This window comes from Kaistella montana (assembly GCF_024436175.1).
GTDB classification, from domain to species: Bacteria; Bacteroidota; Bacteroidia; order Flavobacteriales; family Weeksellaceae; genus Kaistella; species Kaistella montana.
The window spans coordinates 1,211,101-1,268,771 of the sequence record NZ_JANFQP010000001.1; the positions used below are offsets into that span (position 1 = coordinate 1,211,101).

53 protein-coding genes and 3 tRNA genes (2 of these 56 only partly in view) are annotated in these 57,671 nt (G+C 37.0%); 20 read left to right on the forward strand and 36 right to left on the reverse strand.

The genetic code is table 11. From position 1 onward, the window contains the following. From NOV28_RS05520 to NOV28_RS05530, 3 genes are all read right to left on the reverse strand, one after another. On the reverse strand, positions 1-89 hold the beginning of the coding sequence (locus tag NOV28_RS05520; RefSeq protein WP_255928405.1) for a M16 family metallopeptidase. It extends 2,827 nt beyond the left edge of the window; 89 of the gene's 2,916 nt are visible here — the first part of the coding sequence; the start codon lies at positions 87-89; its stop codon lies beyond the left edge, outside the window. A 26-nt stretch (positions 90-115) separates the two neighbouring features. Further along, positions 116-1,516, reverse strand: a complete 1,401-nt coding sequence (aspA, locus tag NOV28_RS05525; RefSeq protein WP_255928407.1) for an aspartate ammonia-lyase — start codon at positions 1,514-1,516, stop codon at positions 116-118. Between the two features lie 121 nt (positions 1,517-1,637). Then, positions 1,638-2,666: an N-acetylmuramoyl-L-alanine amidase gene (locus tag NOV28_RS05530; RefSeq protein WP_255928409.1), complete on the reverse strand. Its 1,029-nt coding sequence runs from the start codon at positions 2,664-2,666 to the stop codon at positions 1,638-1,640. Positions 2,667-2,799: 133 nt separating this feature from the next. Between NOV28_RS05530 and NOV28_RS05535 the strand changes: the two genes are divergently transcribed. From NOV28_RS05535 to NOV28_RS05545, 3 genes are all read left to right on the forward strand, one after another. Further along, positions 2,800-2,884 (forward strand) — tRNA-Ser (locus NOV28_RS05535). 21 nt (positions 2,885-2,905) lie between these two features. After that, positions 2,906-2,980 (forward strand) — tRNA-Pro (locus NOV28_RS05540). Positions 2,981-3,025: 45 nt separating this feature from the next. Next, positions 3,026-3,099 (forward strand) — tRNA-Arg (locus NOV28_RS05545). A 76-nt stretch (positions 3,100-3,175) separates the two neighbouring features. On the opposite strand, the gene NOV28_RS05550 is transcribed toward NOV28_RS05545, so the two are convergent. The 7 genes from NOV28_RS05550 to NOV28_RS05580 all read right to left on the reverse strand — a co-directional run bounded on the left by NOV28_RS05550 (position 3,176) and on the right by NOV28_RS05580 (position 11,663). Further along, positions 3,176-3,574 (reverse strand): YidH family protein, encoded by a 399-nt coding sequence (locus tag NOV28_RS05550; protein WP_255928411.1) that lies wholly within the window; start codon positions 3,572-3,574, stop codon positions 3,176-3,178. A 104-nt stretch (positions 3,575-3,678) separates the two neighbouring features. Next, positions 3,679-5,415: an OstA-like protein gene (locus NOV28_RS11245; protein ID WP_255928413.1), complete on the reverse strand. Its 1,737-nt coding sequence runs from the start codon at positions 5,413-5,415 to the stop codon at positions 3,679-3,681. Then, positions 5,415-5,888, reverse strand: coding sequence for a Fur family transcriptional regulator (locus tag NOV28_RS05560; protein WP_255928415.1), 474 nt, complete (start codon positions 5,886-5,888; stop codon positions 5,415-5,417). Before NOV28_RS05560 ends, NOV28_RS11245 begins: the two co-directional genes overlap by 1 nt. Positions 5,889-5,985: 97 nt before the next feature. Next, entirely contained in the window at positions 5,986-7,977 is a 1,992-nt protein-coding gene (locus NOV28_RS05565; RefSeq protein WP_255928417.1) for a KUP/HAK/KT family potassium transporter, read from the reverse strand. A 109-nt stretch (positions 7,978-8,086) separates the two neighbouring features. Then, complete coding sequence (locus NOV28_RS05570) at positions 8,087-9,070, reverse strand: pyruvate dehydrogenase complex E1 component subunit beta (RefSeq protein WP_255928419.1); 984 nt, start codon at positions 9,068-9,070, stop codon at positions 8,087-8,089. A gap of 112 nt (positions 9,071-9,182) precedes the next feature. Beyond that, positions 9,183-9,602 carry a DUF2147 domain-containing protein gene (locus NOV28_RS05575; protein ID WP_255928421.1) on the reverse strand — a complete coding sequence of 140 codons (420 nt, stop codon included), beginning with the start codon at positions 9,600-9,602 and terminating at the stop codon, positions 9,183-9,185. Positions 9,603-9,740: 138 nt separating this feature from the next. Next, positions 9,741-11,663 carry an LTA synthase family protein gene (locus NOV28_RS05580; RefSeq protein ID WP_255928423.1) on the reverse strand — a complete coding sequence of 641 codons (1,923 nt, stop codon included), beginning with the start codon at positions 11,661-11,663 and terminating at the stop codon, positions 9,741-9,743. 114 nt (positions 11,664-11,777) lie between these two features. Between NOV28_RS05580 and NOV28_RS05585 the strand changes: the two genes are divergently transcribed. From NOV28_RS05585 to NOV28_RS05600, 4 genes are all read left to right on the forward strand, one after another. Beyond that, a complete protein-coding gene (locus tag NOV28_RS05585; RefSeq protein ID WP_255928425.1) occupies positions 11,778-12,491 on the forward strand; it encodes a CDP-alcohol phosphatidyltransferase family protein in 714 nt (237 codons plus the stop codon). Positions 12,492-12,536: 45 nt separating this feature from the next. Next, positions 12,537-13,301 (forward strand): 3'-5' exonuclease, encoded by a 765-nt coding sequence (locus tag NOV28_RS05590; RefSeq protein ID WP_255928427.1) that lies wholly within the window; start codon positions 12,537-12,539, stop codon positions 13,299-13,301. Between the two features lie 123 nt (positions 13,302-13,424). Then, positions 13,425-14,033 (forward strand): fumarylacetoacetate hydrolase family protein, encoded by a 609-nt coding sequence (locus NOV28_RS05595; protein ID WP_255928429.1) that lies wholly within the window; start codon positions 13,425-13,427, stop codon positions 14,031-14,033. Positions 14,034-14,067: 34 nt separating this feature from the next. Further along, positions 14,068-14,502 carry a universal stress protein gene (locus NOV28_RS05600; protein ID WP_255928431.1) on the forward strand — a complete coding sequence of 145 codons (435 nt, stop codon included), beginning with the start codon at positions 14,068-14,070 and terminating at the stop codon, positions 14,500-14,502. A 77-nt stretch (positions 14,503-14,579) separates the two neighbouring features. Here the strand turns inward: NOV28_RS05600 and NOV28_RS05605 are convergent, their stop codons facing one another. Beyond that, a complete protein-coding gene (locus tag NOV28_RS05605) occupies positions 14,580-14,816 on the reverse strand; it encodes a hypothetical protein (protein WP_255928433.1) in 237 nt (78 codons plus the stop codon). Between the two features lie 42 nt (positions 14,817-14,858). On the opposite strand from NOV28_RS05605, the gene NOV28_RS05610 reads away from it, so the two are divergent. After that, positions 14,859-15,761, forward strand: a complete 903-nt coding sequence (locus tag NOV28_RS05610) for a DUF6427 family protein (RefSeq protein WP_255928435.1) — start codon at positions 14,859-14,861, stop codon at positions 15,759-15,761. A 13-nt stretch (positions 15,762-15,774) separates the two neighbouring features. Next, complete coding sequence (locus NOV28_RS05615; protein ID WP_255928436.1) at positions 15,775-16,359, forward strand: DUF3109 family protein; 585 nt, start codon at positions 15,775-15,777, stop codon at positions 16,357-16,359. A gap of 92 nt (positions 16,360-16,451) precedes the next feature. On the opposite strand, the gene NOV28_RS05620 is transcribed toward NOV28_RS05615, so the two are convergent. The 4 genes from NOV28_RS05620 to NOV28_RS05635 all read right to left on the reverse strand — a co-directional run bounded on the left by NOV28_RS05620 (position 16,452) and on the right by NOV28_RS05635 (position 21,406). Next, on the reverse strand, positions 16,452-17,786 hold the full coding sequence (locus tag NOV28_RS05620; protein WP_255928438.1) for a trigger factor: 1,335 nt from the start codon (positions 17,784-17,786) through the stop codon (positions 16,452-16,454). 180 nt (positions 17,787-17,966) lie between these two features. Next, complete coding sequence (locus tag NOV28_RS05625; RefSeq protein WP_255928440.1) at positions 17,967-18,527, reverse strand: hypothetical protein; 561 nt, start codon at positions 18,525-18,527, stop codon at positions 17,967-17,969. Positions 18,528-18,582: 55 nt separating this feature from the next. After that, positions 18,583-20,964 carry a TonB-dependent receptor gene (locus tag NOV28_RS05630; RefSeq protein ID WP_255928442.1) on the reverse strand — a complete coding sequence of 794 codons (2,382 nt, stop codon included), beginning with the start codon at positions 20,962-20,964 and terminating at the stop codon, positions 18,583-18,585. Between the two features lie 91 nt (positions 20,965-21,055). Beyond that, entirely contained in the window at positions 21,056-21,406 is a 351-nt protein-coding gene (locus tag NOV28_RS05635; protein WP_255928444.1) for a hypothetical protein, read from the reverse strand. A gap of 97 nt (positions 21,407-21,503) precedes the next feature. Between NOV28_RS05635 and pfkA the strand changes: the two genes are divergently transcribed. The 3 genes from pfkA to NOV28_RS05650 all read left to right on the forward strand — a co-directional run bounded on the left by pfkA (position 21,504) and on the right by NOV28_RS05650 (position 24,538). Beyond that, complete coding sequence (gene pfkA / locus NOV28_RS05640; RefSeq protein WP_255928446.1) at positions 21,504-22,490, forward strand: 6-phosphofructokinase; 987 nt, start codon at positions 21,504-21,506, stop codon at positions 22,488-22,490. A gap of 57 nt (positions 22,491-22,547) precedes the next feature. Next, positions 22,548-23,552: a type I glyceraldehyde-3-phosphate dehydrogenase gene (gene gap, locus NOV28_RS05645; RefSeq protein ID WP_255928448.1), complete on the forward strand. Its 1,005-nt coding sequence runs from the start codon at positions 22,548-22,550 to the stop codon at positions 23,550-23,552. Positions 23,553-23,743: 191 nt separating this feature from the next. Next, entirely contained in the window at positions 23,744-24,538 is a 795-nt protein-coding gene (locus NOV28_RS05650; protein ID WP_255928450.1) for a LuxR C-terminal-related transcriptional regulator, read from the forward strand. Between the two features lie 77 nt (positions 24,539-24,615). Here NOV28_RS05650 and NOV28_RS05655 read toward each other — a convergent pair whose 3' ends face one another. The 6 genes from NOV28_RS05655 to aceB form a co-directional block, all read right to left on the reverse strand. Beyond that, positions 24,616-27,489, reverse strand: coding sequence for an alpha-amylase family glycosyl hydrolase (locus NOV28_RS05655; protein ID WP_255928452.1), 2,874 nt, complete (start codon positions 27,487-27,489; stop codon positions 24,616-24,618). 165 nt (positions 27,490-27,654) lie between these two features. Next, positions 27,655-28,665: a LuxE/PaaK family acyltransferase gene (locus tag NOV28_RS05660; RefSeq protein WP_255928454.1), complete on the reverse strand. Its 1,011-nt coding sequence runs from the start codon at positions 28,663-28,665 to the stop codon at positions 27,655-27,657. Between the two features lie 79 nt (positions 28,666-28,744). Continuing rightward, positions 28,745-29,512, reverse strand: coding sequence for a UDP-2,3-diacylglucosamine diphosphatase (locus NOV28_RS05665; protein ID WP_255928456.1), 768 nt, complete (start codon positions 29,510-29,512; stop codon positions 28,745-28,747). Between the two features lie 59 nt (positions 29,513-29,571). Further along, positions 29,572-30,021: a 6-pyruvoyl trahydropterin synthase family protein gene (locus NOV28_RS05670; RefSeq protein WP_255928458.1), complete on the reverse strand. Its 450-nt coding sequence runs from the start codon at positions 30,019-30,021 to the stop codon at positions 29,572-29,574. 144 nt (positions 30,022-30,165) lie between these two features. After that, on the reverse strand, positions 30,166-31,452 hold the full coding sequence (gene aceA / locus NOV28_RS05675; protein WP_255928460.1) for an isocitrate lyase: 1,287 nt from the start codon (positions 31,450-31,452) through the stop codon (positions 30,166-30,168). A 48-nt stretch (positions 31,453-31,500) separates the two neighbouring features. Next, positions 31,501-33,078, reverse strand: a complete 1,578-nt coding sequence (gene aceB / locus NOV28_RS05680; RefSeq protein WP_255928462.1) for a malate synthase A — start codon at positions 33,076-33,078, stop codon at positions 31,501-31,503. A gap of 175 nt (positions 33,079-33,253) precedes the next feature. Here aceB and NOV28_RS05685 point away from each other — a divergent pair, with 175 nt between their 5' ends. Both NOV28_RS05685 and NOV28_RS05690 read left to right on the forward strand, forming a co-directional pair. Next, entirely contained in the window at positions 33,254-34,723 is a 1,470-nt protein-coding gene (locus tag NOV28_RS05685) for a helix-turn-helix domain-containing protein (protein WP_255928464.1), read from the forward strand. A 45-nt stretch (positions 34,724-34,768) separates the two neighbouring features. Beyond that, positions 34,769-35,422 carry a ComF family protein gene (locus NOV28_RS05690; protein WP_255928466.1) on the forward strand — a complete coding sequence of 218 codons (654 nt, stop codon included), beginning with the start codon at positions 34,769-34,771 and terminating at the stop codon, positions 35,420-35,422. A gap of 58 nt (positions 35,423-35,480) precedes the next feature. On the opposite strand, the gene upp is transcribed toward NOV28_RS05690, so the two are convergent. From upp to NOV28_RS05720, 6 genes are all read right to left on the reverse strand, one after another. Further along, positions 35,481-36,131 carry a uracil phosphoribosyltransferase gene (gene upp / locus NOV28_RS05695; protein ID WP_255928468.1) on the reverse strand — a complete coding sequence of 217 codons (651 nt, stop codon included), beginning with the start codon at positions 36,129-36,131 and terminating at the stop codon, positions 35,481-35,483. A gap of 84 nt (positions 36,132-36,215) precedes the next feature. Continuing rightward, a complete protein-coding gene (der, locus tag NOV28_RS05700; protein WP_255928470.1) occupies positions 36,216-37,526 on the reverse strand; it encodes a ribosome biogenesis GTPase Der in 1,311 nt (436 codons plus the stop codon). 150 nt (positions 37,527-37,676) lie between these two features. Then, entirely contained in the window at positions 37,677-38,984 is a 1,308-nt protein-coding gene (gene murA, locus NOV28_RS05705; RefSeq protein WP_255928472.1) for a UDP-N-acetylglucosamine 1-carboxyvinyltransferase, read from the reverse strand. 2 nt (positions 38,985-38,986) lie between these two features. Then, positions 38,987-39,631 carry a DUF4290 domain-containing protein gene (locus tag NOV28_RS05710; protein ID WP_255928474.1) on the reverse strand — a complete coding sequence of 215 codons (645 nt, stop codon included), beginning with the start codon at positions 39,629-39,631 and terminating at the stop codon, positions 38,987-38,989. Between the two features lie 85 nt (positions 39,632-39,716). Next, positions 39,717-40,130 (reverse strand): thiol-disulfide oxidoreductase DCC family protein, encoded by a 414-nt coding sequence (locus NOV28_RS05715; protein ID WP_255928476.1) that lies wholly within the window; start codon positions 40,128-40,130, stop codon positions 39,717-39,719. A 2-nt stretch (positions 40,131-40,132) separates the two neighbouring features. Further along, positions 40,133-40,612 (reverse strand): heme-binding domain-containing protein, encoded by a 480-nt coding sequence (locus NOV28_RS05720; protein ID WP_255928478.1) that lies wholly within the window; start codon positions 40,610-40,612, stop codon positions 40,133-40,135. A gap of 189 nt (positions 40,613-40,801) precedes the next feature. Here NOV28_RS05720 and NOV28_RS05725 point away from each other — a divergent pair, with 189 nt between their 5' ends. The 3 genes from NOV28_RS05725 to NOV28_RS05735 are packed head-to-tail and all read left to right on the forward strand — an operon-like array spanning position 40,802 to position 42,016. Next, entirely contained in the window at positions 40,802-41,440 is a 639-nt protein-coding gene (locus NOV28_RS05725) for a peroxiredoxin (RefSeq protein ID WP_255928480.1), read from the forward strand. Between the two features lie 19 nt (positions 41,441-41,459). Further along, a complete protein-coding gene (locus NOV28_RS05730) occupies positions 41,460-41,771 on the forward strand; it encodes a thioredoxin family protein (protein WP_255928482.1) in 312 nt (103 codons plus the stop codon). After that, complete coding sequence (locus NOV28_RS05735) at positions 41,768-42,016, forward strand: DUF6952 family protein (RefSeq protein ID WP_255928484.1); 249 nt, start codon at positions 41,768-41,770, stop codon at positions 42,014-42,016. Before NOV28_RS05730 ends, NOV28_RS05735 begins: the two co-directional genes overlap by 4 nt. A 53-nt stretch (positions 42,017-42,069) precedes the next feature. Here the strand turns inward: NOV28_RS05735 and NOV28_RS11250 are convergent, their stop codons facing one another. The 4 genes from NOV28_RS11250 to uvrA form a co-directional block, all read right to left on the reverse strand. Then, on the reverse strand, positions 42,070-42,534 hold the full coding sequence (locus NOV28_RS11250; RefSeq protein ID WP_255928486.1) for a hypothetical protein: 465 nt from the start codon (positions 42,532-42,534) through the stop codon (positions 42,070-42,072). Between the two features lie 71 nt (positions 42,535-42,605). Continuing rightward, positions 42,606-43,103 carry a GNAT family N-acetyltransferase gene (locus NOV28_RS05745; RefSeq protein ID WP_255928488.1) on the reverse strand — a complete coding sequence of 166 codons (498 nt, stop codon included), beginning with the start codon at positions 43,101-43,103 and terminating at the stop codon, positions 42,606-42,608. Between the two features lie 3 nt (positions 43,104-43,106). After that, positions 43,107-43,619 carry a DUF421 domain-containing protein gene (locus NOV28_RS05750; RefSeq protein WP_255928490.1) on the reverse strand — a complete coding sequence of 171 codons (513 nt, stop codon included), beginning with the start codon at positions 43,617-43,619 and terminating at the stop codon, positions 43,107-43,109. 157 nt (positions 43,620-43,776) lie between these two features. Beyond that, positions 43,777-46,611, reverse strand: coding sequence for an excinuclease ABC subunit UvrA (gene uvrA, locus NOV28_RS05755; RefSeq protein ID WP_255928492.1), 2,835 nt, complete (start codon positions 46,609-46,611; stop codon positions 43,777-43,779). Positions 46,612-46,977: 366 nt separating this feature from the next. On the opposite strand from uvrA, the gene NOV28_RS05760 reads away from it, so the two are divergent. After that, positions 46,978-47,652, forward strand: coding sequence for a YceI family protein (locus tag NOV28_RS05760; protein WP_255928494.1), 675 nt, complete (start codon positions 46,978-46,980; stop codon positions 47,650-47,652). 90 nt (positions 47,653-47,742) lie between these two features. Here the strand turns inward: NOV28_RS05760 and NOV28_RS05765 are convergent, their stop codons facing one another. Further along, entirely contained in the window at positions 47,743-47,943 is a 201-nt protein-coding gene (locus tag NOV28_RS05765; protein WP_255928496.1) for a hypothetical protein, read from the reverse strand. A gap of 952 nt (positions 47,944-48,895) precedes the next feature. Between NOV28_RS05765 and NOV28_RS05770 the strand changes: the two genes are divergently transcribed. Both NOV28_RS05770 and NOV28_RS05775 read left to right on the forward strand, forming a co-directional pair. Then, complete coding sequence (locus tag NOV28_RS05770; protein WP_255928498.1) at positions 48,896-49,645, forward strand: hypothetical protein; 750 nt, start codon at positions 48,896-48,898, stop codon at positions 49,643-49,645. A 788-nt stretch (positions 49,646-50,433) separates the two neighbouring features. Next, a complete protein-coding gene (locus NOV28_RS05775; RefSeq protein ID WP_255928500.1) occupies positions 50,434-51,669 on the forward strand; it encodes a YaiO family outer membrane beta-barrel protein in 1,236 nt (411 codons plus the stop codon). A 14-nt stretch (positions 51,670-51,683) separates the two neighbouring features. Here NOV28_RS05775 and NOV28_RS05780 read toward each other — a convergent pair whose 3' ends face one another. The 4 genes in view from NOV28_RS05780 to NOV28_RS05795 are tightly spaced (at most 7 nt apart) and all read right to left on the reverse strand, a layout consistent with a single transcriptional unit that may run on beyond the window. Next, the gene (locus tag NOV28_RS05780) at positions 51,684-55,103 is read right to left on the reverse strand and encodes a sulfatase-like hydrolase/transferase (protein ID WP_255928502.1); all 3,420 of its coding nucleotides are present in this window, start codon (positions 55,101-55,103) and stop codon (positions 51,684-51,686) included. Further along, positions 55,100-56,167, reverse strand: a complete 1,068-nt coding sequence (locus NOV28_RS05785) for a HEAT repeat domain-containing protein (protein WP_255928505.1) — start codon at positions 56,165-56,167, stop codon at positions 55,100-55,102. The genes NOV28_RS05780 and NOV28_RS05785 overlap by 4 nt, the downstream gene beginning before the upstream one ends. Before the next feature lie 4 nt (positions 56,168-56,171). Further along, positions 56,172-56,528 (reverse strand): response regulator transcription factor, encoded by a 357-nt coding sequence (locus tag NOV28_RS05790; RefSeq protein ID WP_255928507.1) that lies wholly within the window; start codon positions 56,526-56,528, stop codon positions 56,172-56,174. 7 nt (positions 56,529-56,535) lie between these two features. After that, on the reverse strand, positions 56,536-57,671 hold the 3' end of the coding sequence (locus NOV28_RS05795) for a response regulator (protein WP_255928509.1). 2,779 nt of this gene lie beyond the right edge of the window; only the last 1,136 of its 3,915 coding nucleotides appear in the window; the start codon falls outside the window, past its right edge; it ends in the stop codon at positions 56,536-56,538.

The window sequence follows — 57,671 nt, forward strand, 5'->3', positions numbered from 1 at the left end:
TTGTCGGTCAATTTTTTTGTTTCAAATTGTTGTGCATTCATCATTGTTAACGCTCCTATTATGGTTAATGTAGTGAGGATTTTTTTCATGTAATACTCTGTTTAAATTGATAGTTTTAAAATTGGTGAGGTTTCAGCATGTTTTCAGGATCGAGGATTTCATCTAATTTCTCTTGAGAAAGAATGCCTTTTTCCAGAACTAGATTATAAACGCTATTTCCGGTTTCAAGGGCTTCTTTAGCGATTTCAGTAGAATTTTTGTAGCCGATATATGGATTTAGCGCCGTTACAATTCCTATGCTGTGTTTCACCATATTGAGGCAAATTTCTTTGTTGGCAGTAATTCCGGTGATGCATTTTTCTCTTAAAGTATCCAACGCATTTCCCAAGAAATTGATGCTTTCCATGATCGCATGCGAAAGAACCGGTTCCATCACATTGAGTTGTAATTGTCCAGCTTCTGCAGCAAAAGTCACCGTCAAATCGTTTCCAATCACTTTGTAGCAGACCTGATTTACCACTTCTGGGATTACAGGATTCACTTTTCCGGGCATAATTGAGGAACCAGGCTGCATCGGCGGTAGATTGATTTCAAAAAAACCTGCGCGCGGACCCGATGAAAGTAATCTTAAATCATTACAAATTTTAGAAAGCTTCACCGCAAGTCTTTTCATTGCAGAAGAATAAATCACATAAGAACCTGTATCCGGCGTAGCTTCGACCAAATTAGGCGCAGAAACTATCTGATATCCTGAAATCTGAGAAAGGTTTTTGGCACAAAGCAGCGCGTAACCAACCGGTGCGTTAATTCCCGTACCAATCGCGGTAGCTCCCATATTGATTTCCACAAAAAGGTTCGCATTGCTGTTCAATTTAGAAATATCTTCCTCCAAAGTTGCTGCAAACGCTTCAAATTCCTGACCTAAAGTCATCGGAACCGCATCTTGAAGTTGGGTACGCCCCATTTTGATTACTTTGCTAAATTCCTGTCCTTTTGCTCTAAAAGCGGCAATGGTTTTTTGGAGTTTTTCCACCAACAGGTCATTCATTTGAATGAGTGCCATTTTTATTGCAGTTGGGTATGCATCGTTGGTAGATTGAGAGAGATTGATATGATCATTGGGCGAACAAAACTGATAATCCCCTTTTTCTTTTCCTAATTTTTCCAATACACGGTTGGCGATTACTTCATTGGCATTCATGTTGACCGAAGTTCCAGCACCACCCTGAATCATATCGATAGGAAACTGATCATGAAGTTGACCTTCCATTATTTCATCACAAGTTTCTGCAATGTTGCGATAAAGATTTTCTTCCAGTAAACCCAACTCGTAATTGGTTTTTGCTGCTGCTTTTTTCACCATCGCTAAAGCTTTGATAAAATGCGGATAGGAAGAAAGATACTGACCAGAGATTTTAAAATTTTCAATAGCACGCTGAGTCTGAACACCATAGTAAGCATTTTTTGGCACTTGCAAAGTACCTAACAAATCGCTTTCATTTCTGAAATTTTCCATAAAAATAATTTGATGAAAAGTTAAGGTAAAATGTTCAATTTTAAAAATAGATTTGAGATTTTCCCAATAAAATCGGGCGATAGATTACCGCCCGAAAGATTTTTCCATATTAAATTAAGTTCTACTTATTTGGATATTTGGAGTTTAAAGCTTGTAAAATCGCCCATGTTTCCGCGTCCATCATTCCGTCATAATTTTCCGGTCTGAAATGGAACTGAAAAGCTTCTATCGTTTTTTTGGTGGCATCATCTACCATACCTGAAGGTTCCAAACCATAGCCTAACGTTTTCAACGCAGTTTGGTATTTGAAAATAAACTGAGCATCTGCAAGACTAGCAGCGAAGGTTTCCGGCACGATTTCGTCATAAAAACCTTGTTTTACGGCCTCATCATACCACATTCCAATCTGATATTCATCGTAGAGTTTTTTCCAAGGAAATTTAGGACCAGGATCTTGTTTTCTGGTAGGCGCAATATCCGAATGGGCCAAAATATTGGTTGGTGGGATCATATATCGATCCGCAATATCTTTAACCAAAGCTGCCACTTTTTTCATTTGGGCATCATCAAACTCAGGGAAAACTCTATTTCCAGAAGCATCCGTTTTGTATCCTGCATTTACGATTTCAATTCCAATCGAAGTATCATTAAGCATTTTATCGTTTCTCCATGCGCTGATTCCTGCGTGGTATGATCTTTTGTTTTCATCTACCAATTGATAGATTTCTTTATCACCCAAATTGTTCACCAGATAATGTGCACTTACCGATTGCTGAGTAAGTACGGTCACCGATTTATCATCATCCAAAGCTGTATAATGTAGAATAATGTATTTCTGACGGAAATTTTGTGCTACTGCAGGGAAAAAAGTCTTCACTATTTTATATCCGGAAGGATTGGCAGAAACAATAGAACCATAACTGATGGTATTATCGTTTTTGGAGGCATCTGCAATATTTATTTTATAAAAATCATATCCACCTTCCTTTTTTATCTCCGAATTAGACTGTACCGGAGTCGGCTTTTTTACCGTTGTTTTTACGTTCTGCACCGCAGTTTGAGGTGCAGTGGAATTTTTTTGAATATTTTTTTGTGAACCACAAGAAAAAAGTACAAAACTTAATCCTATGAAATATAAGGAATTACGCATTTTCATTTTTTTTAATTGATTAATTTTTCAAAAATACAAAAAAAATTAAGCAAAAAATTTTGGTTAGTATCAAAAACTATCCTATATTTGCACTCGCAATTACAGAAAAGAAGTTCTTAAAAAATATTGCAAAGGAGGGTTGCCGGAGTGGTTAACGGAGCAGTTTGCTAAACTGTCGACCCGAAAGGGTCGCGTGGGTTCGAATCCCACACCCTCCGCAACCTTTGCACAAATTTATTCGGGGCGTAGCGTAGTCCGGTCATCGCGCCTGGTTTGGGACCAGGAGGTCGCAGGTTCGAATCCTGCCGCCCCGACTTTTTTCTCACAAATTCCTTCGGGAATTTTTTATTTTCACTTTAGGGTGCGTAGCTCAGCTGGATAGAGCATCTGCCTTCTAAGCAGACGGTCTCAGGTTCGAATCCTGACGCGCTCACTTTTGAAAACAAAGACTTACAATGAATTGTAAGTCTTTTTTTATGCCAATAATAAAACCCCTTTTTTCAACAACATCAAATTCCTAAACTCGGAACGAGAAAATAAGTCATTACAGCACTTGCTAAAACAATAAACACCGTAATGATAATCAATAGCGATGAGTTCGTTTGATAATGATTAGCATTGATTGCCCTTTTAGTTTTTTCAAATGAAACGTAACCTAAAAAAGCAGTAATTCCTCCGAAAATAATCATTACAAGACCTATTTCCGCGGAATATGTTTTCGGTAAAGGGATAGAATTACCACCCAAACCAGCTGAAATCTGGCGCAAAAAAACTGCGAATTTCACCACCACGAAACCAAATCCCATCAACGCGATTGCCGTACGAATCCAAGAGAGAAATGTACGTTCGTTAGCCAAATGGTCTCTTGCAAAATTCGGATTAGGCTTTGAGATTAAATGCTCTTCCATTATTTTAAGTTTAATACAAATTTATATTTTTTATATTTATCATATCAGCATAAAAAAAAGCACCGAGAATCAGTGCTTTTTATCTTGTTTTAAAGGCGAAAATATTATTTCCTTACCCTTTTTGGTTTCTTGGCTTCTTCTTTTTGTTTTGCATCATTTATGGCTTTCTGTGCTGCATTATACAAAGAATCATCAGACTCGTACTTTATTTCTTCGTAGCCAGGCGAGTCGAGGAAGATGTCCTCCCACTTCCTTAGCCGGTCTTTGGTATTCCAATTGAAGTCGGGAAAGAAGCGTTTCTCCCGAGAGATTTGGCTCATCGGATAGATGTTGGTATTGGCTCCTACGTTGCAAGAGATGATCTGCACCTTATTTTCATCAAATTCAGCTTCGATGGTTCCGCAGGTTGATAGGGCTACACCAATTCTTTCGGTTTCTTTGGTTTTCTCGTTCTGATCATCGGCATAAGTAATTGCTTGGGCATTCCCGATCACTTTTGCAAGTTGAACTTTGTTTTCTTTATAATAAACCGTCATCAGTTTTCCTTTCACTTGGTTGAACTCGTCCTTTAAATTTAAAGAATCGGCTTTGCTGATGGCGAAGGCATTTCCCACTACTTTCAGGGAATCAATATACTCATTTTGAGTATCGAAATAGGCCTCTATTTTATCTCCTGTTATCTGTTTTTCACCACTCCACGCGATAGGTTTCCCGAAGAGATGCATGATTCCGTCGGTTTCATTAAAACTTAAAGAATCTGCACGCACCTGAATATTGGATTTGAACATTCTCGATTTTCGATATGCACGAAGGAAACTTTTCTTTTTCAGCGGGTCGGCTGCGTCGGTCTTTTGATAAGCAAGGATCTTTTCTGCAGAGAAATACATGGAATCTTTCTCTAAAATCTTCACTGCATACGGGCGATCGGTCATCATGGCTGAATCCTTTTTCTCGAAAATCTCGCCATAACCACCTTTCATATAGCGTCTTTCTTTAGGGTCGCGCAGGGTAACATTGACTTTGGCTGTACCAAAACCAGTGATTTGATTGAAGTACATATCCTCTCCGGTAAGGATTTTACCATTATAGTGGATGCGGGAATTCTTCTTGAGATAGACCTCTTTCGAATTCATGTTATACGAACCTCTTTCGGTGTACACCATATTTGCCGGATTTTGTTTGTTGGTAATGGTAGTTGGGCCAAAGAAATCTGCGGTATTGGTGTTTTGGTTTTGTTTAATGTTGGTGCCTTCCACCGTATATTCAGGGTTTTTGATCTTCACATTACCGGTAAAATCGATCATTTTGGAGTTGAGATCGTAGGTAGCCGATTTGGTGTACATCACATTCGTAGCGTCCGAAATAGTACCTCCCGTATTGAAATAGGCTTTATTGGAAAGTCGGTCGTAGTAGAGTGTTTCGGTTTTGATGGTTTGTTTCGGGTCTGTAAGAACTACATTTTTCTTAGCAATTCCTTTCTGGGAATTACCGTCGTACTCCATTTCTCCGGCTGTAATCACCGATCCATCGGCGTTTTGTAGTTTTACGTTGCCTATGGCTTTCACAAAATTCTGTTCTTCATAGAAAATTACTTCGTTTGCACTAAGCAAAGAACCTTGATGCTCGAATTGAACATTGCCTGAAAAGTAGGGATTTCCACTATACTTCTCAGGAGTTTTCTGAAAGAAATCTGAATGAATAAGACGCACCTTTTCCCCTTGTGGAGCGTTTTGGGCAATATTAAAATATGGATCTTTCACCAAAGGATCCTTTGGCTTGGTGGTAATCTGCGAGAAAACATTCGCACTGATTAACAGAAATAAAACGAAAAAGTTCTTCATTAATCTTTTTTGGTACCGTAGAAATAAAGTGAGTGAGAATCAATAGTTACGCCAAATGCACTTTCTATGGCTTCTTTGATTCCCTGAATTCTCGGGTCACAGAACTCGATGATTTCTTCAATTTCCTTGTCGGAATCTTTCTTATAAATCACCAAATGATCGTGTTGCTTATCGAAATACGATTTTTCGTAAGAGGACGAAGTAAGGGTTTTCTCGCCAAACTGATGTTTGCGGATAAGGCCCGCATCGAGGAAAATTTCGATGGTATTGTAAATAGTAGCTTTGGAAACATGGTATTTTTTCTGCATCATGAGTAGATACAGATCGTCCACGTTGAAGTGATGCTCCATGTTGTATATTTCTTCCAAAATGGTGTATCGTTCAGGAGTGTTTCTGAAACCTTTCTCCTGTAGATATTGTCTTAATACCTCTTTTATGGTTGTTATATTGAGTTCTTTCTGTTTAGTGTCCATTTAAAAAATTATGTACAAATTTATTGATTTTATTCTAAATGAAAATTGCCACATAGTGATAAAAAAAATCCCGGAACAAGATCCGGGAAATTATATTCTAAGAGCGGTAATGCCTAAAGTCTACCTGCTTAATTTTGTTGGTAACAATGGTTTGATCCATTAGTGGTGCGGATTCCACTACAACATTATGCGGCGATACCCCCCAAGCTTTGAAATCGTCGCTACCGATATATTTCACAAAATTGTAGATACTGAGGGTTAATTTTTCTTTCACCGTCAATAAAGTATCGTTGATATAGGTATTATCGATGATTACATATTTCAAATCCGGCGGAATATTGTGGCTTCGGAGTGAAGGATGGCTACTTCTGGAAGGAATACTGCCCTCCTCCATCATATCCGCTAAAACCTGATCGAAATAATCGTTGATACGGCGGTCTATTTTAAAACCAAGAAGGAAATTGATCCTGTATATAGTTCCCGGCATGATTTCATCAATGGTATATTTAAAGGTAAAAGGATCTTCTTGATTCACAATATTCAGAATGAAATAATGATCTGCTCTTTTGGGTTGTTTACGAAGAATGGAATAGATAATCTTGGCTTCGATTTCATCTTCTCTTTTAGCCCGGCTCAGAAAAGCAAGGTTGGTAGCGTATTTAGGAATAGTTTCATCAAGTTTTAAATCTTTAATGATGGAAACATATTTCTCCAGTTTTACAAATTTGATAAATTTGGCTTTAATCAATCTTCCGTTATACCAAGCATACATGCACATCGCAATAAATCCACCAAGAACTACGGTAAGCCAACCACCATCGAAGAATTTAATCACGTTCGCATAAAAGAAACCGAGTTCAATAAAAAGATACATGATAATGAACCCTATTGCAAAGAGTTTGTTCACACGAGTTCTGCTAAGCCAATAAAATAGTAACATCGTGGTCATAATCATCGTAATGGTAATGGTTAAACCATACGCAGCTTCCATCAGTTCTGAATGTTGGAAATAAATCACGACAATGAAACAAAGTACCATCAATCCCCAATTAATTCTCGGGATATACATTTGTCCTTTAACTCCGGAAGGGTAATCGATTTGTTGATTAGGCCAAAAGGAAATCGACATCGCTTCTGAAAACATCGTAAACGAGCCTGTAATAACGGATTGACTGGCAATAATAGCTGCAGCTGTAGCCAAAATAACCCCAGGTAAAATAGCCCAAGTCGGCATGATACCAAACATCGGGTTGATTCCCTCTGCTACTTTATGATAATTATCCAGCAACCATGCGCCTTGTCCTAAATAATTCAAAACCAGCATTGTTTTTACAAATACCCAACTCACACGTATATTTTTAATTCCACAATGCCCAAGATCTGAATAAAGAGCTTCCGCACCTGTAGTACACAGGAAAACTGCTCCCATAATCACAATTGCACTGGGCGAATGAGTAATCAGATTATATGCATAATAAGGGTTGAATGCACGGAAGATTTCAAGATGATCGAAAATATGTAAAGACCCGAAAATCCCTAAAACCAAAAACCAAAGCACCATCACCGGTCCAAAAAATTTTCCAATAAATGCGGTACCAAATTGTTGAATGAAAAACACAATTGCCAAGATAATCAGGGTAATGGCTACCACAGGAGTATGGGGACTATAAATTTTCAGCCCTTCCACAGCCGACATTACAGTAAGAGAAGGCGTTATCACGCTATCTGCCACCAAAGTAGATGCACCAATAATCGCCACTACGTACAGCCACTTTTTCTTAAGTCTTTTCACAAGGGAATAAAGCGAAAGAATTCCACCTTCCCCTTTGTTATCCGCCCGAAGTGCGATTACAACATATTTAATGGTAGTTTGCAAGGTCAGTGTCCAGATGATGCACGAAAGTGCGCCCTCAATGTATTCATCAAAAGGAAGATTACCACCATCTTTTCTTGCATTCACAATCGCTTTCATTACATAAAGCGGAGATGTACCAATATCTCCGAAAACAATTCCTAGGGAAACCAGCACTCCCATTGCGGTAAGTTTTTTGGTATCAAAATGATGACCACCTTCAGTTACTTCTGCCATTTTTCAGTATTATTTATTTCGCAAATTTAGATTAAAAAGTAATTCAGAAATGATTTTGAGTCGTTAAATGAATATATAAACTAAAAAAACTCCCTTTCGGGAGCTTAGTTTATGCTTTTATGTACATTGCTTTCTTTATTTCCTCTTTTACTTTCTCAAGTTTCGGGAACCATTCAGCAAATAATGCAGCCGAGTAAGGAGCCGGTGCATCAGGAGTAGTAATTCTCTTAATTGGTGCATCAAGATAATCAAAAGCTTTTTGCTGTACCATATAAGTAATTTCTGAAGATACAGATCCAAAAGGCCAAGCTTCTTCCAAAATCACCAAACGATTGGTCTTCTTCACTGAATTAATTACGGTATCAAAATCTAACGGACGCACAGTTCTAAGGTCGATTACTTCTACCGAAATACCTTCTTTCTCCATATCTTCTGCAGCTTGCATTGCCAATTTCATGATTTTACCGAAAGAAACCAAAGTTACATCTTTACCTTCTTTTTTGATATCGGCTTTCCCGATTGGGATATAATATTCTTCTTCAGGAACTTCCATTTTATCACCATACATCTGCTCAGATTCCATGAAGATTACCGGATCATTATCTTGAATTGCAGATTTCAATAAACCTTTCGCATCATAAGGATTGGAAGGAACAATTACTTTTAAACCAGGTGTGTTGGCGAACCAACTTTCCAAAGCTTGAGAGTGCGTTGCTCCCAACTGACCTGCTGAAGCAGTAGGACCACGGAAAACGATTGGGCAATTCCATTGACCACCACTCATTTGGCGGATCTTTGCAGCATTGTTGATGATTTGATCAATCCCAACCAATGCAAAATTGAAAGTCATATATTCTACAATCGGACGGTTACCGTTCATTGCAGATCCAACTGCAATACCGGTAAAACCCAACTCAGCAATCGGCGTATCAATCACTCTTTTAGGACCGAATTCTGCAAGCATTCCTTTTGATGCCTTGTAAGCTCCGTTATATTCAGCAACTTCCTCACCCATTAAATAGATGGATTCGTCTTTGCGCATCTCCTCGCTCATTGCTTGTGCTATTACTTCTCTGAAAGTATATTCTGCCATAGTCTTTGAAAAATTAGAGTACAAAAGTAAAGTTTTTTTCGCAAATTTTCGGGCGTTCAGACACAAAAAAAAGCAACTCTTTCGAATTGCTTATCAAAAACTAAATTTCTTGTTATTTAACAGCTTGCCAAGTTTGGCTTCTTCCGATGAGTGAGAATCCTATATATCCTCTTACATTCAGTTTGTCGCCTTCTCTGGAGATGTTGCATTTGTAAGTTTTTCCGGTTTTAGGATCAGTGATGGTTCCGCCAGTGAATTCATTTCCTTCTTTTTTCATTCCTCTTACGATTTCCATTCCTAAAAGTGGTTTGTTTTTTCTATCGTCTTTACAATCTACACAAGTTGCATGAGCCGGTTTTATTAGAAGTTGCAAGATTTTTCCGTAATACTTCCCGTCAGATTTTTTGTAAATTTCTACAATGGATTTTGCCTTACCAGTTTCATCATCGATGGTTTTCCATTTACCTTCGATTTGTGCGTAAGAAAGCGTTGCGAAAAATAAGGCAACGAAAGCGAAAATTATTTTTTTCATTTTATAAATTATTTTAATTATTTAGTTTGATAAATGTAATTAAAAAAAGTTAAACACCAAATTTTTAATTATTCGCAACATACTAAAGAATAAATTTTTCCTGAAATTTCAACCACTAAACACCAATGAACCCAATGATTAATTAAGTTTGCGGTTGATCACCCGATCCATATAATCTTGATACCAAGCTTTACTTTTTTGTTCACCAAATGTAATTTCAGGCGTTTTCACCTTTCCAAGAAGGTTATTTTCATAACCTAAATCTTTAATATCATAAATTCCGGTGAAGTCTTTTCCGTCAAACAAATAAATATAATTCCCAATCATAAATTGCTCTACTCCACTGGAATTTACGATTAAATAATCTTCTTTTTTCTCAGAAACTAAACTTCTCCCCCAACTTCTGATTTTTTTGTTATAGCCCATCAAGTCGGCTAAAGTTGGGTAAATATCCATTTGCTGCGCAGGTTCAGTAATTTCACCTTTCAATTGGTATTTCGGATTGGGCGAATAAAACAAAATCGGAATCGCAAAACGGTTCATCGCTTTTTCATATTCTGGATAAGCTATTTGGTTGGTGTGATCGGCTACCACAACGAAAATGGTATTTTGATACCAAGGCATTTTTTTAGCCGTTTCGAAGAATTTTTTCAATGCAAAATCGGTGTAACCAATTGGTTCATGGATTTCCAGCGGACCTTTTTTGAACTTCCCTTTGTATTTTTCCGGAATTTTAAAAGGATGATGCGAAGAGACGGAAAACATCGTTGCCATGAAAGGAGATTTTTTGGTATTTAATGTTTTCGCAAAATATTGGAAAAATGGCTCATCCCAAATTCCCCACATTCCGTCGAAATCAGCGTCGTTATTATATTCCGTTTTCCCATAATAATGTTTGAAACCCAAAATATTCCCAAAACCTAGAAATCCCATCGAACCATTCGGTGCTCCGTGAAAAAAGGAAGTATCGTAACCCATTTCATTGGAAACCGAAACAATCGACTGAATTTTCTGGTTGGAATATGGCGAACTTGTGAACGCATCTTTCAAACTCGGAATTCCTGCCAAAACCGAACTCATCCCGTGAATGGATTGTCTGCCGTTCGCAAAAGCATTGGTCGCAATCAAACTATGAGTCGCCAAACTATCGAAAAACGGCGTGTAGGAAACGAAATCCTTGATTTTTGTGCTTTTATTAAATGCTCCAGAATATTCTTTCCCAAAACTTTCAATAATGAAGATCACCACATTGGGTTTAGGCTCTATATTTTCGCGTGGATAAATTTTATAAGGTTTAATATTTACCTCAATGAATTTCTCGTTGACGAAATGAACTTCCTTAAAATTATTCGTGTTCATCGTCCTGAAAAACGAAAAAACACTATTTAAAACCACATTTGCTTGCAACGGATTTTTCACATGTCGATTGGCATCTACCAAATTAATCGGTCTTGTAGAATGTTTAAAATCACCACGAATCCCGCCTACAACAAGCGCCGCAACAATGCATAAATTCAAAACTGAGAAAACAAAATACTTCCATTTTATTACCGGTTTTTGTTCTTGAACTTTCACTTTTTTATAAAGAAAAATCCAGAAAATCATCAAAATAATGAACCATAAGATTACAAATGGATGTTCCAAGACCGAAACCATGAAGACCTTTCCGATATTATCCTCATGTTTTGCCACATTCAAAGCTGCCGTGGTAAGCCTAGCCTGCGAAAATCGGTAATAAATAAAATCGCCGAAATTCATTCCATACGCGATTCCGTTGGTAATAAAATAAAGATAAAACAGAAATTTCTGGTAATATTTTTTCGTGTTAATGACCAGCGGTAGCAAACTGAGCAAAATAAAAAGCGAATTCACATACAAAATCGCTGTGGTATCGAACGCTGTTCCGTGATAAGAAATACTGAAATAATCCGATAAGGAATCAATCGGAATAAGTTCCCGATTAAAAAACCAAAAGAGAAAGCGCGCAATCTGATAAAAGAAAAACGCCAAAAACAATCTATAAAAAAGAGCAAAAACCTCTTGTAATCTTATATCTTTCATCCAAAAATTCTAAAAAAACTGTGCAAAGTTACATTAAATTCACTTTTCGTTAATAAATAGTTTTTTAAAGAAAATGAGCTCATAAATTTTAAGAAAAACCCTATTTTTGCTCCTATGAACTTTATTAAAAACAATTTGGCAAACTCCTTTACTTTGGCCAATTTATTTTCCGGAAGTATCGGTGTCATTCAGTTGCTAGCGGGCAATTACCAAGTCACTGCGATTTGCATTATCGTTTCTTTGGTTCTCGATTTTTTCGACGGATTTATCGCAAGAGCCATGAAATCCAACTCAAATTTGGGTGCGCAACTCGATTCGCTTGCCGATATGGTGAGTTTTGGTTTGTTGCCGGGAATCGTGATGTACAAGGCGTTGGAACCTTTCGGTAATCAGGTTTTTGGGATGGAATTGCCTTTTGAAATTAAATACTTTGCACTTTTCATCACTTTATTTTCCTGTTTAAGGTTGGCGATTTTCAATTTGGATGAAGAACAAACGTATTATTTCAAAGGATTGAACACGCCTTCAAATACCATTTTAATTTTCGGGCTTTATTATGCTTTTAAAGAAAACGGATACTTTCAATTACTCCTTGAAAACCCTTTATTATTGATCATCCTTACCGCAATTTCATCATGGATTTTGGTGAGTCCAATTAAAATGATCGCGATGAAATTCAAATCGATGAAACTTGAAGATAATTATCCGAAAATCGCTTTGTTAATTGGCGCTGTATTGATTTTAATCATTTTCGGGATCGTTGGAATTCCGTTGGTGATTTTATATTATATTTTGATTTCGCTTATTTTTCAAAAGCAATTGAAATAAATTTTCAAATTAGCGCATTACCAAATTTCAAATTAAAAAAATTAAATGAATTTAAAACTCTATAAACCGCTCTGTATCTTCGATCTGGAAACCACCGGAACCAATGTAGCGAAAGACCGAATTGTGGAAATCTGCATCTTGAAAGTGAATCCAGACGCTTCCCGAGAAAGCAAAACCTGGCTCGTGAATCCCGAAATTCCGATTCCGAAAGAAACCACCGCGGTACACGGAATCAGTGATGAGGACGTGAAAGATGCTCCAAAATTTAAAGAAATCGCTCCGAAAATCATGGAAATAATCGCCGGTTCAGATTTGGCTGGCTTCAATTCTAACCGATTTGATGTTCCACTTTTGGCTGAAGAACTTCTGAGAGCCGGAATTGATTTCGATTTAAGCAAATTCAAATTGGTGGATGCACAAACGATTTTCCATAAAATGGAACCAAGAAATTTGACGGCAGCATATAAATTTTACTGCAAAAAAGACTTGGAAAACGCGCATTCTGCGGAAGCTGATGTTTTGGCAACTTTTGAAGTTTTGGATGCACAAGTCGGTCATTACAAAGAACTTACAAACGATATTGCAGCATTGAGCGAGTTTTCGTTTCACACCAAATTTGCTGATTTGGCGGGAATGATTCATTTTGATGAAGAACAACAAGAAATTTTCGCTTTCGGGAAATACAAAGGACAACGCGTGAAAGAGGTCTTCCAGAAAGATTTGGGTTATTACGGTTGGATTCAAAGCGCTGATTTCCCATTATATACCAAGAAAATTTTGACGGGGATTCAGTTGAGATCTAAGTTTTAATTTTTAAACCATAAAAGTCACAAAAGATTAATTTAATATAAGTTTTTCAAAAAAAAAAGACAAAAGTTAAAAATTAAGAAAAACGTTTGTGGTTATATCATTTCATTTTGTAACAATTTAATTATGAAAATAATTTGCATCGGTAGAAATTACGCCGAACACGCCAAGGAACTCGGCAATGAAATACCTGAAAATCCAGTGATTTTCATGAAACCCGACACGGCGGTTTTGAAGAAAGGTTCGGATTTTTATATCCCGGAATTTTCGGAAGATATTCACTACGAACTGGAAGTGGTTTTGAAAATTTCAAAAGGCGGAAAATACATTCAGGAAGAAAAAGCCGGAAATTACTATGAAGAAATCGCTTTGGGAATTGATTTCACCGCGAGAGATTTGCAAAGCAAATTGAAAGAAAAAGGCCTTCCGTGGGAACTTGCAAAAGGTTTCGATGGTTCCGCTGTGATTTCAGATTTCTATAAAAAGGACAATTATGATCTGAAAAACCTCCAATTTTCTTTGCTTAAAAATAAAGAGGAAGTGCAGAACGGAAATACTTCATTAATGATGTTCTCTCCGGAAAAAATCATCGCATTTGTTTCGCAGTATTTCACCCTAAAAACCGGAGATTTTATTTTCACCGGAACTCCGAAAGGTGTTGGAAAAGTCGCTGAAAACGATATTCTGGAAGCTTATCTTGAAGATAAAAAAATTCTGGATTTGAGGATTCAGTAAAAATTCGTAACTTTAAGGAACAAAATTTAAAGTTATGGTAAATATTGTATTACCTGTAGATTTCAGTGATTCTACAGATCAATTGATAAATGGAGCAATAAAATTTGCGAAAGAAATTGGCGGAAAACTTTGCTTAATACATGTCGCACCTGCAGATATCGGTTTTGCGATTGGCGATATGGGATTTCAGTATTTTCCGGAAGTGGAGCAAAATGAGATTAAAGAAGAACTGCTTCGTTTGAATAATATTCAACAACGTGTGCTTTCGGAAGGTCTCGAGTGCGAACATCTTTTGAAACAAGGTGTTGCAGGCGACATTATTTTAGATTATGCTAAAGAAAAAAATGCAGCCTATATGGTAATGGGTTCTCACGGCAGAAGCGGTATTTATGATGTATTCGTAGGGAGTCTCACCAAAGAACTTACGCGCCGCTCACCAATTCCTGTATTGGTAATTCCAGTTCATTAATTCATTAAGAAACTTACTAAAAAAAAATCCCGTAATTCTTAGAATTACGGGATTTCTATAAATAATATAAGTATCAATTATTTAGTTTTCTTAGAGTGGATTTTGGGATCGTAGTAAGGATGATGCCCTTCAGTTGGTGAAAAATACTCTTTGTCTTTGTTATTTCCCAAAGTAGTAATCAACACATAGCACCAATAGGTAAACAGAGCCGAAGCTACGAAGAATAATACCCAATTAAGAAAATTACCTGCAAAATCGAAAAAGCCGAAAGACCATTTGAATGCACTGCTTAAGAAGAGAAAGAAAGACGTCATTATTTTCCTTTTTTAAATTAACTTTGCACAAAATTAATAAAAATGTTTCGATTACTTTCAAAAGAAAGCAATATTTTTTCAATACCTGTTTACATTGTTATTCTTCTTTTAATCGTAATAGGGTTTAACTTCCTTGATTTCAATTCATTAGGCATTATTTCCGCTATAATAACTTTTGCAGGTGTTGCATTGGGATATTTTTGTTTTAATACAATCGCGCTGAATTATCAAACGCATTTGCCTTTGTTTCTTTATACTGCATTTATTTTTGCACTTTATCCGGGGGATTTGGATATTGGAATCGCGGTTTCGCTTTTCACCAATTCAATCATACTTTTGTTACTTACCGATAATGATTTGGCGGTTCGTAGGAATTCCGTCATTCTTGTAGGCGCTATTTTGGCTTTTAATTTTATATTTTTGCCAACAACTTGGCCAATGTCTATTTTTGTAATTTTCCACCTCATCGGAACTTCCGATCGGGTTGGACTTCATATTTTCAGGTTATTTTTTGGGATTTTATTGGTAGGAATTTCATATTTTAGCATTGCTTATTTTCTTGGAATGAATTCTTGGAACGAAGTTTATTTTCCATTCAAAAACTTTGAAGCATCAAGAAACGCTGATAAACTATTGTGGCTTTTGCCGGTTGCTCTCATGCTGATTCATTCGGTGATCGATCATTTCCGGCATTTCAATAAAAAAAGTCCGACCAGTAAGTTTAAATACACATTTTTGCTGATTTATTCATTGGCGCAGCTCATTACCATTGTTCTATACATGGGCAATACTTACGAATATTTACTGCTTTTGGCGCTTCCTGCATCTATCATTCTCAGCAGAATGTTAAAGTTTTTACCCAAATATTGGATGAAAGAAACCGGACTTTGGGTGATCATCATCTGTTTGGTAATTTTTAAAATTACCAATTATTTACAATTTTAATATTTAAAAAATCATGATACAAATAGACAACAAACTGATTTCTGAAGACATTTTTGAAGAAGAATTCGTGTGTAACCTCAGCAAATGCAAAGGCGCTTGTTGTGTTGCTGGCGATGTAGGTGCACCTTTAGAAAAATATGAAACAGAAATTCTTGATAAAATTTTCGATAAAGTAAAACCATATCTTCGCCCGAAAGGCGTAAAAGCCCTTGAAGAGCAAGGAACCTGGACCATTGATCCGCACGACGGCGATTATGTGACTCCAATGGTGAATGGCGAAGAATGTGCATACGTAATTTTCGACGAAAAAGGAATTACCAAATGCGGAATTGAAAAAGCCTACGAAGACGGTGCTGTAGATTGGCAAAAACCGATTTCCTGTCACCTCTACCCGATCCGTGTGACCGAATACTCTACTTTTACAGCGATGAACTACCACGAATGGGAAATCTGCAATGATGCTTGTGTTTTGGGCAAAGAATTGAAAGTTCCGGTGTATAAATTCCTAAAAACCCCGCTCATTAGAAAATACGGCGAAGAATTCTACACCACGCTTTGCGACGCTGCTGATGAATGGAAAGCCGAGTTTGGTTCTTAAATCTACCAATTTCAGCTTTTATTTTTAAACTTAAATCACAAAAAAACCGCTTCAATAAATGAGGCGGTTTTCTTTATTTATTTCTAGAAAAATTATTTCTTCAATTCTTCCAAAAACTCATCGTGAGAGATTTTGGTTTCTTTTTTAGAAGCTTTTTCCAAGATTACATCTTTTAGTTTTGCCATTCCTACTTCAGCAGAAATTTGACGAACTTGCTCTTGGTCTTTCAACATTTCTACAGCGTATTTCTGAATTTCTTCGTCGCTTAAATGGTGAATTCCGTAGATTGCTAATTGATTTCTTACCAATTGCTCAGCTTGTCCTAAAACGTCGCTATAATCTAATTTGATTTCGTTATCGTTCATCAATTTACCTTCCAAAATTTGGTATTTCAATTGATTTTTCTCTGCTTCAAGGATTTCTTTTGCTTGTTCTTCAGACTGAATATTTGGGTTGCTGAATAATAACCATTTCACCAAGAAAGTTTCAGGAAGTTTCACTTCTTCTTTCTCGTTGATTTGTTCCAAAATTTTGTTCACGAAATGTACATCCGCGTTTTGTTGGAAGTATTCGTCAAGTTCAGATTTTACTTTAGCTTTAAGTTCTTCTTCAGATTTAATGGTTCCTTCACCGTAAACTTTGTCGAATAATTCTTGGTTAAGTTCTGCCAAATTCAATCCGTAGAAATCTTTCACAGTAACTTCTTGTTGGTCGTGGTGTAAATGTTCAAGCTCTTCTTTGCTGAAGCCTAATTCATTTGCTAAATCTTCGTTTTTCTGTAAATCTTCTTTAGAAATTTTCACAGAACCGTCCATTTTCAAATCTTTCACCAATTTGAAAGCTTCTTTTTTCTCAGCATCGATTACCACATTTTTTGGGTGATGGTGGTGTTCTCCTTCTGCATCTTCTTCTACGATTTGGCTAATTTGCAAAGCAACATGAGAATCATCAGCGATGTTTTCTTGTACTACTTTTTCTGCAAATCTTTTTTGCATGTTTTCGATGCTTTGGTTGATTTCTTTGTCAGAAGCTTCTACTTTGTAGTGAGGAGCTTCGTATTTTGCCAAATCAATTTTGAAATCTGGTTCGTAACCCACTTCGAAAGCTACAGTAACTTGATCTGCATTGTGGTTAAGCTCTTCAACCGGCTGTGGAACTGGTTGACCAACCAATCTTAGGTTATTTTCGTTTACATAATTATTAAGCGCTTCAGAAACCTGTTTGTTGATTTCTTCGAAGGCAATCCCTGCTTCATATTGTTTTCTTACCATGCTCAATGGCACTTTTCCCTTTCTGAAACCTGGTACTTGTGCATTTTTTGCATAATTGATAAGTTGTTTTTCAACTTTATCTTTGTAATCTGATTTATCTAATGTAACTGTAAGTAACGCGCTTACTTCATCGTGGTTTGTCGCTGTAACGTTCATTGTTATGTTTTGAAAATTTAGGTTGCAAAAATAGTAAAAATTTATTAAAAGATTCTTGCTAAAAAATCATAAAAAATACTAAAAAAAATCACCTGCGATTAAACAGATGATTTATTCCTTGAAAACTCCACAAATACACGATTTTTGAAGATTAATCGCGCATTTGCAGCTGAAAAAATTTTAGTGAAGATTTATAAGTGCATTCACATCGGTTTCGCCACCGGAAGTTTGGCCTTGTTGGTTGTCTGCTGTAGGATAATTTTGGTTTACAGAAGTCGGTGTATGCACCAATTTGATGTTGGCTTTCGCTGTTGCTGAAACTGCATTAATTTTCCATTCAGTGCTTAATCCCAATTTTTTTCCATCAGTTCTTACCACATCATCCGAAGCGCGGCTCACGTTAACATCAGAATCTGAAAACTGGAAAGTAATGAAATGCTCGTCTTTCTCATCAATAATTTCATCATTAGCACTTTCATAGTGGCCATCATGTTTCACCTGAAAGTCTAATTTCACAGCATAAGTTGCACCTTGTTCCAAATGTAAAGGAACGTCAGCAGCTCCACCGATATAATTGACTACTTGAACATCCGAAGCATTATTTTTATTAGTTGCAGTTACGACCAATTTCTCGATTTCTTCATGTTCATGAATATCTTCAGGGATTTCATCATTATTTCTACAAGAAAATAAGATAAAAGCTGCAAATAAAACTAAAGTGATATTGAATAAATTTTTCATTTTTTTAAATTTTTGAAGGTTAATTGTTCTTATTATTTTTCAAATAAGATTTTTATTAAAATTTGAATTGAATCGTTGCCACGAAATTTCGTCCCGGTTCTGGCATGAAGTATCTCAATCTGTTGAGATATTCTTTGTAGTTGGTATTAAAAATATTGTTGACTTTAAAATTGACATTCATGTTTTTTAAAACATCAAAGCCAAAAGTCGCATTGAAAATTGAATATGAAGCTGGCGTAGAGCTGTAGTCGATTTCTCGGGTGACCAAAGTTCCGTTCTCGATGAAATCTACATTTTGATTCCGGATCGGATATCTTTTCTGCTGAAATACGGTTTCATTTTCCAATTTTACAAAAAGGTTGGGCAATTTTTCAGATTTCCATTCTATTGCATTTCTCCAGCTTGTAGGCATCATTAAAATCAAAGGTTCCTCATTTCCCAAATCATCACCACGCAAGGTGCTGAATGAAGAATTCAACTTCAAGTGATCGGTAAATTTAAGTTCCGCATCAGCAGCAACTCCGAAGATTCTCGCTTTGATTTGTTGATAACTCCACACCACAAAAACACCTCTGTTGGTAGATTTCACCCCAGTTGGAATCTGGTTGATAAACGAATCTGAAAACATGAGATAAGGATTAACTTCGAAAGACAATCCCTTCAAAAAGTCCACTTTTGCGATGGTAGAAAAATTAAAATGATTGATGCTTTCTTTCTTCATGTTCAAAGCGCCTTCTTCCATAATCGCTGCAGAATGATGCAATCCATCAGCAAATAATTCCGCAGCATTTGGCGCACGTTCTGCTCGGGAAAAATTCAATTTGAAATTCCAATTTTTATTTAAAAGGTAATTGAATCCCACATTTCCCGAAAAGTTATGATAATCCAAAACCGGATGCGTCAAAACTCGGCTATCGCTTTCTTTAACGAAGAATTCCGGAAAGGCATCCGCATATTTTTCCCAAACGGATGCGTCATAATATTTATAAGCATCATATCGGTTGAAATCATATCTTGCACCGGCTTCCGCATTCAGCTGATCATTGATTTGATATTTGAAAACCGAAAAAATTCCGGCATCGTAACGGTAATAATCAGGAATCAAACGTCTTGCTTTGGTTGCAGGGTTCGGGAAATTGTCTTGCACACCACCGGAAATCCCGCTTTCGATGCTCCATTTTCCTCTTTCCAAAAGATGCGTCAAACTTGCGTTATGTGTAATCAATCGCAAATCCATTGAAGGAGTTTCGCTCAAATCACCTTTTCTGATGTCGTATTCTTTTCTGTTATTCAACTGAAAACTGTACTGAAAAGAGATTTTCCCTATATTCAAAAACCTTTTATAAGCAGAAATTTTCGCCAAATGATGGCTCACTTCCTGTTTTGGATTTTCGATATCGTAGCTGAATTGATCTAAAAAATAAGGCTGTCCCAAATTGATGGCTTTATAAAAATCTTCCGGACCACCGAGATGCGCTCCTTTGAAAATCCCGAATTCCTGCTGAATTCCACTGTACAAAACATCAAAACCTTGCTTGAAAGCATGATTACCGAAAGAAAAATCAAACGAACCGATTTCCGCTCCCGTGTTTTGCAACGTATGATGTGGAATGTATTGATCGCCCAACTTTTTATAAGATCCGCCTGACTTTACAAACCATTGGTTTTCCCAAGTTTTAGCGACATCTATAGCAACTTCGCCTCCTTTTCCGTTGGATATTCCAGAGAGTTTCAAACGCCCTAAAATGGTATCTTTTTTCGGAGTGATTGCCGGTTCTAAAACCACAACTCCACCCACACTTTCGTTGCCGTATTTCAATGCTGATGCACCTTTCACCACATCAATATGTTCAAACATATTCACATCCACATTCGGTGCGTGCTCCACTCCCCATTCCTGTTCTGCCATTTTCACCCCATTGTTCATAATGGAAACACGAGTTCCGTACAACCCATGAATAACAGGTTTTGAAATGTTATTTCCCGTTTTCAAAGCTGTAACTCCTGAAATTCCAGTGAGTAAGTTTCCAAGATTTTCCGTAGAATTCTGATCAATTTGCTCTTTGCTTAAAGTTTTAATCAGTACGGAACCTTCTTTTTTATGCATCGCATGAATATTCACCGTTTCGATGTCGGAGATATGATGTTCCAGATTCAAGGTAATTTCCAAGTTTTTATCTACGATGATTTCTTCAGAGAAAGACTGACAATCCGGATGAGAAGCCAACAAAGTGTATGTTCCTTTTTTAATAGATTTAAAGTTAAAATTGCCATTTTCATCGGAAGTTTCAGTATTATTTCCGATTTTAATAGTGGCGTTTTTCAAAGGGATTTTATCATGGAAATCAATAATTTTTCCTTGAACTTTGAACGTATTTTGCGCATTGACGATTGTTAGTCCAAAAAAGACCAACAAGAAATTGAATAAGAATTTCATTAAATTAATTTAAGTATTAAGTAAATACATAAAGCCGTAAAGATTTACCAATCAAATCTTTAGCATTTCATTTTCGGAAAAATGAACTTAATTAAATAAAATAAGCAGGTGGACCCCGAAGTTGAATATTGAGGAATTCCAGAGAAGAAAATCTCTGTTTGTAGGCGAAAATCTGCTGACGAAAATCGATGAGTTTCGTTGTAGATAATTCGAAAACCTCTGGGATTAAAGTATGGCCATCATGAAGAAGATGACAAGATAGACAGTCGGTGAAATTTTTTGAAAAAGAACTTTCAGAAAATGTTTTTTCGGATTTCTTAAAGTGAAAATCCTTGAAAACTTCGCCACTGCCATGGTTGTGAAAGTTTTGCGAAAACAAAGCCACGAAAAGATAGACCCCAGTAAAAAGTGTCGCCAAAAATCGTCGCAGATGTTCTTTCATCAACATTTTGCAAATCTAGCGAATTTTACCAAATGTTATCAAGCAAAACTTTATACTTTAAACTTGTTTTCGTAAATTTGTAAAGAAATTATTATGTATGAACGAAAGCGCTGTAAAAAAGATTGCGGTTCTCACTTCCGGTGGCGATGCGCCCGGTATGAATGCCGCACTGAGAGCAGTTGTAAGAACTGCTAACCATTATAATATTGAATGTTTTGGGGTGAGAGAAGGCTATAACGGTCTGATCCATGACGATTTTACGAAGATGGGTCCTCGATCCGTAAAAAACATCATCGGCGCAGGTGGTACTATTTTGCGTTCTGCCCGATCCTTGGAATTCAAAACCAAAGAAGGCCGACAAAAAGCCTACGACAACTGCTTAAAACACGGCATCGACGGGCTCGTTTGCATCGGCGGTGACGGTACTTTTACCGGAGCAAAAATTTTCAATGAAGAATTTGGCATTAAAGTAATCGGAGTTCCAGGAACTATCGACAACGATATTTTCGGGACCGACAATACGATTGGCTACGATACCGCTCTGAATACTGCAATGGAAGCCATTGATAAAATCCGTGATACTGCAACTTCCCACAACCGCGTTTTTTTCGTAGAAGTGATGGGTCGCGATGCTGGATTTATCGCCCTAAACAGTGGATTAGCAACCGGCGCAGTAGATATTTTGATTCCTGAGAAAAAAGACAGTATTGAAGATCTTTTTGCTACTTTCGAGAGAGCAGAAAAAGCAGGAAAATCATCCAGTATTGTTGTAGTAGCGGAAGGTGAAAAACTAGGCAGTATCTACGATTTAGCGAAAGCCACAAAAGCAGGTTTCCCAGATTATGATATTCGAGTAGCAATTTTGGGACACATCCAAAGAGGCGGTTCACCAAGTTGTGCCGACAGAGTTCTAGCGAGCAGATTAGGTTTTGGCGCTGTAACAGGTTTAATGGAAGGAAAAACCAATGTAATGGCTGGTTTACAATCGAATACTTTGGTATTCACTCCGTTTGAAGAAGCAATCAAAAAACACAACGAAATCAATCAGGAATTGATGTTACTATCCGAAATTTTAGCCATTTAAGCCTCAAGAATAAAAACAAAATTAATAGAACAAATAATAATTAATAAACAAAATATTATGTCAACAATCAAAGTAGGAATCAACGGATTCGGTAGAATTGGTCGTCTAGTTTTCAGAGCAATGACCGAGAGAGAAAACATCGAGGTAGTAGGAATCAACGACCTTATCAATGCCGAATATATGGCTTATATGCTAAAGTATGATTCTGTACACGGCGAATTCAAAGGAGAAGTTTCTGTAGAAGGAAATGACCTTATCGTAAATGGTAAAAAAATCAGAGTAACTGCTGAAAAAGATCCTAACAACCTAAAATGGAACGAAGTAGGCGCTGAATACATCGTAGAATCTACCGGTTTATTTTTATCAACAGATTCAGCTCAAGCGCATATCAATGCTGGTGCGAAAAAAGTAATCCTTTCTGCTCCACCAAAAGATGATACGCCAATGTTCGTAATGGGTGTAAACCACAAAGAATTAACCGACGATATCAAAATTCTTTCTAACGCATCTTGTACTACCAACTGTCTTGCTCCTTTAGCAAAAGTAATTCACGATAACTTCGGAATTGTAGAAGGTTTGATGACTACTGTACACGCAACTACTGCAACTCAGAAAACTGTTGACGGTCCTTCAATGAAAGATTGGAGAGGTGGCCGTTCTGCATTGAACAACATCATCCCATCTTCTACCGGAGCTGCGAAAGCTGTAGGAAAAGTAATTCCTTCATTGAACGGAAAATTGACCGGAATGTCTTTCAGAGTTCCAACTGCTGACGTTTCTGTAGTAGATTTAACAGTAAGATTAGAAAAAGCTACTTCTTATGACGAAATTTGCGCTGCAATCAAAACGGCTTCAGAAGGGGAATTAAAAGGAATTCTTGGTTATACCGAAGATGCTGTAGTTTCTCAGGATTTCGTAGGAGAAAAAAGAACTTCTGTATTCGATAAAGATGCGGGAATCATGCTTTCACCAAACTTCGTGAAACTGGTATCTTGGTACGATAACGAAATGGGATACTCTAATAAATTAGTAGATATGTTGGTACATTCTGCTTCTTTATAAGAAACAATACCTTCATACGAATCAAAACCTTCCAATAATATTGGAAGGTTTTTTTCAAAATTAAAATTTCCTGCATTTTCTTCATCATTTGTATTAATGCAAAAGTATATTTTTAATATTGATTAAAAAATCCCCCTTTTGGGGGATTTTTCATTAAATTTTTATTATATTTAACCATAAATTTCAAGGATATGGCTAAAGAAAAAGAAAATTCGGAAGACCATCATGTATTAAAAAAAGTTTGGGACAAAGAGTTTGGCAGCATTTCACCCGAAATTCAGCCAACAAATCCTCCTGAAGTAGAAAAGATTTTTGCAGATTTCTTCGCTGCCGGAAAATATTATTATTATGTACTTAATATTCCCAATGGCTCCATTACCAACCATCATCCAAATATTCTGGAAATGCATCCACTTCAAGAATATCCGAAGAAAGTCTCAGAAATTATCAATCTTATCCATCCGGAAGATCTCCCTTTCGTGATAGAAGCCGAAAGCAAATCTTATGAAAAAGTAAAATCTATCGGTCTTTCTCACGCCTTGGAACTAAAAGCCTCTTATTGTTTCCGAATGCTTACTGCCAATGGAAATTACGAATTATTTCATCATCAGGCTTTGCACACAGAGCTTTCCGAGGATAGAAGAATCATTCAATCGATTAATATTCATACCAATATCCAACATCTTACGGAAAATAATCCTTATACAATTTTGGTTTCAGGAATTGGTTCTCGCAATGATTTTCATCAAATAAAACTTGAAAAAAGCTCCTATTTACCATTTTCAACTATTTTTGAAAAACTCACTCCTCGTGAATTAGAAATTCTAAACCACATCGCCAAGGGAAGCTCTGGGAACGAAATTTCGCAAATCCTGAATATTTCAGAACACACTGTAAAATCTCACCGAAAAAATATTTTGAAAAAACTTCAAGCTAAGAACTCCAAAGACCTCATCCGAAAAGCTTTGGAATTGGCGATTATTTAGTATTTTATCTTTTTCATTAAAATAAAAAACGGTCTGCATTTTTTGCAAACCGTTTTTATTTATATAAAAATTTAAAGTTATTTCACGATCAATTTCGCTACTGCAACTCCTTTATCAGATTTTAGCTGAAGTAAATACATTCCTGATTTTAATCCGTTTACAGAAATAGTTTCATCGCCATTATCTTTCGTTACCTTCACGGTTTTTACCAAAGATCCTGTCAAATCATAGATTGCAAGTGATCCGTTTTTCGCGTTGGCGTAGCGAATGGTAGCATTTCCGTTGCTCACTGGGTTTTGAGTAAGAACGAGCGAAACTGCATTTTTAGAAGAGCCCACCTCATCGGTTGCTAAAGCAGATGCATTCCCAAAAATTCTAAATCCTCCCGGTTCGATGGTGATTGGCGCGGCAGTATCTGTAACCGACATCGAAGTGTTATCCATTAAATTATACCAATTTCCGACATAAGGGAAATTCGGAACAATGTTTTGTGAAGTAAGCGTAAAATTCGCTAAAATCACAACATTTTTCAATGCACTTGCTGTTGAATTGTTATAAATATAAAGTCTCGGCATCAAATTCCCTGACTCTACAACGAATGTTTTCGTGTTGAAAACATCATGAGAAAGTCTTAGTTCTAAAATTTTTGCCCAAGTATCATAAATAGATTTTCTGGCGGCATCAGTGTCATAATTCAAACCAAAAGCAGATGGTTTTTCACTCAATTTACAATCTCCAGGAGCTGCATCTATCTCAGTGTTTACAGTGATTCCATCTTCGCAGGTGTAAATACTTTTGTCAAAACCAAGTTCAGCAAACTGCCAAATCATTTTCGGACCAGGAACGGTAAGAAATACTGCGCCATAAGCTTTTTGTCTTTCTAAAGCTGTAGCCAAATCTCTCGTACTGTAGCCAGTTCCGATAGCGCCGAAATTGATGTTTTTATACATGATTCTTTCTTCATCATGACTTTCTCCGTAGCTATCAGCTCTTCTTTCTGAGAAACCATGTGTTGTGTATTTCACTCTGTTGAAGTTGCTGCTTTCAGCAAATCCCATGGTGTTTTGGTTATAAGGATTGGTTTGTTTATCCCACATCATTACTCCTTTTCCTTCGGAAACTTTATAGTTTGCCCATTGTTGCTCTTCAGAATCGGTGCCCAAATGTTCAAAAATAATATAAGAAGTAGGATCATAACTCCATTGATTGTCGGCATAACCTTTCAAAATATTCACTCTGTCCTGCTGATAAGCATTGGTACACGCATCATCTCCGGCGGTACAGTTTTGCGTAAACCCTTTAGTTAAATCCCAACGGAATCCGTCAACTTTGTATTCTTTAATCCATTGTTCCAAAACGCGGTTTACGTAATATTTTGTCTCCGCTTTTGAATGGTTGAAATCATTAAATACACTATAAGAATGTTTCGCTACTTGGTTGAAATAAGGATTATCCGCAGAAGGATCTCCGAAACCGTTACCATCAGGATCTACCATCCACATTCTTTCGATTGGACTTCTTCCGGTTGCGTGGTTTAAGGCAATATCCAAAATCACTGCAATTCCATTTTGGTGGCATAAATCGATGAATTCTTTGAATTTTTCAGGAGTTCCGTAAGCTTTATCTAATGCATAATGGAATCCAGTATTGTAACCCCAAGAACTGTTTCCATCAAATTCCATCACCGGCATTAATTCAACTGCATTGATTTTTAATGATTTCAGATATGAAATTTTATCAATTAAAGATTGCCAAGTTTTTTGAGTTGTAAAATCTCTTACCAACAATTCATATATAATTAAATTCTCTTTTGCTGGTTTAGCAAAGTTGGTTACCGTCCAGTTATAAGCTGGTTTTGCAGTTTGAATTACAGAAACTTCGAAATCCTGACCAGTCGGATAAGCTGGAAGATTTGGATAAACAACCACCCCGTTTTGGTTAATATACTGATCATCATAAGGCGATAAAACCAAAGGCGAATAAGGATCCGCAACCTTAATTCCGTCCGCGGTTCTATATTGGAAAGTATAAATTTGCTGAGGCGTTAAACCCGTAATTTCAATCCAATAAAGATTAGGATTTGTGGTATCTTTTTTCATCAGATAATTTGCACTCACCGTCCAATTATTGAAGCTTCCGATCACGTGCACATACGCTTTTCCAGGTGCGTAAAGCGCCAATCCTACTTTTGTTGGATCGGCTGGATCATAATTAATTCCTTGTCTCATATAAGCTGGAATCGCAGCCGATTGAACCGGAATCGCAAGAGAAACGGTGAATGTTTTCGTTACCACAGTTCCATCTGCTGCATTCGTCGCCACCACTTCCATATTCGCATCTTGGGTTACGGTATAAGGAAAATTTAAAGAAGTAGAAGCCGAAGAACTTGTATAAACAGTATTTCCATTGGCTTTCACCACATAATTTGCAGGCTGCGAGGAAGTTCCGGTAACATTTATCACTGTTCCGGAATTCACCACATTGGTGCTTCCTTCAATAGGATTGGTTAAATTAAATTGGAATTTCCCAACATTGACAAAAATATCCTGAGATTGAACAGATCCGTTTATTGTTTTTACCAAAAAACCGATTTTAGTAAGCGGGTTTGGGCGGTTTCCGTAGAAAGATTTCACGGTGTTCATGGTAAAAGTGTAAGTTCCCGTAGAACCTGAACTGGAAACATAAGTCAATTTGTTAGCAGCACTTGAGGCGGTCCAAGTTCCGTTGGTTGGAGAATCGGCGCTGGTGTTGCTCGAATCAATCGACCATGCCCATAAATAAAGCGCATGCGAAGTTGCAACTCCGAAATTAGTTTCATTTACGGTAAAAGTAATTGTAATCGCTTCGGTTTCGTTGAAAGTCGGCGGACTCACCGAATACGAAACGGTTTGTTGTGCGATAGCTAGATAAGGCAGCAAAAAAGCCAACATCAGCGTATAAAAATATTTCATAGCATTATAAATTTTAATGAGTGTAAAAGTAAGAAAATGTAATCAAAAAAAAACATTCTCTACAAATTCTCATTTAAAAGTCATAAAAATTTCAATAATGCAAATCTTTATTTAAAAAATGCTGAAAAAATCGGAATCTATTTTAAGGGATCGTAAAAAAGTTTTCTAAGAAACCAACAAACTGCAACCACGAATATCTGAATGATCAATCCTTCCCAGAACCTGAAATCTTGGACTTGAAATTTCATTTTCTAAAGACGATGACACTTGAGAATTTTCAACAATTTTTCCTAAATCCTGGGTTGCAATGAAACTGCAAGAATGAACATTTGCTAAATCGATGATATTGATTGCGCCAGTTCTGCCCTTTTCTACATACGAAAACGGATCTTCGGTATTTCTAACGAGAATCCGCATCCAACTGGGCGTTTCGTAAATGTTTTTGCCTAATGAATACGCTTGGGAAAGCAATTCGGTCATTGAATATTCGGAAAAAATCCGATCGGTTCCGAAACCTTTTTGCAAAATTTTCAGCAATTCATCTTTCGTCATTTCTTCTTTTCTTCCTTTCATTCCGCCAGTTTCGATGATGAATAAATCCGAAAAATTGAGGTTCTCGGAAAATGAATCCAAAAAATCTAAAAGCGCGAAAGAAACTCCGAAGAGAATTACTTTTTTCTCCTTTAAATTTTGTAAAAGTTCAAACAATTCCTGGTGATTATAAAGAAAATATCCGTTTTCAGGTTTTCCGGATTTTTTCATCAGAAAATCGACCATATAAATCAATGACGAATGTGGATTTTCGGAATAATTAGGTAATAATCCAAGGAATATAAAATCTTCCGGCTTTCCGATAAATTTTTCAAAGCTGTTATAAATGCTTTCTTCATACAAACCAAAATCGGCGATGAAATGCTTCGAACGGTTCATTTGCGTGGTACCCGAACTTTGAAAATACTGTTCGACAGAAAAATTTTCATCTAAAACCAAATGATTTTTGAACATTTCTATTGGCAGAAAAGGAATATCATCAACTTCTTGTATTTCACTCGGATTCACCCGAAGATAGTCACAAAATTTTCGGTAAACTTCCACATTTTCATATTGATAACGAAAAGTTTCCAAACATTTCTCACGAAAATCGGCTTCTGTTTTTATGTTGAAGATATTTTTCAAATCTATTTTTTTAATACTTTTTTTAACACAATATTCTTCGTGAAACCTTTGTGGCTTTGTGTTTAAAATTAAAATTTCATCACTCCCAAATTTTCAATTCAAAATCCTGCTGGAATTCACCATAAGTAAAATATGAAATCCAATCGCCGAGATTGACATATTTTGCTTCGTTTTCGTTTGATTTTAAATCTAAAACCATCGGCAAATGACGATGACCATAAACAAAATAATCGATATTCTCTGTTTTGAGTTTTTCCTTGGAATATACAATCAAAAATTCTTTGTCTTCTCCCAAAAATTCTTTGTCTTCCTCGCCGGAAATCATTTTATTTTTTGTTGAGAAATAAATTGCTACCTTCATCGCAATATCCGGATGAAGCCACTTGAAAGCCCATTGAGCAAGCGGATTGGTGAATAATTTCTTCATTCTTTTATAGCCTTTGTCGCCCGGTCCTAACCCGTCGCCATGAGCCAAAAGAAAATTTTTCCCGTTAATTTCAAAGTATTGTTTTTCGAAAAAAACCGTGCATCCAATTTCTTCCTCGAAGTAGTTTTTCATCCACAAATCGTGATTTCCCACAAACATGAAAAGTTCAACTCCGGAATCTTTCAATTCAGCCAATTTGCCCAAAACACGAACATATCCTTTCGGAATTACATGATTCCATTCATGCCAAAAATCGAATAAATCCCCCATCAAAAAGAGCACTTGCGCATCAGATTTTATTTCATCCAACCAACGGATAAATTTCTCTTCCCGCAATTTGCTTGCTTTTGGTGTTGGTGCGCCAAAATGCTGGTCCGAAGCGAAATATATTTTTTTATTATGTTCTAATTTTATTTTCATGGATGAATTTCGAAGTGCAGATTTCTTGATTTCTTAATTTTAGTAGAATGACCTAAAAACTATGAATTATTGTCTTCAGCAAACCATTCTCCGTAAGAATTTTCGGTTTCGTGAAGTTTCAGGTAAGCGAGTTGCACCTCTTTCGGAAGTTTATTTTTAATCTTTTCGGCGATATCATACAACATATTTTCGCATGTCGGCTGGTAATTACATAAAATCACTTTGTGCCCTTTTCCCTCCAAATCTTGTCCTAAATCTTTGTGCGGGGAAGCGCCATTTACCAAAACTGCATGATCCCAAACATCGATAATCTCGGAATTGACGATTTTTTTTATATCGCCAAAATCTACCACCATTCCGTTTTTTGGATCATTTAAATCATTGATAGGTCTTCCTTTTACCGTAACAAAAAGTTTGTAGGAGTGCCCGTGCATATTTTTGCATTTTCCGTCGTAATTGTACAGAACATGAGCGGTTTCGAAAGTGAAAATTTTGGTAATACGTATCATTTTGCAAAGATAAAGAAAGTTAAAAGATCGCAATGGTATTGAAAAAACTTTATTAAGATAGAATAATTCTCAAATTCAAAGCTAAAAAATCCCTCTGCAAAAAAAGCAGAAGGACTTTAAAATAACAATTATTAAAGAATATAATTAATGAAACTGTGCCGATTCGGTAGAATCTTTCATCGCAACTACAGAAGAATTCCCCGCAGTAATGACGGTTTGTAGTGCATCGAAATAGCCGGTTCCTACAAAACTTTGATGTTTTACCGCGCGGAACCCTTCTTTTTGCAAAGCAAATTCTCTTTCCTGAAGTTCGGAATAGCCCGCCATTCCTCGTTTTTTATAAGCTAAAGCCAATTCAAACATCGAAGTATTCAAAGCATGGAAACCTGCCAAAGTGATGAATTGGAATTTGTAACCCATTTTTGCAAGCTCTTCACGGAACGTTTCCATTTCCTCCACTGAAAGTTTTGCTGCCCAGTTGAAAGACGGCGAACAATTGTAAGCAAGCATTTTTCCAGGAAATTTCGCATGGATTCCTTCCGCAAATTTTCTGGCATAATCCAAATCCGGATTTGAAGTTTCCATCCAAATCAAATCCGCGTAAGGCGCGTACGACAAACCTCTGTCGATGCCCTGTTCTACTCCATTTTTCACTTCAAAAAAGCCTTCAGTTGTACGAGTTCCTGTAACAAATTTTTTGTCTCTATCGTCGATATCCGAAGTCAACAAATCCGCAGCATCAGCATCGGTCCTTGCCACCAAAAGTGTCGGAACGCCACAAACATCGGCTGCCAAACGAGCTGCAATCAATTTATTTACAGCTTCTTGCGTAGGAACCAAAACTTTCCCACCGAGATGTCCGCATTTTTTGGCAGATGATAATTGATCTTCAAAATGAACACCCGCCGCTCCGGCTTCAATCATTTGTTTCATCAGTTCAAAAGCATTCAAATTTCCTCCGAAACCAGCTTCTGCATCGGCAACAATCGGAACCAGATAATTTTTTCTGTTCACTTCATCCACTTCATTTACCGATTGAATTTGATCTGCTCTCAACAACGCATTATTGATTCTTTTCACTACACTCGGAACCGAATTCGCTGGATAAAGACTTTGATCAGGATACATTTCCCCGCTCAAATTGGCATCTGCAGCCACTTGCCAACCGGAAAGATAAATCGCTTCTAAACCTGCATCAACTTCTTGAACCGCCTGATTTCCGGTAAGTGCACCCAAAGCCGCCACAAAATCTTGGCTGTTGAGTTTTTCCCATAATTTTTCAGACATGAGTCTCGCAACCGTATAATCGAGTTGATAAGAACCTCTTAATTTTAGCACTTCTTCTGCAGAATAAGGTCTTTTAATCCCGTTCCATCTTGGGTTTTCTAACCAATCTTTTTCCATTTTCTGGATTTGTTCGTGATTTTTCATAATATTTTGGATTTGATTTTTTAATTAAATTTTACTTTTTGAATTCTTTTATAAATATTGATAAGCTTCCAAGGTTAAAAACTCCACAAAATGGTCGTTTAAAACAATTCCGTCAAAAATTTCGGTAGCGAGTTCAAACTTTCCGGAAGCAAACCGCTCTTCACCGACATATTCTTTAATTTTTTGAAGTTCTTCGGTTTGCCATTCGAGGATCATTTCCGGAAGCAATATTCTTCCATCGTCTAATTTTGCTTCATTTTTCAGCCATTGCCAAATTTGTGTTCTCGAAATTTCGGCTGTTGCGGCATCTTCCATCAAGTTATAAAGTGCGGCGGCTCCAACGCCCATCAACCAAGATTCGATGTAAAGAATTCCGACATTGATATTTTTTTGAACTCCCTTTTCGGTGATTGTGCCTTTTGGAATTTCCAATAAATCCGCTTCCGAAATCTGATATTCTTCAAATTTCTTGTCAATTTGATTCGGCGAAGGCATGAATTCATCAAAAATATCTTTCGCCACTTTCACCAAACCGGGATGCGCCACCCAAGTTCCGTCGTGCCCGTTTTTCACTTCTCTTTCTTTGTCGGCACGCACTTTTGCAAAAGCAATCTCGTTTTCCGATTCGTTATTTTTTACTGGAATTTGAGCTGCCATTCCGCCCATCGCGTGCACATTTCTTTGATGACAAACTTTAATCACCAACTTCGAATAAGCGCTCATGAAAGGCGAAGTCATCGTCACCTGATCGCGATCGGGAACCAAAAACTCCGGAAGATTTCTGAATTTTTTGATGTAAGAAAAAATATAATCCCATCTTCCGCAATTCAATCCGGAACTGTGCTCTTTCAATTCAAATAAAATTTCGTGCATTTGAAAAGCCGCTGTAATCGTCTCAATCAAAACCGTTGCTTTGATCGTTCCTCGCGAAATTTTCAGGTAATCTTGAGAAAAATTAAACACTTCATTCCACCATTTTGCTTCTTTGTAATGCTCCAATTTTGGAAGATAAAAATAAGGCCCACTTCCGTTTTCGATCAATTTTTGCGCATTTCGAAAGAAGAAAATTCCGAAATCGATTAAAGAACCTGAAGCTTTTTTACCATTAATTTCAATGTTTTTTTCTTCCAAATGAAGCCCTCTCGGACGAACCAAAAGTGTCGCTAATTCTTGATTAAGTGTGTATTGTTTACCATTTTCATTTTCAAAACTGATGGTTTTGTTCACCGCTTCGGAAAGGTTGATTTGTCCTTCCATACAATTTTCCCAAGTTGGCGAATTGCTGTCTTCAAAATCGGCCATAAAAGCAGAAGCACCGGAATTAAGAGCATTAATAATCATTTTTCGCTCAACCGGACCGGTAATTTCCACACGACGATCCAACAAATCTTTCGGAAGCGGATTGCAAACCCAATTTCCGGATCTTATGTCTTCAGTTTCAGGAAGAAAATTGGGCAATTGATGATGATCAAATTCAATTTGACGCATCTTTCGGGCAATTAAAAGACGGTCTCTTTCTTCCTCGAAAACACTATGAAGTTCGGTTAAGAAATCAACAAGTTCCGGTGTAAAAATTTCGTCGTACTGCTCTTTTGCATGAATTCTAAATTGGGTGGCTGTTTCCATAATGAAATATTTATCGGGATTGGTTGTACAAACTTATACAAAATATTTTAATTAGCGAACGTTCGCTAGAAAATAAATTTGCGAACAAATAATATTTTTTTTATTAACTTTGTATCAATCGGATTTTCAAGTAAATCTTTAGAAAGATTATAAATTGTATTCAATAGAAAAAAAAATGACAAACGACGGCAATTTTATCAAAACAGTTTTCGGCCTGAAACTCAAGCAGCAGCGGCAAAAAAAAAATTGGTCGCTACAAGATTTGGCCAATGAAACCGGCATGTCGAAATCTTATTTGAACGAGATCGAAAACGGAAAAAAATTCCCGAAACACGATAAAATCATTCACATTTCCGAAAAATTAGGTTGCAGTTACGACGATTTGGTGTCCACAAAACTTGATAAAAGCCTCGCCCCATTCACCGAAATTTTGCAATCGGATTTTTTTAAGGAAATTCCGCTCGAACTTTTTGGAATTAACAAGAGCAACCTCATCAGCATCATCAGTGATGCGCCGAAAAAAGTGACCGCTTTTATCAACACGTTGATCGAAATTTCGCAGAATTACAATTTAGGAAAAGAACGATTTTATTTTGCTGTTTTGCGAAGTTTTCAGGAACTTTATGACAATTACTTCCCGGAAATTGAGGAAAAAGCACAAAGTTATTTTATTGAAAATCAACTAAATGCAAAACCGAAAGCTGAAGATTTTGAACAACTTTTAATTCAATCTTTTGGTTACGAAATCAGAACGATGAATTTTGAAAATTTCGGAGCTTCCGGGAAATTGCGGTCGCTTTTTATTCCAGAAAAAAAACTTCTTTTACTGAACGAAATGCTCAGCGAAGACCAACGAACCTTCATTTTTGCTAAGGAAATTGGTTTTAATGTTTTAAATCTTAATCCGCGTCCGAATACTTATTCTTGGTTGGATTTTACCAGCTTTGAAAGTTTGTTAAATAATTTTCATGCGGCCTATTTTGCCGGATGTTTATTGATTCCAAAAGATGCTGTAACTGAAAAATTGAACGATTTTTTTCAATCGAAAGAATGGGAACCCGAAGTTTTCGATCAATTAATTCAAGAATTTACCAACTCACCGGAAACTTTTTATTATCGATTAACGAACATTCTTCCGCCGGAATTAGGGATTAAAGATCTCTTTTATCTTTGTTTTACCAAAAAGAAAAATTCAGATAAAATACAGATTTTTAAAGAGTTACACCTCAATCAACAACAAGCTCCACACGCCAACGCTACCAACGAACATTATTGTCGAAGATGGATTGCTGTGAAAAATTTAGTAAGTTTAAAGGAAAATGAAAAACTTACCGATGCGCAAATTTCGCATTACAAAGACAGTGGACTTTCATATTTGGTGATTTCAACTTCGCAGAAAAACCCTTTTTCTGACGGCACAAACCGCAGTTATTGTTTGGGAATTTTACTCAACACCAATTCTTTAAAGAAAATAAAATTTGCCAAAAGCGACCGAATAAAAACCATCAACGTCGGTGTAACCTGCGAAACCTGCAGCATTTCCGATTGCGAAGTACGACAAGCGCCACCAATCCGTTTGGAGAAAGAACTTTTCAACGAAGAAATGAAAAAATCCATTGAAAAAATCAGGAAAAATTTGTTGTAAATCGAATGGTTTAATTTTGTAATTTTAGAACATAAATGATTGTATTTGAATCCTCTGCAACTTCTTTTCCCGAATCGATGTCTCGAGTGTAACCGAATAATATCTTCGGAAGAAGTGGTTTGCGGATTGTGTTATGACCAAATTCATTTTACACACAATCATTTATCGGAAAATAATTTACTTAAAGAAAAATGTTCATTACTTTTCCCAGTAGAGAATGCGGTGGCTTTGCTACAATTTGAAAAAGAAAATCTCAGCAGAAAAATCGTACATCAACTCAAATATGGAAATCGGGAAAAAATCGGGAAAATTTTAGCCAATTGGACTTTAGAAAAAACCGATGTAAAAAACTTAATTTTCGATGTTTTGGTCACCGTTCCACTACATCCAAAAAAGTTGAGAAAGCGAGGCTACAACCAGCTTCATCTCTACGCCGAAACTCTTTCTAAAGAATTAAGAATCCCTTTTGACCACACTTTAATTCGACGAAATTTTCACAAAAAAGCGCAGGCGAAAAGGAGCCGAAAAGAACGTGAAGCAACGCAAAATCTTTTCAGCATCACGAAAGAAATTTCCGGGAAACATATTTTATTGATTGATGATGTTTTCACGACTGGAAACACGATAAGTTCGATAGCGTGGGAAATCCTAAAATATCCTAATAACACTGTTTCTGTTTTAATGATCGCGACAGATTAAACGAAAAAAAAATCCTTCACTGAAGAAAGGAAGGATTTAAATTTTATGTTGAAGCCGTTTATCTTTGAAGTTTTTCGCCATAAGACAAATCCCCTGCATCTCCCAAACCAGGAGTAATATAACCTTTGGAGGTAAGTTTTTCATCAATAACCCCTACCCAAATTTTAGCGTTGGGATATTCTTTTTGAATTGTTTCAACACCTTGCCTAGAAGCAATTGCCGCCACAATATGAAGTTGTGTAGGTTTACCATGATTCAACAAATCTTTGATGGCTTCTATTAAACTCGCGCCGGTTGCTAACATCGGATCTGCAACGATTAAAGGTCTTCCATCGATATTTGGACATGTCAAATAATCTTGTTTTATAGAAAAATAATCATTGGCATCGTGTTTTCGGTAAGCTGCAACGAAACCACAATCTGCTTTGTCAAGATAATTTAAAATCCCCTGAAACAAAGGAACACCCGCTCTTAAAATCGTTGTAATTACCGGCTGAACTGCGATTTCTTTCACTTTAAGTTTGTCTAAAGGCGTGGTAACTTCTATTTCTTTCTGTTCTAAACCTTTACTAATTTCAAATGCGGCAATTTCGCCAATTCGCTCCATATTTCTACGGAATTTCATGCGGTCGTTTTGCACTTCTACATTTCGTAATTCATTAATCCAGGTATTAACAAGCGAGAATTGATCGGATAAAACAGTAATCATAGATATTAATTATGTGGGTAAAGTTCGGGAAAAATTCAATTAATAAAAAACCTTTCAGAAAAAATTCTGAAAGGCTTAAAGTTTTTATTTTTGACGGAAATAAATTTCGATTGGAACTCCGGTAAAACCAAAATGTTTTCTCAATTGGTTTTCGGTGAATCTTTTGTAAGCTTCCTTCACATATTGCGGAAGATTACAGAAAAATACAAACTGCGGACTCGGCGTTGGAAGTTGTACGCAATATTTGATTTTCACGTATTTTCCTTTGATAGCTGGCGGTGGCGTTTGTTCGAAAACCGGTAACATTACCTCATTTAATTTTGAAGTTTTAATTTTTTTAGCTCGATTTTCATACACTTCCATCGCTACTTCTACCGCTTTCAAGATTCTTTGTTTGGTTAAAGCTGAAATAAACAAGATTGGAATATCAGTAAATTGACCAATTCTTTCTTTAATTTGATTCTCGAAATCGCGGGTTGAATTGGTACTTTTATCTTCCACAAGATCCCATTTATTCACCAAAATCACGATTCCTTTTCTGTTTTTCTGAGCTAATCCGAAGATATTCATATCCTGAGATTCCCAACCTAAAGTTGCATCCACCATGATAATTACCACATCGGAATATTCGATAGAACGGATGGATCTCATCACAGAATAAAACTCCAAATCCTCTTTCACTTTAGCTTTACGACGCATTCCAGCGGTATCGACCAAGACAAATTCATGTCCGAATTTGTTGTATAAGGTCTGAATTGAATCTCTCGTTGTTCCTGCAATATCGGTTACAATATTTCGTTCAACATCGAGCAAAGCATTGGTCAAGGTAGATTTTCCAACATTTGGTCTTCCTGCGATGGTAATTTTTGGCAAACCTTCGAAAGGATCTTTATATTCGGTTGTTGGAAATTCTTTTACGATATCATCGAGCAATTCACCGGTTCCGGAGCCTGTAGCTGAAGATAAAGTGTAATATTTTTCGATTCCTAGTTGATAAAATTCGGTTGCAGCCAATTCTTCGGTTGCAGAATCTACTTTATTTACGGTAATATAAATCGGTTTGTTGGATCGGCGAAGCATTTCATAAATCTCCTGATCGGTATCAGTCAAACCTTCTTCCACATTCAGCATGAAGATGATTGAAGTTGCTTCATCTACCGCCAATTCAACTTGTTTGATGATTTCTTCTTGGAAAACATCTTCTGTATTTACTTCATAACCACCGGTATCAATCACGGTAAATTCCACACCATTCCAGTCAGATTTTCCGTAATGACGGTCTCTTGTAACCCCGGAAGTAGAATCTACGATCGCTTCTCTTCTCTCTAAAAAACGGTTAAACAGGGTTGATTTTCCTACGTTGGGACGCCCAACAATTGCAACAATATTGCTCATTAAATTTTGTTTAATAAATGAATTATTAATGGGTTACTTCAACTTTTGAAGCCCAAAAATTTTTGCAAAGATAGGTTTTAAAATTTAGAAATAAAAAATCCGCAAAAAAAGCGGATTTATTTTATTTAAAATTGAATTGGATTCATGTTTTTAAATTCTTTCGATATCTGCACCTAAAGCGCGTAATCTTACGTCGATATTCTCATAACCACGGTCGATTTGCTCAATATTGTGAATGGTAGAATTTCCTTCCGCTGAAAGCGCAGCAATCAACAAAGCGTTTCCAGCTCTGATGTCTGGTGAAACCATCGTTGTTCCACGCAAAGGATATTCGTGATTCAAACCAACAACGGTTGCGCGGTGCGGATCACACAAGATAATTTGCGCTCCCATATCGATTAATTTATCAACGAAAAACAATCGGGATTCGAACATTTTTTGGTGAACCAATACCGTACCTTTTGCTTGAGTTGCTACGACCAAAATAATGGAAAGCAAATCCGGCGTAAATCCCGGCCAAGGCGCATCGGAAACAGTAAGAATAGAACCATCGATGAACTTTTGAATCTTATAATTTTCCTGAGCAGGAATATAAATATCATCACCAAGTCTTTCCAATTGAATTCCTAATTTTCGGAAAGTATTCGGAATTACACCCAACTCGTTCCAATGAACATTTTTAATAGTGATTTCAGATTTGGTCATCGCAGCGAGTCCGATCCACGAACCGATTTCCACCATATCCGGAAGCATTGTATGCTCAGTTCCGTGGAGCTTATCTACTCCTTCAATGGTCAATAAATTGGACCCAATTCCGGAAATATTCGCACCCATTCTGTTCAACATTTTACAAAGTTGTTGCAAATACGGTTCGCAAGCAGCATTGTAAATTCTGGTTTTTCCTTTCGCTAAAACGGCTGCCATCACAATATTCGCCGTTCCGGTAACGGAAGCTTCTTCCAAAAGGATAAATTTTCCGCGAAGTTCGGTTGCTTTTAGTGAATAAAGATATTCGTTTTCGTCATAATGAAATTCTGCACCCAATTCTACAAACCCTTGAAAATGCGTATCAAGACGTCTTCTTCCAATTTTATCGCCACCTGGAGTCGGCATATAAGCTTCACCAAATCTCGCCAACATCGGGCCTAAAAGCATAATGGAACCCCTTAGTCGGGAACCGTCTTTTTTGAATTCCGGTGATTTTATATAATCAAAATTTACAGAATCAGATTTGAAAGTATAATCACCATGACCGTTTTTGGTAACTTTCACTCCGAAATCTCCCAAAATTTCAATCAATCGGTTGACGTCATGAATATCGGGAATGTTATTGATTCGCACTTCGTCTTCGGTAAGCAATACCGCACACAAAATCTGTAGCGCCTCGTTTTTGGCACCTTGCGGAGTAATTTCACCCTGTAATCTTTTTCCTCCTTTTATCTTAAATGATCCGCTCATGCTTATTTTCGGTTTTTATTGTGTTGAAAGTTTCTTCTTTTGTTTTGGTTATTCTGGTTCTGGTGTTTTCCGTTGGATTTCCCGTTTCGGTTGGTTGCGTAGTAAATTTTGCTTTTTTCAAGAGAGTCCAAACCAGTTAAATCTAATCTGTTTTCGGAAAGATCTTTTAAATGCCTAAAAATCACTTCATCCTGAACATGTTCTTTGTTATAAACATTATAGGACTTCTTCATATTATTGGCAATTACTTGGATTAAAGCATCTTTTTCGTCGCCGTCTTCCAATTCGATGGCTTTGTCAATCAATTGCAAAATGCTTTTCCCGTAAAATTTAAAATCGCCTTGAAGTTTAGGATATTCCATTCTTTTTGGCTTAACCTGAAGCTCTTCCATCGTTGGAAAAGGATACGGTGAATCTACGTCTAAATCGTAATTAGCTAAGATAAAAAGGTGATCCCAAAGTTTATGTTTATAGTTTTCTTCGTCTCTCAATTGCGGGTTGCGCTGTCCCATAAAATCTACGATGGCTACAGCCATTTCGTTGCGCTGTTCTTTAGTTTCCAGTTCTTTGCAACGCTCTACAAGCTGCTGTATAATTCTGCCGTATTCAGGCATGTGCAGATGCGTTCTATTGGTATTATATTCCATTTTGCAAATATAAGAATTAGTTTTAGGTAAAAAATCGGTCGTTACTTTAATTTTAGAGCGTTTTTGTTATCGAAAATTCCTTGTTTTAATCAATGTTAGAGATAAATTTCTCTTTCTGATTCGGTGAAAGAACCATGCAGTGATCTGGAGCCAAACGATGACGATTTGCAGCAATTTTATTGTAAATAAAATCGGTAAGAGATTGTGGCAAATATTTCAAATAACTCAAAATACGATATTTTCCTCCCAAAACTTCAGCGATTTTAAATATTGCCTGAGATTTATCAAGATAAAAAGAATGAGGTTTCCAAAGATAAATCGTATTCAATTCTTGAGTTTCCAGACCTCTTTCCTTTAAAAAATGCTGTCCAAAATCGGATTGTAAAGACGAAAAAAGAAACTTATCCCGCGCATCATTTTTCAGAATCCACTGAATCCATTGATTGCAAAATCCGCAATCTCCATCATAAAAAACATAATATTTTAATGAGTTAACCACGTTTATTTTTTCGGTTCTGCAGGCAGATTATGAGTTAATCGAATATCATTCTCCACTTTACTAAAATACTGAATCAATTCTTGCTTTTGCGCTTCGGAATATTTCGCTTCGGAATGAATCAAAACATAAGAATCCAAAGGCATTTCTCCTTTTTCGATCATTTCAACAACTTCATGTAATTTATGCGCCTGTCTTTTCGGTTCGTAAGTAGCGAAAGTTGAAAAATTCAACTCTTTTCGGCCTTCATCAATGTGATCTTTCAGAAACCATGCAATTGGTTGTACGTTGCTGTACCATGGATATTTAGATTCGTTGCTGTGACAATCGTAGCAACCGTTTCTAATCAAGTTCGCGGTACTTTCAGGCGTATTTTTGATGGTAAGAAAATCCATTTGTGGTGTAGGAGCAGGATTGCTTTTATCAATCGGGAAAAACTGAATCAATACAAAGGCTACCAATAAAATAACGAGGATTTTTTTCATAATTTTAAAATTTAAAATGTGAATTTACAGCAATATTTTTTAAATACTTCAAAAAAAATCTAGAAGACTATTAATTTATTTAACCTTTATATCAAATCTTTAATCGCGATAGATATTATAAATCAATAAACATTTTTCAATTGATAAAAACTTTGTACTTTTGTAACATCAATTTAAAAACAAATTAATATGTCATTAGTAGGAAAAAAATTCCCCAATGTAGCAATCGACGCAATGAGCGAAATGGGTGACGATTTGAAAATCAACATTTTTGAAGAAGCGACCAAAAATCAACAAAAAATTGTTCTTTTCTGGTATCCAAAAGATTTCACTTTTGTTTGCCCAACTGAACTTCACGCTTTCCAAGAGGCTTTACCAGAATTTGAAAAAAGAAACACCAAAGTAATCGGCGCTTCTTGCGATACCAACGAAGTACACTTTGCTTGGTTGAACACCGCAAAAGATAACGGAGGAATCGAAGGAGTAACTTACCCAATTCTTGCGGATACTCACAGACAATTGGCTAACATCCTTGGAATCGTAGATCAAGATTTCGAATTTGATGAAGAAGGAAATGAATTCTACACAGGTTCTAACGTTACTTACAGAGCTACTTATCTTATCGATGAAACCGGAAAAATCTTCCACGAATCTGTAAACGATATGCCTTTAGGAAGAAACGTAAAAGAATTCTTAAGATTAATCGATGCTTATACTCACGTACAAAAACACGGCGAAGTGTGCCCTGCAAACTGGGAAGAAGGTAAAGATGCGATGAAAGCTGATAGAAATTCAACAGCTGAATATCTTGCTAATCACAAAAATTAATTAAAAAAAAACAACCGATATGTACACAGAATTAACAGAAGACACTTTGCAACAAATCGTTGCGGACCATGAGCAGGTTGTGGTACAATACGGTGCATCCTGGTGCGGAAACTGCAGAATCATGAAACCAAAATTCAAGAAATTGGCTGCAGAAAACGAAAATATTCCTTTCTACTACGTAGATGCGGAGAAATTACCAGAAAGCCGAAAATTGGCAAAAGTGGATAATTTACCAACCTTTGCGGTATTCAAAAAAGGAGAATTATTCAACCAAGTACAAACCAATCAGGCAGAAAGTCTTATTAACCTTTTTAACGAAGCAAACTCATGAAGCTACCTATAATTAGACAGTTTTATCAAACTCAAACTCCAGAAAATCTAGAAAAAACCGCCGAGGTTTTGGAAGCTTTCTGCGAATTCAGAGGTGCTACAGAAGAAGACATCAATGTAGCGGGAGAACTGATTACCAATATCTTTGGAGCATTGGAGGTTCACAAAAGCGTAAAAAACGGCATGAGTGAAAAAGATGCACTGAACGGATTTGCACAAAAGGTTTTAGGTTCTATCGACAAGTAAAACCAAATGTGTTTACAACAAAAACGCGGGAAGTTTCCCGCGTTTTTTGTTAATTATTTAGATTTTTTTCCTTTTTTATGTTTACCTTTTTGGTGTTTTCCATAATCATCTTTACCGTAGCGGTCGTCATCTTGCCAGTTTCGGTTATTGTTCCAAGAGCCATTTCTTTTCTTTGTTTGTCCGTAGGCATAGTCTTTAGCACTTCCACCATAGATTTTCTTGGCTTGTCCTGGTGGCAGTCTTTTAGCATTACCATAAGTTCCATTTCGACTTAATATACCTGGTCTTCCATAGATATCGCCGGTTCTGATTATGCGTCCGTTTTGGTACACATTTCCGTTTCTATCCCGATACACATCACCTTGTCGGTAAACAGTTCCATCAGATGTTCTATATACTGTTCCGTTATTGGGATAATTATTCGGATAGTTATTGCCATAAACATCATTTGCAGTTCCACAAGAAGTCATTGTAAATGCCAATCCTGCTGCTACAAAAATTTTAAATAGATTTTTCATTTTTAAATTTTTTAAAGTCTTTACAAGATTCCAATCTTAGTGCCAAACTCTAAAAATAAAATTAAAACCCATTATTGCCCCACAATTCGGCTTCGTCTTTCCAGTAATACCACATCACGCCAAACGCCTTTCATTTCAGCGATTTTCTCACGATTTCCTACGATTCTAAAACCAAATTTCTGGTGAATGATGAGACTCGGCTGATTCTCAGGGAAAATACCTGCCTGAAGCATCCAAAAACCATGTTCCTCACTGGCTAAAATTAATTTCTGAAGCAACATCGATCCCAAACCTTTTCCTTGCGCGGCATTTGAAAGATAAATGCTCACCTCGGCAACTCCTTTGTAACAATCTCGGTTACTGATTGGTTGCAGAGCTGCCCAACCCATGATATTCTGGTTTTCGTCCTCTAAAACAAGGCGACAAATTTTAAAATATTTCTGATCCCAAGCTTCCCAACTCTGTGCTGTCTGGTCAAAAGTTGCATTGCCTCCTGCGATGCCTTCTTCAAAAATTTCGATTACTTTTGCGCCATCCTCGGGTTGCAATTCTCGTATTTCGTAGTTCATTATTTAATGATATTTTTTCTTAATTCTTCTTTTAATTCTGGAATAATGGATTTGCTTATCTGTTTCATTTTCTGAAATTACACTAATGTTTCCGTCCACTTCCATAATCGAGAGTTTCACTTCTTCAATTTTTTCTACCCCATGTTCTCGCACCGATTCTTCGAGTTCATCCATCGATATTTCTACTTTTCTTAAATTATCTTCCAACACCTTTCCGTTGCGGATTAAGATGACAGGATCAGACTCTAAAAAGCTTTTCACTTTTGGATTTTTAAACATGATTTTCTTCAATAAAAAATTGGCAGCAAATAGCACTAAAGCAGCAATAAGACCACCTTCCAATGAAGTATTTTCGCCAACCATTGCATTTTGCACCGCATTCGAGATCAAAAGAAGCAGCACCACATCTCCTGCATTGAGCTGCGAGAGTTGGTTTTTCCCAAAAATACGGATTCCTGCCACCATAAAAAGATAAACGCAGAGCGAACGCAGTACAATATTGAGCAGATCTTCCATTGAAAATTTTATTAAAGATAAATAAAAAATAAAATTACCCATCTGTTTTGAAGATTTTCATCTACAAAAAAGTAAAAATCATGCATGATAAAGACAAAAAAAAAACCTTATCGGAAACCCAACAAGGTGATTTTTTCTAGAATTGTATTGAAAAATTCTACGCTTCCAATTCTTTTTTGAGATATTTTGCCGTTAAAGATTTTCTAGATTTCACTACTTCTTCAGGCGTGCCTTTTGCGATGATCTCGCCACCTTTGTTACCACCTTCCATTCCTACATCGATAAGGTGATCGGCCATTTTGATTACGTCTAAATTATGCTCGATGATGATAAATGAATTCCCTAGATCCACCAGTTTATTGATGGCATCCATTAAGACTTTCACATCTTCAAAATGAAGTCCTGTTGTAGGCTCATCCAAGATATAGAGGGTATTTCCGGTTTGTCTTTTTGCCAATTCCGTAGCAAGTTTTATTCTTTGTGCTTCGCCACCCGAAAGTGTTGTAGATTGCTGTCCGAGCGTGATGTAGCCCAATCCAACATCCTGCAAGGTTTTCACTTTCGTAAAAATCTTTGGAATCGGTTGGAAGAATTCAGTGGCTTCATCGATGGTCATTTCCAAGACATCAGAGATGGATTTTCCTTTGTAACGAACCTCGAGTGTTTCACGGTTGAAGCGTTTTCCGTTGCAGGTTTCGCAATGCACATAAACATCTGGAAGAAAGTTCATTTCTATTACCTTTAAACCACCACCTTGGCAAGTTTCGCATCTTCCACCTTTCACATTGAAAGAGAATCTTCCGGGTTTATAAGCCCTGATTTTTGATTCGGGAAGTTCTGCAAATAGGTTTCTGATATCCGTGAACATCCCGGTATAAGTAGCAGGATTAGATCGAGGAGTTCTGCCGATCGGAGTTTGATCAACATCAACAATTTTATCAATATGTTCAATGCCTTCTATTTTCTTGTAAGGCAATGGCTCCTGCACGCTTCTGTAGAAATGGCGGTTGAGAATTGGGTACAATGTTCCGTTAATCAGTGAAGATTTTCCGCTTCCTGAAATACCGGAAACCACCACCAATTTCCCTAGAGGGATTTCTAATGTTACATTTTTCAGGTTGTTCCCTGTAGCACCTTTCAGTACAATTGATTTTCCGTTGCCCGCTCTTCTTGTTTCAGGAATTTGTATTTTGCGTTTTCCTGTCATATAATCGGCGGTTACGGTATCCGCTTTCAGGAGGTCTTTAGGTTTTCCCTGCCATAGGATTTCTCCTCCGTACTTTCCTGCTCTTGGACCTATATCGAGTACTTCATCAGCTTCCAGAATCATGTCTTTATCATGTTCTACAACGATAACAGAGTTTCCGATATCTCTTAGGTTTTTCAATGAATTGATGAGTCTTTCGTTATCCCTTTGGTGGAGTCCGATGGAAGGTTCATCCAGAATATAAAGTACATTCACCAATTGCGAGCCTATCTGAGTTGCTAGACGAATTCGTTGGGATTCTCCACCAGAAAGCGTTCGGGAACTTCTGCTTAAACTCAAATAATCAAGTCCTACATCGAGTAGAAACTGCAACCTTGTTTTGATTTCCTTTAGGATTTCGTGGGCGATTACTTTATTTTTTTCACTGAAAGTATCTTCTACTTCATTCAGCCAAGTTTTTAGATCAAGAAGAGAAAGTGCATTGATTTCTGCAATATTTTTCCCATCAATCTTAAAACTAAGACTTGAAGGTTGCAAGCGTGTACCTTTACACTCCGGGCAAATCTCTTCAGTGGTAAAATGTCTTTCGAGGAGTACAGCGTCATAGCTTTCTTTATCCTCAATCATCTCATTAATGATAGCTACCAAACCATCAAAGTTCACTTTGATTTTCTTGGTGATACCTGCGTATTTTAAATCTTTATTAAACTCTTTGTGGCAACCATGGTAAATATAATCCAAAGTCTCTTCTGGAATATCTTTGAACGGCGTCATCAAACTAAGCCCGAATATTTCGAGAATATTTTTGATTTGTCCGAGAATCCATTTGTTGGATTTAATATCTTCCAAAGGCAATAAAGCCCCCTGATTGATAGAAAGCTTAGGGTTTTCGATAAAATAATCGGTGTTTACCTTTTTGATGGTACCCAAACCTTTACAATGTGGGCAACTGCCTTTCGGAGAGTTAAATGAAAACGTATTAGGTTCAGGTAAAGCCATTGAATAGCCGCTTTCGGCATCCATGAGGTTTTTTGAGAAATATTCTATTTCCTCGCTATTTAATTTTTGAATACCAATGGTTCCTTCGCCCATTTGCATCGCTGTTCGCAGGGATTTTTCCATTCGGTTTTCGGAAGCATTTTCCCCAATAATCCATCGGTCGATTACGATATCGATGTCGTGGGTTTTATAACGGTCGAGTTTTAAATCAGCTTCAATATCCTGTAGTTCCCCGTCAATTCTCGCTTGTCCGTAACCTTTTTTGGACATCTGAATGAAAAGTTCATGATAATGTCCTTTTCTGGAACGAACTACGGGAGCCATTAACATTACCTTTTCGCCTTTGTAATTTTCTTTGATGACGTCGATGATTTGTTCTTCGGTGTAGCTAACGAGTTTTTTACCGGAGTTTAATGAGTAAGCATCAGAAACCCTTGCAAACAATAACCTCAGGAAGTCGTAAAGTTCGGTAACAGTACCTACGGTAGATCTAGGATTTTTGTTGGTCGTTTTCTGTTCTATAGCGATTACTGGAGATAAACCATCTATTTTATCCACGTCGGGTCTTTCGAGGCCGCCGAGAAACTGTCTTGCGTACGCGGAGAAGGTTTCGATATAGCGGCGTTGCCCTTCGGCGAAAATGGTATCAAAGGCAAGAGAGGATTTTCCACTACCTGAAAGTCCAGTGATGACCACGAGTTCGTTGCGTGGTATTTTCACAGAAATGTTTTTCAGGTTGTGCTCTCGTGCTCCGTAAACTTCAATATATTCTTTAGAATCTTTCATTTTAATGCTCCGAAATTAGCAAATTCGGAATGGGCAAAAATACGGAAATTTTATGGCATTTCGCATGAAGGATTGTGAATGAAAAGAGGTAAGATTCAAGAGACAAGATTCAAGAATCTAAAGGGTAAGATCAGGTAATGTTCGACTATTTAATGTTTTATCATCGGCTTGTGGAGCTTTTCTTTTTAGATAAAATTTTAAAAACCATTAAGAAATGAAGGTTCATGAAGGCCTGTGTACGTGATTTTTAACCTAAATAATTATTTTTATGATGATGTTTATTGATAATTCTTATCATACATCAATAAATTGATTGATGAAAGTATTTACTTTTGCAAATCAATTTTAATCAATAATCAATTCTCAATGAAAAAACTATCAATCCTCGCATTATCTGCATTTTTGTTTGCAGTATCTTGTAAAGAGTCTAAAACCGACAATGCATCAACTGCTACTGAACAAGCTGTAGCTGAACAACAAGGTGAAGCCTATACCGTAAACGCAGACAGCAGCTCTGTAAAATGGACAGGATACCACAAAGGAGGTCTTAACCCAAGATTCGGAACCATGAAAACTTCGGGAACTCTTTCTTTAGATGGTGACAACTTAACTTCAGGAAGTTTAAGCTCTGACGTTAACACCTTGGTAACCGACCCTGCATCTGTAGATCCTGCACAAAGCGAAGGAAAAACTTCTGCAGACTTAGATGGACACTTGAAAAGTGCTGACTTCTTTGACGCAGCAAAATACCCAACTGTGAAATTCGAAATCACTAAGATTGAAGATTTAGCTGCAGGAACTGAAAGCAAAACTGAAGGAGCTAACAAAACTGTAAGTGGTAACCTTACCATCAAAGACAAAACTGTAAACGTAACCTTCCCAGCAAAAGTAGCTGTAGCGAATGGAAAAGCAGAAGTTACTTCTAAATTCACCATCAACAGACAAGATTGGGGATTAGCGTACGGAGCAGAAGGAGATCCGAAAGACTGGATGATCTCTCAGGAAGTAGATTTAGAGCTTCATGTTGTTGCAACAAAATAAGTTGATAACGAAATAAATGAAAAAAGGCTGCATGTATTTGCAGCCTTTTTTTTGCACCCAAAAACTACCACGTCATACCATGGAGATGAATCAACCGGTTTTTTGGAATAATTCTCTAATTTCTTCCGGTTTTAGACCCAAATAATCAGAGACCTCTTCTACGGTGACCTTCTGATGTTTGAGTTTGTGATTGATGTCTTTGATTTTTCTAATGATTCTTCTACAGTGGCCGAGGCTGTAGCGGGTAACGACATGAACGTCCACGGCGTCCATAATTAACTTTTGTTTCACGATTAAAAATTTTTTTTTGCTTCATTTTGCTGAAGATTTTGTTTAACATTCATTTAAAAAAACTCATGTTACATCCCATGCTGCAAAAGGCTAAAAAAGTGTGGAAAAAGAGGAAGAATAACCTAAAGAATGGTGTTTTAGGTTTGTCATAATTGGATTTTTTAAGTGTTTGATTCTTTTTATTACCGCAAGAATCTGGCGGAATCATCATCTATTCGTATTATAAAGTACCCGCATCATGGTACCGAGACGATCTGAGTATGTATTATTTAAGCTACTGCAGAAGTATGCAGCAATGCTAAAGTATCACAAAGGATACGGTGCAGCGGTTGACTCACTCAACGTGCTAGTGTTGCGTTCATGTAATGTAGTAAATCTCCGAGGAAATTCTTCGCTTTTTCCGACACCTTAATGAACGATTCGCAGAATATTCAAATAACATTCTTACTCACAAATATAAAAATTAATCTTATTATTATCAACACTAGCCCTAAATAAAACATAATAATGTAACAAAATGTTCGTTTTGTTACTTATTGCATTTTATTTACTATTACAAAGGCTACCCTTTCTTTACCCTTTCCTTTGACATTCCTTTGACATTCCTTTGACATTCCTTTGCCCCTCTTATTCCAACTTAATAAAACGGGATTAAAAAAACATGGTGTAACAAAATGCACCTAGATGGAATTTTTCAATCAAAACAATATCAAAAGTTACAAGAAAAACCAAATGTAACATCCTGTTTGTGAGTGTATTAAAACCATTCTATATTTGTCCTGTAAAACTAGTTGCAACGGAATTACACCGTGCTGAATGAGATTACACAAGGAAGAAGATGGCAGTTTTGAAAACCCGGTTCGAAACGGAAAATAAAAAACAACCACTGGCTCCAAAGTTATCCATTGTAGCACAAAAAGAAAAATTATTAATCTTTTAAAAAGTCAAAAAAATGGCAAAAGAAACATCAATTTTAAAGTTAAAAGGCGTGCTCGATGGCATGAGCTTTTACAAGAATTCCGAAGGACACTATGTACGTGCAAAAGGCGGAATAGAGAGAGAACGCATCATGAACGATGCTAATTTTGCAAGAACCCGTGAAAACATGAACGAGTTCGGCAATATCAACGGAGCAGGCAAACTGATCCGCAACAGTGTGAGCGAATACCTAAAACGCGCAAAGGATATACGAGCCAGCAGCCGATTGGTAAGCGCTATCTCGAAAGTCAAAAACCTAGACAGTGTTTCACCACGTGGACACCGAAAGTTTGCGATTGGATTTGCAACCCCCGAAGGACAGGCACAATTGCTGGGATTTGATTTCAACAAGTATGCTCCTTTGAGCCAAATTCTGAATAAGGATTTTGTGTTGGACCCCACAGCAGGCAGCTTAACCATTGCGGATTTCAAGCCTAAAGAAAACCTGAGTGTTCCCGAATATGCAACCCATGTAAGTATTGGTTTGGCTTGCGCAAGTCTAGATGCTGAGAATGACCATTCGCAAACGGTGTACGCTACTCCGAATCCTATGGTTATTAATGAAGAGGTACAAACCTTGACGGTGACTTTGGATTCACTTCCTACTGATCCGGGGATAAAAATGTTCTATGTATTCATCGCGTTTTACCAAATGATCAATGCGGAGTTGTATCCTTTGCGAAGCGACAAGATGAATGCGCTGAAGCTGGTGCATATTGTGTAGATTGGGGTTTATTTTATAGAAGGAGCGGGCTGAGAGGTCTGCTTCTTTTTTTTAGAGGAAAGAGGAAAGATTGGAATTTGAAAATGGGGACGGCGCATTATGGGATAGGCTTTAGGCAATACGCTTTAGGCAATAGGCTTAGACAATACGCAATTTGAAAGAGGTGGTTTCTGGAAGTTTTAGAGAAAAGAGGAAAGAAAAATGAGGAAAGATTTAAATTGGATTGGATGATTTGTCTTTTTGGGTTAAAAATTTTTAGATTTCAGATAATATGGATATATTTGAGTGATGCGCTACTTGGTGGCGTTTGTAGTAAATAGAAACGAACTAGAAAAAGACTTTGCCTTGAGAGGCATTAAAAAAAGATGAGCTTGCGTAACGCTATGGCGCAAGGAGGATTTTTATTGGGGTATGTTATTTGGGCGCAAAGGTGCTTCGCTTAGCTAAGGGATGGTGGTAAATCTGCAGAATTTGTGAGAATATTAATAGTTTCTTGCGGATTGGTCGGATTGGGCGGATTGGGCTGATTGAGGGGATTTAAATGTTAAATTTTCACTTGACCATTAAGGTATTAAGAGGAGTAATAAGCTAGAATGTGCCGACTACAATCAAACAAAAACAAAACACCACCGTTTCCCATGAATAAGAACTTATTGTAGCGATTTTTTTATTTTATAAAAATAGCATGAAATGTATTTCCAAATTCTTAATTTTACGGAAACATTTAGGCTTTCAATTTTTTTGTTTCCTGATGTTTACAACTATTAATGACATTTACTTTAATTGCTATGAAACAACGACTTGGATTTCTACTTTTGCTTTTGTTTTCACTATCTTTCTATGGACAGCAAAACCAGAGTGCTGATGAATTGTTCCAAGAAGCACGAACCGCTGCATTTGATAAGAAAGACTACCCCACCTCTATCGCCCTTGCTAAACAAGCTTTAGAAAAATCGCCTAATTATACCGATATTGCTGTGTTTTTAGGAAGATTATACACTTGGAATGGAGATGAGGCTGCAGCCCGAAACGTATTTACAGAACTTTTTCAGAAAGATGTTCAGGACGAAGATTTCTTCCTTGCCTATGCTTCGCTGGAATATTGGAATGACCAGAATGACAAAGCTGTGGAAATTTTAGATAAGGGCCTCCTATCTCATCCTCAGTCCGAAGAATTATGGACGCTAAAAGCAAGAGCTCTTTCCTCTTCTAAGAAGTACTCTGAAGCTGAAAAATCGGTAGAAACTTTGCTGGCTATTAATCCGCAAAACACTGAAGGCCGGGAACTCGCCACTAAAATCAATGACTTGAGTGCGAAGAATGCCGTGGGTATTACCTATAATTTCTCCCACTTTGATCAACAATTTGATGATGACTGGCATATAGTGGGAATCAGTTATAAAAGGGTCACTCCCATAGGCTCGGTAATCCTAAAAGGGAATTATGCCAATAAATTTGCCACCAGTGGAACTCAGTTTGAAATCGAAGCCTACCCAAGACTCTCTAAAACCTTCTATCTGTACGTTGGCGCAGGTTATTCCGGTGATGTAGGCATTTTCCCGAAATACAGAACGGGTGTTTCCCTGAACGCAAACCTCCCTAAAAGCTTTGAGGCAGAAATTGGGTATCGACAGCTTTATTTTAGCGAAAACCTTTGGATGTATACCGCATCTGTAGGAAAATATTACAAAAACTTCTGGTTCAATCTCCGTACTTATATCACTCCGGATCGCGAAAACATTTCTCATTCCTATACGGGAACGGTAAGGTATTACCTAAAAGGAGCTCAGGATTATATTGCCTTCCAAGCCGGAACAGGAATTAGTCCGGAAGAAAACCGAAACAATCTTTTAGATACTACCACCTATAAACTAAAGACTTATAAGGTTGGTGCCGAGTATAACTTTTCGGTGAAAAAGACCAACCTTTTTTCTGTTTCTGCGATGTATTTCAACCAAGAGTTTCGCCCGAATGTAAAAGGCAACCAATTTGATATCACCTTGGGATACACTAGAAAATTCTAAGCCTTAACAGGTTCTTATTTTTTATTCCTATAATTGACCATCACTGAATCGGGCATTATTTTACCGGAGGAATAAAATTGGGCATTCATTTTTTTAAAGTTAGCGAACTGATTATTTATTTTGGTGAATTCAGACTGATTATCTACCGCGGATTCTTTCATGTCATTAAGTTTCATCAGCATCTCGCTTTCAAGATGATAAGACCCATAATGATAATCAATAAGCTCACTTTTACTTCTCATCATAGGATAACCATGAGCCTGCAAATCCAAATCTGATTGCAACCCCTTTCCTACCCAAGTAACCGTGGATGGAGTGATGAGCTTATAATTGTTCTTATAATACGCAACAAGAGACGGTGCCACATCAAAATGACTCACTACTTTTTTGAAAGACTTCGCTCCTTTCAGCAGGGGCGAATAGATCACCAAAGGTACATGGTATCGGTCTATTTTAGATTGCATCGTAATTTCAGGCATACTGTGATCACCAGTAATCACAAAAATAGTATTGGCGAAATCCGGTCGCTTACGGTAATTATCAAAAAAATGTTTTAGAGCATCGTCTGCATTCAACACAGACACCAGTTGTTTCTTGTGCATTGCTGCCCATTTTTGTTGCTCGGGAGAAAGCCCCCCCGACTTTAATCTATGTGCAAATAATTTTTCGTAATAAGTACTATTATTAATTAAGAACGGATTGTGGGTAGATAAAGTTAATATAATATTGAAATAAGGACCTGCCTGAGGTTGCTGCACTTGAAGCATTTTCGAAAATACTGCTTGATCTTCATATCCCCAACTCTCTCCGCCATGGCTTGCCGGCAATTTTTTGTATGGAGCATCATAGGAAGACTGATCAACAATGTGACTTACTCCTGAAAAATCTAAAAACTTTCTAGTTTGGTCAAAATCAGCATTTCCTCCATAAAAGAATCCGGTATCAAAGCCATTTTTTTTCAGAATATTATACAGGTTGAAGTGAGCGGGTATTTTCTCCATCTCCATAAACCCATTCCTTCCATATGGCAGTGATCCGGTAATTGTAGGCAGAACAGAGAATGTTCTACCAGAAGAACTCAAACTATTTTCCCAATAAAGACTTTTTGATGCTAATGAATCAAGGAAAGGCGTGAAGTTTCCGATATATCCGTTCGGTGAACTGTAAGCATGTCCCATTCCTTCCAGCACAACGAAAACCAAGTTTGGTGTTTTTTGAGAATGGTTCATATAAGATCCTAAAAAATCTCGGGTTTTTTCTTTTCTCCAGAAAGGATAGTTTGGATTTATCGCATCGGGATCCATTTCTATTTCCTCTTTCGCATTCAATAAACGAGCTATTCCAGGATATTTACTTATCATATTATCAATATTAGAATCGAAAAAATAGGCCCATTTGCTTTTTGCAGCTGTTTGTTCAAATTCATTTTTGAACTTCACTTGAATGCCATTTGATGGGATAAAAAAGGCCAATATGCTAATTGCCAACATGATCACCCCAACATACCATGACTTGAAAGTAGATTTGAAAGCCAGCCACAAAGGAATAATCGCTGCCGCAACCAAAATCACTGTTAATACTATGTTTTTGACATTGAGGATGCCACTAGCCTGCAGAATCTGCTTCATTTCTGCTTTGCTATAGTAGAGAAAATCCGCTCCCAATAAATTTTTGGATTCCGAGAAATAGAAGAAAAGGAAATATTGACTGATAATAACCACTGCCCCGATAAGAATGGTCAACGTTTTTGCCCAACTCTCTTTTATAAAAGATAATAACAAATAAAGCATCCCCATACCGGAAACAAATTTGAAAACAAAGAGCAGGTTTTCAAAGAAAAGATTCTCTGCTATAGCCCTGTAATTATCGTCATTAAAGTTGTAACGGTACCATCCCCATTCGGCAGAAACACCTATTAAAAAAAGTACTGAAAATACAGGTGCGAATACCCCCCAGTTTCTGAGGGCCACTTTAAGAATTTTCCAAATACGATCTTTTAGTGGTAGATTTTTATCTGCCTGATTAAAACCTTGCCTGGTCATTTCGCCCCAATGATGCGTTTTCCTAAAATAATCAAAGAACCCCCTGACTCCTGACCAAACGACGATAGGATGGAAATAAAAAGGCTCTAAAAAAGCAGAACTGATTAGTCCTGTGAAATCTTTTCTTTTGTTATATACCTGATGGCTCACCAAATCTACAAGCACTGCATAAATAGAAAATAAAATTCCTGTGCAAATGACTAATGCAAAAAGTGCCCAAAAGAAAGGCCAGCTGATAATCCCCAATATTAAGAATATAACAAAAACAACATACCCAAAAAACTCTATTAAAGGACCAAGGAACTCAAAAAAGAACCAATAAGGCAGACTCACCATTCCGAGTTTGCCATAATTAGGGTTGAACATGAGCTTACGATGCTTCCACAGTGTTTCCATGGTTCCCCGCATCCATCTATTTCGTTGTTTTTTGAGAACATCTTTGGTTTCTGGTGCTTCGGTCCAACATAAAGGGTCAGGAATTGTTATTACTTCATACGGCTCCTTCAGCTCTTCCATATACTTGCGCATTCTTACCACAAGTTCCATATCTTCACCCACCGTATTGCGATCATATCCGCCACACGCAAGCACAATCTTCCGATCGAAAACCCCGAAAGCACCTGAGATAAGAATTAATCCAGAAGCCCGGGACCAAGCCATACGTCCAAGGACGAAAGCCCGGATATACTCCAAGGCTTGGCTTCGTCCCAATAAGGTTTTGGGGATATTAATATCTACTATTTTACCATCTATAATCTTACAATTATTGGCAAGTCTGATAATCCCTCCACATGCGATGACCTTTTTATTTGTTTGTTCCAAAAATGGTTTAGCAAGTTTCAGGATAGAATCTTGTTCTAATATACAATCTACATCTATACATACCAAATAATCACCGGAAGAAATATTCACCCCTACATTTAATGCGTCTGCTTTGCCTCCGTTTTCTTTGTCTACCACAATAAGTTTGCTGAAAGCTGGATTTTTGCTTTTGTAAATCCCTTTGATTTGATTGGTTTCAATGTCTCCTTGGACAAAAAAATCGGTGGATTCCAATTCATAAGCATTAATCAATTTCTGCATCGAATCGTCTTTACTACCATCATTCACAATGATAATTTCTAAATTATGATAATAAAGTGAGAGTAGAGACCTTACATTTTCCACAACAGTAATCCCTTCGTTATATGCTGGGGCAATAAGACTAAATGTTGAAGCATTGGGATCACCAGCAATAATGCTATAATCGGTAAAAGTATTTTGCCTTTTATAGAGAATCACGGCACCAAGTGCGTAAACAGCAATCCATCCGTAAACGAATACAACTGCGGCACCGTAAATTAGGAAAATCCAAATAACGAGTTCGTAAATAAAATGAGAAAATGTTATCATATTTTTTTCTGGAGTGCGTGTTTAATGATATGAATTAATTCTTCGGAAGCAGTAGGATCTTGGATAAACAAATTTAAATACTCCTGATGTCCTAATGCAAAAAGTGCTTCGGCAGCATGAATTCTGATGCCCGTATTGGGATGCTCCAGCAGTTGTGTTTTTAGAAAACCGACTGAGCCCTGATCGTTGGAAACCTCCATTTTTTTCAAAATTTCGTACTGCGCTTCCAAAGGTTGATCGGGGAAAACCTCGGCAAGAGCAGAAATTGTTTTTTCATTCTCTAATGACAATAGTGTTCTCACCGCATTTACTCTCACCTCAACATCTGAATGTTGCAATAGATCCCATACTGCAGGATAAAAGGACAGCATTTGGAATTTCCTCAGTAAACTAAGGGCAAAAATAACGACTGAGTTATTGGAACTCTGTAACCAATTATTAATCTCTACTTGATCCTCTTCAGGAATGCTAGTGAGCGAAATAAGTAAGCGAAGCTGTTGCCAATCAGAAATATCATGAGAGATATTATTAAGAAAGCTTAGCCCTTTGAATCCCTTGAAAGCTAACATTGCATATTGAGATTCTTGATAAACCATAGTAGATGGATGTTTTAGAAACGACTCTATTTTCGGAAGAGCAGCATCCACTTTCATCGCCGTCAGTTCCTGGATACCACCTGCTATGAGATGCGGTTTTTTCTGACTGAGTTTGCTGTAGGCTTCTTTGCTAAGGTTATAAGTTTCAAACAAATCCTTGATTTCTTCTTGTGCAATACCCGAAAACTTTTTTTCAGTACTTACCAATTTTTCTAGGAAAAGCTCTCTGAATGCAGATCCATGAGAAACCTTCAAGAACTCCTCACTATCAGTTTCCTCCTCTTTACCATATACGATGGCTTCAGATACTTTCTCATCTATTAATCGAGACCATTCGGAGAGATTTTTCAGTGATCTGTATTGGCTAAAACTATAAATGAGCACTGCGATAATCAGTATGATAACTATAACCAGCAATACAACAAAAGCGATGAAAAGTTCGTGAATCGTAATATTAAAAATTACCATTGTTTTATTTTACAGCTATTCTTTTAATCCTAAGCAGCAATTCATTTGGGCTGAACGGCTTCACAATAAAATCTGCCGCTCCCATTCCGAAAGCATTAATTACGACCTCCTCTTGCCCCATGCTGGAAAGCATAATAACAGGAATGTTTTTTCCTGACGACTTCACAGCAGAAAGAATCTCAATACCAGAAGCAAATGGCATCATAATATCGGTTATGATTAGATCTACATCTGTATTTTGAAAGGTCTCAATCGCCTCTTTCCCGTTATGGGTTATAATAACTTCGTGGCCTTCTTTTTTTAGTTTGTGTTCAATTGTTTTCAGAATAAGTTCGTCGTCTTCAGCAATTAAAATTAGCATATTATCTTTATTTTATCATTTCTTTAATTAAATCAAGCGCCACTTTGATTTCCTGAAGGATTTCTTTAGGAAAATCAGGAGCTTCTGCATGTTTTTTCAAATTATCTTCCCATTGTAAAGACATTTCCGATAATTTGAATAATCCAGCTGTACCAGCTGTACCCTTGAGTTTATGAATTATTTTTTTGAGTTCCTCTGAAGGATGATTACTTTCCGCTATTTTCAAATTTTCTTCAGAGGCCATTAACTCTTGTAACAAGATATTTAAAAATATCTTTTTGAATTCTTCATCTCCACCTACTTGTTCCTCAAGAATATCGAGATTCCAATGTTCGTCAAGCATTGGTTTCTGCTGGTTTTCATTTTCTATTTTATTTTTTACAAGATGTTTCTTTAACATTTCTAACAGATCAATCTGTCTTAAAGGCTTAGGCAAAAAGTCGTCCATTCCTGCTTCTAAGCATTTTTCTTTTTCACCAGAAACATTCCCTGCAGTAACCCCAATAATTAAAACCGTTGAATAACCAGGCAATAAACGAATCTCTTTCGTTGCCTGAATTCCATCCATAATAGGCATTTGAACATCCATCAAAATGAGGTCAAACTCTTCTAACTTACAAGCTTCCAACGCCTGCAAACCATCAACCTTTTCGGTAAGTTGAGCATCTGGCACGATGGTCTCTAACATTTTACGATTCAGCACCATATTTACCGGATTATCATCAACCAGTAATACATTGAGATGGGAAGGGAACAATGCTGAATGTCCAGTTTCTTTTGCCACAGTATGATGTACGGTAATGTTTTTTGAATTTTTGATAGCCCGTTTCAGGGTGTCATATAGCTCTTCACATTTCACAGGTTTTAGCAAGCGGAAGGAATTGGGATCTTCTTGAAAATACTCCAACACCTCAGATTCTTCGGAGGAGGTATGAAGTATCACTAGAGGTGCTGACTCCTCTTGCTCTTTGAAGAGTTGTTTGATTTTATCGATGGTTTCCAAGCCAGAAATAAACGGCATGTGATAATCCATTAAAATAATATCAAATCTTTCTCCTTTACTTAATATATCGAGTGCTTCGAATCCGTTGGAAGCTAATTTTGTATTGATCTTTTTGTAATTCAGCATGTGCTGAATGATTT

Coding starts and splice junctions, on each gene's coding strand:
- aspA (WP_255928407.1), bottom strand. CDS start 1,516: ATGGAAAATTTCAGAAATGAAAGCGATTTGTTAGGTACTTTGCAAGTG.
- NOV28_RS05530 (WP_255928409.1), bottom strand. CDS start 2,666: ATGCGTAATTCCTTATATTTCATAGGATTAAGTTTTGTACTTTTTTCT.
- NOV28_RS05550 (WP_255928411.1), bottom strand. CDS start 3,574: ATGGAAGAGCATTTAATCTCAAAGCCTAATCCGAATTTTGCAAGAGAC.
- NOV28_RS11245 (WP_255928413.1), bottom strand. CDS start 5,415: ATGAAGAACTTTTTCGTTTTATTTCTGTTAATCAGTGCGAATGTTTTC.
- NOV28_RS05560 (WP_255928415.1), bottom strand. CDS start 5,888: ATGGACACTAAACAGAAAGAACTCAATATAACAACCATAAAAGAGGTA.
- NOV28_RS05565 (WP_255928417.1), bottom strand. CDS start 7,977: ATGGCAGAAGTAACTGAAGGTGGTCATCATTTTGATACCAAAAAACTT.
- NOV28_RS05570 (WP_255928419.1), bottom strand. CDS start 9,070: ATGGCAGAATATACTTTCAGAGAAGTAATAGCACAAGCAATGAGCGAG.
- NOV28_RS05575 (WP_255928421.1), bottom strand. CDS start 9,602: ATGAAAAAAATAATTTTCGCTTTCGTTGCCTTATTTTTCGCAACGCTT.
- NOV28_RS05580 (WP_255928423.1), bottom strand. CDS start 11,663: ATGAAAGATATAAGATTACAAGAGGTTTTTGCTCTTTTTTATAGATTG.
- NOV28_RS05585 (WP_255928425.1), top strand. CDS start 11,778: ATGAACTTTATTAAAAACAATTTGGCAAACTCCTTTACTTTGGCCAAT.
- NOV28_RS05590 (WP_255928427.1), top strand. CDS start 12,537: ATGAATTTAAAACTCTATAAACCGCTCTGTATCTTCGATCTGGAAACC.
- NOV28_RS05595 (WP_255928429.1), top strand. CDS start 13,425: ATGAAAATAATTTGCATCGGTAGAAATTACGCCGAACACGCCAAGGAA.
- NOV28_RS05600 (WP_255928431.1), top strand. CDS start 14,068: ATGGTAAATATTGTATTACCTGTAGATTTCAGTGATTCTACAGATCAA.
- NOV28_RS05605 (WP_255928433.1), bottom strand. CDS start 14,816: ATGACGTCTTTCTTTCTCTTCTTAAGCAGTGCATTCAAATGGTCTTTC.
- NOV28_RS05610 (WP_255928435.1), top strand. CDS start 14,859: ATGTTTCGATTACTTTCAAAAGAAAGCAATATTTTTTCAATACCTGTT.
- NOV28_RS05615 (WP_255928436.1), top strand. CDS start 15,775: ATGATACAAATAGACAACAAACTGATTTCTGAAGACATTTTTGAAGAA.
- NOV28_RS05620 (WP_255928438.1), bottom strand. CDS start 17,786: ATGAACGTTACAGCGACAAACCACGATGAAGTAAGCGCGTTACTTACA.
- NOV28_RS05625 (WP_255928440.1), bottom strand. CDS start 18,527: ATGAAAAATTTATTCAATATCACTTTAGTTTTATTTGCAGCTTTTATC.
- NOV28_RS05630 (WP_255928442.1), bottom strand. CDS start 20,964: ATGAAATTCTTATTCAATTTCTTGTTGGTCTTTTTTGGACTAACAATC.
- NOV28_RS05635 (WP_255928444.1), bottom strand. CDS start 21,406: ATGAAAGAACATCTGCGACGATTTTTGGCGACACTTTTTACTGGGGTC.
- pfkA (WP_255928446.1), top strand. CDS start 21,504: ATGAACGAAAGCGCTGTAAAAAAGATTGCGGTTCTCACTTCCGGTGGC.
- gap (WP_255928448.1), top strand. CDS start 22,548: ATGTCAACAATCAAAGTAGGAATCAACGGATTCGGTAGAATTGGTCGT.
- NOV28_RS05650 (WP_255928450.1), top strand. CDS start 23,744: ATGGCTAAAGAAAAAGAAAATTCGGAAGACCATCATGTATTAAAAAAA.
- NOV28_RS05655 (WP_255928452.1), bottom strand. CDS start 27,489: ATGAAATATTTTTATACGCTGATGTTGGCTTTTTTGCTGCCTTATCTA.
- NOV28_RS05665 (WP_255928456.1), bottom strand. CDS start 29,512: ATGAAAATAAAATTAGAACATAATAAAAAAATATATTTCGCTTCGGAC.
- NOV28_RS05670 (WP_255928458.1), bottom strand. CDS start 30,021: ATGATACGTATTACCAAAATTTTCACTTTCGAAACCGCTCATGTTCTG.
- aceA (WP_255928460.1), bottom strand. CDS start 31,452: ATGAAAAATCACGAACAAATCCAGAAAATGGAAAAAGATTGGTTAGAA.
- aceB (WP_255928462.1), bottom strand. CDS start 33,078: ATGGAAACAGCCACCCAATTTAGAATTCATGCAAAAGAGCAGTACGAC.
- NOV28_RS05685 (WP_255928464.1), top strand. CDS start 33,254: ATGACAAACGACGGCAATTTTATCAAAACAGTTTTCGGCCTGAAACTC.
- upp (WP_255928468.1), bottom strand. CDS start 36,131: ATGATTACTGTTTTATCCGATCAATTCTCGCTTGTTAATACCTGGATT.
- der (WP_255928470.1), bottom strand. CDS start 37,526: ATGAGCAATATTGTTGCAATTGTTGGGCGTCCCAACGTAGGAAAATCA.
- murA (WP_255928472.1), bottom strand. CDS start 38,984: ATGAGCGGATCATTTAAGATAAAAGGAGGAAAAAGATTACAGGGTGAA.
- NOV28_RS05710 (WP_255928474.1), bottom strand. CDS start 39,631: ATGGAATATAATACCAATAGAACGCATCTGCACATGCCTGAATACGGC.
- NOV28_RS05720 (WP_255928478.1), bottom strand. CDS start 40,612: ATGAAAAAAATCCTCGTTATTTTATTGGTAGCCTTTGTATTGATTCAG.
- NOV28_RS05725 (WP_255928480.1), top strand. CDS start 40,802: ATGTCATTAGTAGGAAAAAAATTCCCCAATGTAGCAATCGACGCAATG.
- NOV28_RS05730 (WP_255928482.1), top strand. CDS start 41,460: ATGTACACAGAATTAACAGAAGACACTTTGCAACAAATCGTTGCGGAC.
- NOV28_RS05735 (WP_255928484.1), top strand. CDS start 41,768: ATGAAGCTACCTATAATTAGACAGTTTTATCAAACTCAAACTCCAGAA.
- NOV28_RS11250 (WP_255928486.1), bottom strand. CDS start 42,534: ATGAAAAATCTATTTAAAATTTTTGTAGCAGCAGGATTGGCATTTACA.
- NOV28_RS05745 (WP_255928488.1), bottom strand. CDS start 43,103: ATGAACTACGAAATACGAGAATTGCAACCCGAGGATGGCGCAAAAGTA.
- NOV28_RS05750 (WP_255928490.1), bottom strand. CDS start 43,619: ATGGAAGATCTGCTCAATATTGTACTGCGTTCGCTCTGCGTTTATCTT.
- uvrA (WP_255928492.1), bottom strand. CDS start 46,611: ATGAAAGATTCTAAAGAATATATTGAAGTTTACGGAGCACGAGAGCAC.
- NOV28_RS05760 (WP_255928494.1), top strand. CDS start 46,978: ATGAAAAAACTATCAATCCTCGCATTATCTGCATTTTTGTTTGCAGTA.
- NOV28_RS05770 (WP_255928498.1), top strand. CDS start 48,896: ATGGCAAAAGAAACATCAATTTTAAAGTTAAAAGGCGTGCTCGATGGC.
- NOV28_RS05775 (WP_255928500.1), top strand. CDS start 50,434: ATGAAACAACGACTTGGATTTCTACTTTTGCTTTTGTTTTCACTATCT.
- NOV28_RS05780 (WP_255928502.1), bottom strand. CDS start 55,103: ATGATAACATTTTCTCATTTTATTTACGAACTCGTTATTTGGATTTTC.
- NOV28_RS05785 (WP_255928505.1), bottom strand. CDS start 56,167: ATGGTAATTTTTAATATTACGATTCACGAACTTTTCATCGCTTTTGTT.
- NOV28_RS05790 (WP_255928507.1), bottom strand. CDS start 56,528: ATGCTAATTTTAATTGCTGAAGACGACGAACTTATTCTGAAAACAATT.